Below are 56,730 nucleotides of genomic sequence, written 5' to 3'. Positions count from 1 at the left end.
CCTCGGCGGCCTCGTGGATGATCCCGCCATCTTGATCGCTACGCGCTTCGTCAAGGGCCTGGCCGCGGCATTCACCGCCCCCACCGGATTCTCGATCATCACCACCAACTTCGCCGAAGGCCGCGAGCGCAATAAGGCACTGTCCATCTTCACAACTTTCGGCGCGAGCGGCTTCTCGCTGGGACTCGTTGTTGGTGGACTCATGACCAGCCTGAGCTGGCGCTGGACCTTCCTGGTGTCGGTACCAATCGCCGTCGCCGTCGTCCTGCTCGGCATGCTGTTCATCCCCCGGGACAAACCGTCCACTGAAGAGAGCGGGCACGATATCTGGGGTGCGGTCACGCTCGCCCTCGGGATGCTTGGCTTGGTGTACACCTTGGTTTCAGCTCCGGAAAAGGGCTGGGGATCTGTGGCAACAATCGCCGGATTCGCCATCTCCGCCGCCGTGCTGGCAACCTTTGCCATCATCGAAAACCGGGTCAAGCACCCGCTCATCCGCTTCGGCATCCTGCGTGAAGGCTGGGTGGCCCGCGCCAACCTCAGTGCGGTTGGCTTGTTCGGTTCCTACCTGAGCTTCCAGTTCATCCTCACCATGTACCTTCAGTCGGTGCTCGGCTGGTCTCCCCTGGGCATGGCACTTGCCTTGCTTCCCACAGGGCTCTTGGTTGCAACGAGCGCGCCATTCGCTGACAGGTTCATCGAAAAATTCGGAGCTCCCAAGCTCATCCTCGCGGGCCTGACGGCCATGGGGCTGGGCTACGTCCTGTTCCTCCGCGTTGGAACCTCGCCCAACTATGTCCTGGACATTCTTCCTTCCGTCCTCCTGCTGGGCGTCGGCTTCGCCTTGGCCTTCCCGTCCATCAACGTCCAAGCGACCGCTGGAATCCGGGACTCGGAACAGGGACTGGCCGCCGGCCTCATCCAGACCAGTACGCAGGTTGGGGCCGCCCTGGTCCTTGCCGTGACCACGGCCCTCGTCAGCGGCCACGGCACCTCCGACGGCGCAAGCAGCACCGTCAGCGCTGCGGCCATGCTCGATCAGTACCGGCCAGGATTGGCCCTGAGCGCTGCCGTGGCAATCGCGGCCCTGCTGGTGGCAGCGTCCCCGGCGCGCCGCCGTCGTACCTCCTAGCCCGATTTTGTGTACAGCCACCGCCCCTTAATCGATTCTTAAGGGGCGGTGGCTGTACACAAACGTGGAAGCACGATCCAATAGCTTCATGGTCAACTTCCTCAAGAAGTGGCAATCGGAACTGCGGATGACTTTCACTGGTCACCCGCAGTCCACGCCTGACTGGGTGCTGCGGCTTGCGGACGGCGACGACGCCGGATACCACCTTCCCGGCTCGGCCGTCTGGGCCGTCCACGGATCCATGTCCACGATCGTTGCGGGAATCCGTGTGCTGCTCATGCAGTCCCTGCATCCCGGCGCCTTGGCGGGCGTCTACGACCATTCGGGCTTCAAAAGGGATCCCCTCGGCCGGCTGGCAAATACCATCCGTTGGATCTTCACAGTGAGCTACGGTTCCATGGAATCAGCCCACACGGCCACCCACTTCGTGCGGAGAGTCCACGACTCCGTCAAAGGCAGCTACGTGGACGCCCGCGGGCAGACCCGCGAATATTCAGCCAATGATCCCGAACTTCTCCGCTGGGTCCACGTTGCCTACGCGGATTCCTTCGTGGCGGCGCACCGGATCTGGGGCGGTGCAGTTCCCGGCGGTGCCGATGCCTACGTGCGCGAGTGGGCCCAGGCGGGCCGTTTGATGGGCGTCCAGGACCCTCCTTTGAGCCTGGCCGAGGTGACCTCGGAAATGGACGGGTGGTATGCCTCCGGCCATCTGCGCGCGGACCAACGGCTCAAGGAAACCGTCGATTTTATCCGGAATCCCCCGCTGAAGGCGTCGCTTCAACCCGGCTATCGGATTCTGTTTGCCGCGGCCGTGGCCAGCCTGGAGCCCAAGTATCGGGAGCTCTTGGGACTGGAAAAAGCCCGCTTTGGCCCTGTACCACTGCCGTCGATTCTCGCCGCCCGGGTGGTTCTCGCGCTCGTGCGCCTGGCTTTGGGACGAAGCGGCCCCAGCGAACAGGCAGCCCGGCAACGGCTGCGCCGCTTGGGCTACGAGGCTTAAGGCACAAAGAAGCCCGGCGGGACGGCTTGGGGCCGTCCTGCCGGGCTTCTCTGCTTCCTTGGTGAGTTGCTAGATCAACGCGTCGGACAGGTGGTTCGGCGTGCCGAAGCGGTGCGCCGTGATGCTGATGGCCTGTTCATGCAGGAACGGCAGCATCTCGATGCGCCCGGCCGGGGTCACGGCGCCATGGTAGATCGCGACGTCGGGACGTCCGCCGGTTGCGGCACTCAGCGCGCTGCTGTCCCCGCCGATCAAGCGGATGCGGCCACCGTCGATACCTGCCGCGGAAGCCAGCCATTCGACGTCGTTCTGGAGGCGGGTGCTCACGCCCATCCCGGCGAACGCCGCTACCACGGCGTCGGGAAGCTCGACGGCGGAGGACACCGTGAGCGCGGAACCCGCCACGGCGCCGGCTGCTACCACGCGAAGCAAGTCCGCGAGCTTCCCGCCCTCGGAGAGACGGATGGTCACGGGGACGGCCCTGTACCGGAAGACGTTGCGCTCGGCACTCAGGCCGGAGACGTCCTTGCGGGTGCCGAATTCCGTGGCCCATGCCGCGGCGTCGCTGAAGAGCGCCTTCTGCAAAGCCTCCGCCTCGCTGGCTTCAACAAGCGGACCCGCGGCCTTGGCTGCGGCCAGGATCGAGGCTGCCGCACCCTTGAGCGTGGCACCACGCTTGGCACCAGGCTCGGCCGGGAGCCAGCTGCCCAGTCCGACCAGGTAGTTGGGTCCGCCGGCCTTGGTGCCAGCACCCACGGCAGACTTCTTCCATCCGCCGAACGGCTGCCGCTGGACGATGGCACCGGTGATGCCGCGGTTCACGTAGAGGTTTCCGGCTTGGATGGTGTCCAGCCAGAGGCCCATTTCACCGGAATCGAGCGAGTGCAGACCGGCGGTGAGGCCATATTCGATCTCGTTCTGGATGGCGATGGCTTCTTCCAGCGTGGCTGCAGTCATGACGCCGAGGACCGGGCCGAAGAATTCGGTCAGGTGGAAGTAGGATCCGCGCTTGACGCCGAATCGGATGCCCGGGGACCAGAGTCGGCCGGTTTCGTCCAGCTTCTCCGGCTTCATGGCCCAGCTCTCCCCCTCGCCGAGGGTGGTCAGTGCGTTGAGGAGCTTGCCGTTGGCCGGCTCGATAATCGGTCCCATCTGGGTGGTGGCCTGCTCCGGGTAACCCACCTTGAGCGAACGGGCAGCATCAATCAGCTGGTTGTGGAAGCGCCCGGACGTGGCAACGGAACCCACCAGGATCACCAACGAGGCGGCGGAGCACTTCTGCCCGGCGTGCCCGAAGGCCGAGTACACGACGTCCTTGGCAGCCAGGTCCAGGTCGGCGTGCGGGGTGACGATGATGGCGTTCTTGCCGGACGTCTCCGCCAACAGCGGCAGGTCATGCCGGAAGGATCGGAAGAGCTCAGCGGTCTCGTAGCCGCCGGTGAGGATCACGCGGTCAACGCTGGGGTGTGAGACCAGCTGGGTGCCCAGCTCGCGTTCTTCCAGCTGCACGAGCGCCAGCACTTCGCGCGGCACGCCGGCCTCCCAGAGGGCATCCACCATGACGGAACCGGAGCGGCGGGCCTGCTTTGCGGGTTTGATCACGACGGCGGATCCCGCCGCAAGTGCCGCGAGCGTGGAACCCGCAGGAATCGCCACCGGGAAGTTCCATGGCGGCGTCACGACGGTGAGGTTCGCTGGGACGAACGTGGCGCCGTCGACCGTTTCCAGGTCCTTGGCGCGCTCGGCGTAGTAATGCGCGAAGTCGATAGCTTCGCTGACCTCCGGATCGCCCTGCTCGATCGTCTTGCCGGTCTCGGAAGCCATGACCTCAAGGAGTTCGGCGCGTCGGGATTCGAGGATGTCGCCTGCACGGTGCAGGATGGCTGCCCGCTCGGCCGCCGGCATGGCACCCCATTTTTCGCCAGCCTCGACGGCGGCGGCGATAATGCGGTCCAGCTCCTGGGGGCTACTGACCTTGCTTGCTTCAACGATCGCGTTGCCCGCGGTGGAGTTTGGAATGCGCTCCAGGATGGCCCGGCCCCAGGCCCGGTTGGCTGGCAGGGCGGGATCGGTGTCCGGGGTATTGGCGAAGCCCTGGTTTGGCGCGGCGGCTGCAGGCTTGTTGCGATCCTGGGTGCGGTTGGGGGCCGGAACGGCGTCGTCCAGCTCCGCGAGAGAGGCGAGGAAGCGCTGCTTTTCGCGTTCGAACAACGTTTCGTTCTCACTGAGCTCGAACACCGCAGACATGAAGTTGTCCTGGCTGGCGCCCTCTTCCAGACGGCGGATCAGGTAGGCGATGGCAACGTCGAACTCGCCAGGGTGGACCACCGGCGTGTAGAGCAGAAGGCTGCCGACATCCTTGCGCACGGCTGCGGCCTGGCCCGTGGCCATCCCCAGGAGCATCTCGAACTCGATGCCTTCGGTTACTCCGCGTTCCTTCGCCAGCAACCAGGCGAACGCCACGTCGAAGAGGTTGTGACCGGCGACGCCGATTCGCACCGCGTCGATGTGCTCGGCAGTCAAGGCGTAGTTGAGGACACGCTTGTAGTTGGTGTCCGAATCCTGTTTGGTTCCCCAGGTGGCGAGTGGCCAGCCCTGAATGGACGCCTGGACCTGTTCCATGGGCAGGTTGGCGCCCTTGACGACGCGGACCTTGATGGGAGCGCCGCCGCTGGCCCGCCGGGCTGCGGCCCATTCCTGCAGTTCCTGCATGGCCGAGAGCGCGTCCGGAAGGTAGGCCTGCAGCACGATGCCGGCTTCAAGGTTCTTGAATTCAGGCTTGTCCAGAATCCTGGTGAACACGGCCATGGTCAGGCTGAGGTCCTTGTATTCCTCCATGTCCAGGTTGATGAACTTGGGCTTGGGGAAGGATGCTGCCAGCCGGTAGAGCGGGGTGAGTTTCTCCACCACGTGGTCCACGGCTTCGTCGAAGGCCCAGAGCGAGTGCGGTGCCACCGTGGAGGATTCCTTGATGGAGACGTAGTCGACGTCGTCCCGCGCCAGGAGCTTGAGGGTTCCTTCGAGCCGACGGCTGGCTTCGCGTTCGCCCAGAACAGCCTCGCCCAACAGGTTCACGTTGAGGTGGACACCGTTCTGCTTGATCTTGGCGATGGACGGGCCAAGTTTGGCGTCCGTGGCGTCCACGATCAGGTGGCCCACCATGTCACGGAGGACCCTGCGGGCGATCGGAATGACCACCTGCGGAAGGACCGGAGCCATGACGCCGCCGGTACGCACGGCAGCCCGCATATACCAAGGCAGGAAGGCCGGGACTTTCGGGGCAAGCTTTGCCAGGTTGCGGCCGGCCACGGACAGATCCTCGGGGCGGATGACGCCGTCGACGAACCCCACCGTGAAGTCCAAGCCGTTCGGGTCCTTCAAGACGCCGGCGAGGCGTTGTGCTGAAACGTCGACGGGCACCTTCGAGGCTTCGGTGAGCCAGTGTCGAACCAGCTGGATGGCTTCGTGGGCCAGCTCTTCGTGGGCCAGTTCCGGGTGTCCGGATTCCGGGGTGGACTGCGTCCTGGCGTCGATGCTCTGATCCCGGGTTGGTGTGCTCATGCGCTTCGTTCCTTTTGGTGCGGAGAGTGCTTTGTTTCCCTCAGTATGGATCTACAATCAGATTAGGAAAAGCGATCTTTTCTGAAGAATATTCATTAGATTTCTCGACCCTTCTGGAGAGCCGAATGCTGGATGTCCGCAGGCTGCGCTTGCTGCACGAATTGAAGATCCGCGGAACGCTCGCCGAGGTGGCCGACGCCATGAAGTACAGCCCGTCGTCGGTGTCCCAGCAATTGACCTTGCTGGAAAAGGAGGCCGGCGTGAAACTGCTGAGAAAGTCCGGGCGACGCGTCCAACTCACCCCGCAGGCCGAGATCCTCGTGGAACACACGGCCGCCTTGCTGGCCACGCTGGAACGCGCAGAAACGGACCTTGCAGCCTCCCTTTCCACGGTGACGGGCACGGTGCGGCTGGCAGTGTTCCAAACGGCTGCCCTGGCCCTCATGCCGGATTTCCTCACCATCATGAAGGGCAAGTACCCGGAAGTGCGCGTGGAGATGATCCAGCGCGAACCCGAGACAGCGCTCTATGAAACCTGGGCCCGAGACTTCGATATTGTGGTGGCCGAGCAATACCCCGGACACGCCGCGCCGCACCACCCCGGACTCGACCGGGCCACCCTGACCAGCGACGCGATCAGGCTGGCCACTCCCCCGCCCGGCCTGGGGGGCGAAACTATTTCCTCGCTCGCGGACACGGCGGCGCTGCCTTGGGTCATGGAACCGCGCGGCGCGGCGTCAAGGCACTGGGCGGAGCAAGCGTGCCGCTCCGCAGGATTCGAGCCCGACGTCCGCTACGAGACCGCCGATCTCCAAGCGCAAATCCGCCTTATCGAGTCCGGCAATGCCGTGGCCCTCATGCCGGACCTCGTCTGGACGGGCCGGAACACGCCAGTCCAACTACTGGACCTTCCCGGGCTCCCCCAGCGGACGGTCTTCACTTCAACACGCACCGCCGGCCGTATCCACCCGGCAATTCTGGCGTGCAGGGAGGTGCTGGAACAGGTGGCCGCGGAGCGCGCGTAGGACCGAGGACGCTGGGCGGGTGCTGTCCGATGTTTGTTGGCGGGACTGTCGGATTCTGCACGATCATTCCGCTGGCCAGGCCTGCCCGCCGTGTGATTCCGCGGCCTCGGAGTTCGTCAGTTCGAATTGAGCGGAATCCGACGCCCGTTCGAATTGAGCCGGGACGCAAAAAGGCCCCGGTCTTTTGGACCGGGGCCAAACGCGGAGAATGGGGGATTTGAACCCCCGAGGGCGTTAACCCAACACGCGTTCCAGGCGTGCGCCATAGGCCGCTAGGCGAATTCTCCATGCTTCTGAATCAAAAGCAGACTCCACTGTACCCGAGAATTTCGGCATCGCCCAATCGGGACTTTCAGGGTGCCAATGGGCCTTTCGTACCGTTAAACGTAAAAATGGACGCCCCCAATGCGTCCATTCTTCCGGCACTCCGTTGAGCTGCTGGGTCCGGCCCCTGAAACCAGGCCCTGCAGCTCACAATCTTGAGATTGCCCCAATCGGTGTACATACCAATGGTCCGCTACGTTTCGCCGTTAGGCAATGGAGATCAAAAACCATCCTTTGACCTGTTTTCTAAGCGGCCGCTGGAAGAATGGGCGGCATGAGCCAACTACACGCCCTCGTTGCCTACGTCCCGGCCTCACACAGCGAGGACGTGCTCGTAGCCATGGGGGACGCCGGGGCCGGCAGAATCGGCAACTATTCCCATTGTTCCTTCACCACACCAGGGACCGGACGCTTCACCCCGCTGCCCGGGGCCCAGCCGTTCATCGGGGCCGTGGGACAAGGTGAATCGGTGCCGGAAGTGCGCGTCGAGTGCGTGGTTGAGGCGGACATGCTCGACGCGGTGGTGCAGGCCCTGCGCTCAGCGCATCCCTACGAGGAACCCGCCTTCATGACGTGGCCAGTGAACGGTTGGCGCTAATCCACCACTGGACATGCCCTCCCCTAGCTTCTAGCACTGGACATAAACCCACTATGTCCACTCCTTGGCTCACACGCGGGACATGTCCCTTGGAGTCAGGGAGCGTACGGGGGACATGTCCAGTCCCTGACTCAAGCAACGGGCATGTCCCCCGGAACCATGGACCGGAAGCCAGGACAATCGCAGATTCGGAGGGCTCGATAACTTCGGGTAAGCTTGACGACGGCCCCTCATGTGGCGTCATCCTGTTGAACTCCCCCAGGACCGGAAGGTAGCAAGGGTAGATGGGCTCTGGCGGGTGCATGAGGGGTCTCTTATTTAAATGTCAGTCCCTATAGCTAGGTTTCCCCTGTGACTGTTACTACTGCGCTTTACCGCAGATATCGCCCGGATTCGTTCGCGGACGTTATCGGGCAGGAACACGTCACGGAGCCGCTCATGACGGCCTTGCGCAAGAACCGCGTCAACCACGCCTACCTCTTCTCCGGTCCCCGTGGCTGCGGAAAAACCACGTCCGCCCGTATCTTGGCCCGCTGCCTCAATTGCGCCGAAGGTCCCACGGACACTCCCTGCGGCAAGTGCAACAGCTGCGTTGAGCTGGCCCGCGGCGGTTCCGGTTCCCTTGACGTCATCGAGATCGACGCCGCCAGCCACGGCGGCGTGGACGACGCCCGGGATCTCCGCGAGCGCGCCACCTTCGCCCCGGTCCGGGACCGCTACAAGATCTTCATCATCGACGAAGCCCACATGGTCACCTCCGCAGGATTCAATGCGCTGTTGAAGATCGTCGAAGAGCCGCCGGAACATATCAAGTTCATCTTTGCCACCACGGAGCCGGACAAGGTCATTGGCACCATCCGCTCCCGGACACACCATTACCCCTTCCGGCTGGTGCCGCCCGAGCCCCTCATGAAGTACCTCGAGCTCCTCTGCCAGCAGGAGAACGTGCCTGTGGCTCCGGGCGTCCTCTCCCTGGTCATCCGGGCCGGCGGCGGCTCGGTGCGCGATTCCCTCTCCGTGCTTGACCAACTCATGGCCGGCGCCGGACCCAACGGCCTGGACTACGAACTCGCCGTGGCGCTGCTTGGGTACACGCACGCTTCGCTACTCGATGACGTCGTGGAGGCAATCGCCGCGTCCGATTCCGCAACCGTCTTCCGTGCCGTGGACCGGGTCATCCAAACAGGCCACGACCCCCGCCGCTTCGTCGAGGACCTGCTGGAGCGGTTCCGCGACCTCATCATCGTCCAGGCCATGCCGGAGAGTGCCCAGGCCATCCTTCGCGGCATGCCGGCGGACCAGATCGCCCGGATGCGCAGCCAAGCCAACAACCTCGGTGCCGCGGAGCTTTCCCGCGCGGCCGATGTCACCAATACCGCGCTCACCGAAATGACCGGCGCCACCTCGCCCCGGCTGCACCTCGAGCTGCTGTGCGCCCGGATTCTGCTACCCAGTTCCGAACAGACCGAACGTGGCATCGCGGCCCGGATCGACCGCGTCGAACGCCGCCTCAACTATGGCGGCGCACTTCCCGCGGCGGAAGCCCACGCCGCGCCCGCAGTCGCCGCGGCCCCGTCCATTGCTCATGCTCCGACCGGGCGCCCGGCTGAGCAGCCAGTGGAGCGCACGACGGCGGACGCCAGTTCCGTTTCCGCCTCACCAGTGCCCGCCTCACCGCTGTCCGTCGCACCGCTGTCCACCCCACAAACGTCCGGGCCGGCCACGGTCAATGAGGCTCCGGTTTCCGACATTCCATCTGTTGCGGAGGCCCATTCCAGGGAGCAACTGATACCGCCGCGGGTGTCCACCAGTGACTGGCCCGTGGATGAGGCCAGGACGCCGGCCGGCCGAGCCGGAGCCGACATACATCCTCACGCGCCTGCCGCAGCCCATGCAGCGCAGCCCGTTGCCCAGGCGCCCGCGGTTCAGCCAGCGGCAGACCAGGAACGGGCGCAGCCCGTGACCGCGCAAGCGGCAACCCAAGATTCCCCGGCAACCCAAGCGCCCGCGCCAGCCCAGGCCGCTCGTCCGGCTACCGGGGGCGCCGACGTCGAGGTCATCCGGCGGGCTTGGCCCGAGATCCTCCAAACGCTCACCAAGATCAAGCGCAGCAGCTGGGCGCTGGTTGGAGCCAACGCGCAAGTGGCACAGTTCGACGGCCAACTCCTGACTCTGGCGTTCAGCACTGACGGCCTGGCGAGCGCCTTCGGCCGGGCAGACCATGCCGAGAACCTCCGCCAGGCTATCCACAAGACGATCGGCATCGACTGCCAGATCACTTCCGTTGTCGGCGGCAACAGCTCAGGCAGCTCTGAACCAAACCCAAAAGCACCGGCTGACCCGGCGCGCCCGGCGGCCCCGGGCGCCTCCGCAATGGTGCCGTCCGCCGTGGACAGCGCATGGGGCCTTGCCCCTGCACCACAAAGCACGGCTGTCCCTAAGACGGCCTCCGGCGAGATACACGCGTCCCAACCGACCCGGGCCCCGGACACGACTCCGGCGCACCCACCGGTCCCCTCCGCACAGTCTCCCGCCGCAACTGCAGTCACTGTGCCGTCCACACCTGCAGGCCCAGAGTCGCCCGCCGACGGGGGCGCGGACTATTCGTATTCGGACGACGATTGGGGTCCCCCGCGGGACGAGGACGTTCCCCCGTTGGACGAAGAACCGCCGATGGATTGGGAGCCGTCGAGTTCTTCTGGAGTCGCCGCAAGGCCTGCGGCCGGCCCCGATGCCCCGCCGATGGCCACGGGGCAGACCTCCACTCCAGTTCGCGCCGCAACTCCCGCGGTGGACGGCTTAGCCTCCGGCGGGTCTGTCCCCGGCGACTCAGGCCCCAGCGGCGCTGCCCCAAGCAACAAACGCTCCCCCAAAGCAGCTCCGGACAAGAAGGGCCCGGAAGATCCTTGGTCCAGGGCCGTCGAGCAGGCGCCGGGGTCTTGGGTGGTCGGCTCCGAATCCAACGTTGGAAACGCGGCTTCAGGCCACTCAGCCCCTGTAGGGCCGGCCGAACCCGCCCTGCAGCCGCCGTCCAGCCCCGTCTATGAACCAGCCGCCGCGCAGATTCCAAGCCAGCCCCCTGCTCCGGCCACAGGCTCAGCGGGCGTCGCGGAAAACTCCCCCTCCACAGTGGCACTCGCCCCGGCCACGAGCCACGCTCCAACACCGGTCCAAGCAGTGCCGTCGGCGCCTGTAGCGGTGTCGGCGTCTGCAGCGGTGCCGTCGGCGCCCGGGAAGCAGAGCCTCTATCAGCGGCTTTCGAACAGCCCCGAAGCCTTGGCTGGGCGCGAGAAAGCACCGGCACGGTCCGCCGTCGTGCCCGGCAGCGTCGTAGAAGATATCCCCAGCGCCGACGACGAAACCATCGAGGAGTCGGGAGTCTTTGGACGGGCCGCCGTCGAGCGTATTCTGGGCGGAAAGCTACTGGAAGAACGGTCGCTTGACGGCATGCGGCGCTAACAGTCCCTGACAACGAGACCCCGTAAGGCACCCTGTGCGGGCTGCTTGAAAGCCCGCCGGCGCCCGCACCAAGGTGCCACCAAAATACGACGCCCGCGTAACAGCAACGGCGTCGACATCGAACGAACGAGGACATTGTGTACGAAGGCGCAGTACAAGAGCTGATTGACGAGCTCGGCCGGCTCCCCGGTGTCGGGCCGAAGTCGGCTCAGCGCCTGGCCTTCCATATCCTCGAGGCTGATCCCGAGGACATGAAGCGATTGGTCGCGGCCATTACCACTGTCAAGGAACGGGTGAAGTTCTGCACTGTGTGTGGCAACGTCACCGAACAGGAGCTGTGCAACATCTGCCGCGATCCACGACGCGACCCCTCCGTGATCTGCGTGGTCGAAGAGTCCAAGGATGTCTTGGCGGTAGAACGCACGCGGTCCTTCCGTGGCCGTTACCACGTGCTGGGCGGCGCCATCAATCCGATCGCCGGCATCGGGCCGGAGCAACTCCGCATCCGCGAACTCCTCACGCGGCTCAACGACGGCGCCATCCAGGAGATCATCATCGCGACCGATCCCAACCTTGAAGGCGAAGCGACGGCAACCTACCTTGCCCGCATGCTGAAGTCGATCGGCATCACGGTTACCAGGCTTGCTTCCGGGCTCCCGGTCGGCGGCGATCTGGAGTATGCGGACGAAGTCACCCTCGGAAGGGCCTTCGAGGGGCGCCGCAACGCCTTGATGTAAGCCTCTAAGCGACCCGCGTGTCCCGGGCCAGCCGATGTGCCGGGTCCGCAGCGAATGCCAGCCGAGCCACAGGCTGCATATTTCCTGATCGTACGCCGCGTTAGAGTGCCTAGGCGTCCAGCCGGGGGCGGATATTTGGTCACAATTCCTCGGCCCGCGGCGCCCGGCGATAAACTGGCCACATAAGCCACGTAGCCGTGCCGTTAGCTGGCCACGCAACGTATGATCCCCAATTTAGCAGTGAGGGTGCGCGCATGAGTTTGCCCACTACCGATGTGAAGACCGAAGACTTGACCGCGCAGACTGCCAAGACAAAGCAGCTGATCGTTCAGAAGTTCGGCGGCTCCTCGGTGTCCGACGCCGAGGGCGTCAAGCGTGTCGCCCGCCGCGTGGTTGACGCGCAAAAGGCCGGCAACGAGATTGTCGTGGTGGTCTCGGCCATGGGAGACACCACGGACGAACTCCTTGACCTCGCCGCCCAGGTCACCGATTCCGCTCCCGCTCGTGAGATGGACATGCTCCTCTCCGCGGGCGAGCGCATTTCCATGGCTCTGCTCGCCATGGCCATTAACAAGTTCGGTGCCTCGGCCCAGTCGTTCACCGGCTCGCAGGCCGGCATGATCACGGACGGCATCCACGGCAAGGCGCGCATTATCGACGTCGACCCGCACCGCATCCGCACTGCGTTGGACAAGGGCCACATCGCCATCGTGGCCGGTTTCCAAGGCATGAGCCACAACACCAATGAGATCACCACCCTTGGCCGCGGCGGTTCGGACACTACTGCGGTGGCTCTGGCCGCTGCGCTTGAAGCGGATGTCTGCGAGATCTACACGGATGTGGACGGCATCTACACGGCGGACCCGCGCGTGGTTTCGACAGCCCAGAAGATCGACCGTATCTCCAGCGAGGAAATGCTCGAGTTGGCAGCTTCGGGTGCCAAGATCCTGCACTTGCGTTGCGTGGAGTACGCCCGCCGCTTCGGGGTGCCCCTGCACGTCCGTTCCTCATTCAGCCAGAACGAAGGCACCTGGGTCCTACCCAGCGCCGATGACAAGATCACGATTCAAGAGGGAGTTGCCTTGGAGCAGCCAATCATCTCCGGCGTTGCACACGACCGTTCAGAAGCCAAGGTCACAGTGGTGGGCGTACCGGATATCCCCGGCAAGGCCGCCGCGATTTTCCAGGTCATCGCCAAGGCACACTCGAACATCGACATGATCGTTCAGAACGTGTCCACCCACGGCACCGGGCGTACGGACATTTCCTTCACCCTGCCCATCGTGGAAGGCGCCGACGCCCTCGTCGCGCTCCGTGCGGCACAGCCTGAGATCGGCTTCGAAGCCATCGAATACAACGAAAACGTCGGCAAGCTTTCCCTGATCGGCGCCGGCATGCGTTCGCACCCGGGAGTTTCGGCGACGTTCTTCAAAGCGCTCTCCGACGCCGGCATCAACATCAACATGATTTCCACCTCGGAGATCCGCATCTCCGTGGTCACCCATGCCGACCTGCTCGATGACGCCGTTCGCGCCATCCACAAGGCATTCGAGCTCGACGGCGACGCCGAGGCAACCGTCTACGGTGGCACCGGCCGCTAGGCTACGTAGTTATCAACACATCACGCAAACGCTCGGCCGGGTATCCGGCCGAGCGTTTGCGGTTTCGTGGGGCGACTCGTGAAAACGGCCCTCGCGGACGCGGTCCGCTGCGCTACGGACGTCGGTGGATCGACTTGTAGCTGAGGTAGGCGTTCAGGCCCTCGATGCCGTATTCGGTGCCGAGTCCGGAGTCGTGGCGGCCGCCGAAGGGCGCGGCATGGTTGGAGGCGAAGAAGTTGATGCCCACGGAGCCGGTGTCCATCCGGTCCGCGACGGCCAGCGCAGCCTCCGGGTCATGCCCGAACACGAGGCCGCCCAGGCCGAACTCGGTGTTGTTGGCCAAGGCAACTGCCTCGTCAACGGTTTCGTATTTCAGGATGGTGATGACCGGACCGAAGATCTCCTCGCGGGAGATCCGCATTTCCGGGGTCACGTCCGCGAATACGGTGGGCTCGACAAAGTAGCCGTTCTCCAGTCCGCCCCCCAACGATGCGGCCCGCCCGCCGGTGGTGGCGCGGGCGCCTTCGGCCAGCCCCGATTCGACGTATTCCAGAACGGTGCGGTATTGCGATTCCGTGGCGCAGGGGCCGAACACCGTCCCGGGATCCAGCGGGTCCCCCTGCTTGCCGGCAGCGATCGTGGCAGTGACCATGTCCACCACCTCGTCGTAGCGGCTGGCGGGGGCCAGGATCCGGGTGGAGATGTAGCAGGTCTGTCCGGTGTTGCGCATGGAGGAGCGGATCAGGACCTTGGACATGGCGTCCAGGTCCGCGTCCGGCAGCACAATCGCGCTCGACTTCCCGCCGAGTTCCAGAGTGACGGGGCGCAGCAGCTCTCCGCAGGCGGCGGCGATCTTCCGGCCCACCGGGGTGGAGCCTGTGAAGGCCACCTTGTCCACGCCGGGGTGCTTCACCAACACGTCGCCGAGCCTGCCGGAGCCGGTGACGAGATTGACCACGCCGGCAGGGACGCCGGCGGCGGCTACGGCGTCAATGATGACGCGGATGGACAGCGGGGTGGGCGACGCCGGTTTGATCACCACTGTGCAACCGGCCAGCAGTGCCGGTGCCAACTTGATGATCACCAGGTTGATGGGGAAGTTCCAGGGCGCGATCAACGCGCACACTCCCAGCGGGTCGCGCCGGACCACGGATTCGCCGCCGCCGCGCGGGAAGGGGCGCACGTCCTCCCGCTCGAGGTAGTCGGCGAGGGTTGCGAAATAGCGGAAGATACCGGCCGCGTTGGCCGCAGCGCCGGCGGATTCGGCCACCGGCGAGCCGTTTTCGCGGGAGTTGGTCAGGGACAGCTCCTCGGCCCGTTTCTCCACTTCCTCGGCAATCCGGATCAGGTACGCAGCCCGCTCTGACGCGGCCAGCCTGGGCCAATCGCCTTGAAAGGCGCGCTGGGCGGAGCCGACGGCGGCGTCCACGTCTTCCGGCGTGCCGTCCGGTACCGAGCCCCAGACTTCGCCCGTGGCCGGGTCGGTGACCGGGTTCCGGCCGATGCCGCGCGAAGGTTGCCATGCGCCGTCGACGAAGATGGTGTCCACATGCGTGTGCGGCAGGTTCAGCTCCGTGCGCGCAAGCAAGGCAGGAGAAGGATGGGTGGCAGAGGTCATCGGATGACTCCCGTCTTGAGCAGGGCGTTGGACCGGTTGAGGTCGGCCGTCGCCATGTCCACGGCGGCCTGGGTGATGAGTTCGGGCACGATTTCGGCGGCGAGCCGGTCAGTGTAGGTGGCCGGGTCCATCCCGAACCAGGATGATGCCAGCGAGATCCCGGCGCGGTCGAAACGCCACAGTCTGTCGGCGTCGCGCATCAAAGCATCCTCCAGGGACCGGGCCACCGGCCGGGTGTCATGGCCGTCGATGATTTGACAGACGCGTTCCACGAACTCTGCTGAATAGCCCAGACCGGGCAGCACCCTCCGCGCCACGTTGCAGCCCTCTTGCTCGTGCTCGTAGCGGATGGCAGCTTTCCGCCAGTCGCCAGTGAAGCCCTCGGAGATGATGCGGGATTCATCCACATGGGCCCATCCGGTGTCGTGCAGCAGGGTGGCCACGCGAACCAGTTCGGCGTCAGCGTCGGGGTACGCCCGGCACAGCCGTTCGGCGTATGCCAGGGAGATGGGCAGGTGGATATCGTTGCCGCGGGTCCGGGTTTCCTGGACAACGGTCTTCCACAGCTCGTCGAGCTCTCCAACGGCAGCGGGGGTGTTGCAGATGGCGGTGGTGTCTACCGGGCCGGCGGCGGGAACGGGCCGAACGCTGTACTCCGCAGCGAAGGCTTCGGCCGCCACATCCGATTCAGCGATGGCGCCCGGCGAGGCGACCGGAGTCTTGGGGGTGCTCATAATGCTCCTTCAGGTGGGCCAAGCTGCTGTCCGAGTACAGTTAGCTGCCCGTGGTGATGGTCTTGAGTTGCGTGGCGGGGTCCGCTGCAGCGCCGGCCGGGATGTTCTGGCCCTTGGCCAAGGCGTTCTTTACCGCCATGAAATCCAGCGGCGCATTGACACAGTCAGCGGCAATGACCTGGCCCTGGCGGTAGTAGAGGACGGTGAATTTGCCGCGTTCCTTATCGCGCCGGAGCACCGTCTGGTCGAAGCCGTTGCACAGCCCCGCGATCTGCAGCTTGAGGTCGGCTTGGTTGGACCAAAACCACGGGATTCCGGCGTATTCCTCGCGTCTGCCTGTGAGCGAGTAAGCGGCCACTTTGGCATGTTCGATGGCGTTGTTCACGCTCTCCAGCCGGATCCGATCCCCCGGCCCCGAACCTGGCACGGGGTTGGGCATGTTGGCGACATCCCCCACCGCTACCGTGGTGCCGTCCGAAGCCAGCGCGAACCGGTCCACCACCACGCCGTTGTCCACGACCAGGCCCAGCTGCTCGGCAAGTCCCGTGTTGGGGATCACGCCGATACCTATCAGCACAATCTGCGCTGGCAGCACAGTGCCGTCCTTAAGCTCGACGGCGGCGACTGACGTCTGTTCCTTGCCGCCGTCGGCGTTCGGAATGAAGCGCGCGGCACTCGTGTTGAGTCGGATGTCCAGGCCGCGGGCGCGGTGCGCCTGCAGGAAGTACTCGGCCGTTTCCTCGCCGACGGCGCGCCCCACGAGCCGGGGACCGAACTCGAGCACGGTGACGTTTTTGCCCATTTTCTGCAGGCTGGACGCGGCTTCGAGGCCGATGAATCCGCCGCCGATCACCACCACATCCTGCGCGTCCGCTACCCGGGCTTTGAGCGCCAAGGCGTCGTCGGCGTTGCGCAGATACAGCACGCCGTCGAGGTCCGCGCCCTCGATCTCCAGCTTCCGGGCACGGGCACCGACGGTGAGGGCGAGCCGTTTGAAGGGGAATTGTTTGCCCGAGGAAGAATGGGCCACCCCGGAGCCGTCGGCCTCCTTGTCGATCCGGACGATGTATTCGCCCTTGACCAAGTCCACGTTGTGTTCGGCCCAATACTCGTTGGAGCGGAAAATCAGAGATTCGCTTTCCACGGTGCCCTGGAGAAACTCCTTCGACAGGGCCGGGCGCTGGTAGGGTCGGTGGTCTTCGTCGCCAAGCAGGGTGATGTGCTCGGCGAAGCCGAGCGCGCGGAGCGAGACGGCAAGCTGGACGCCGGACTGGCTCGCGCCGATGATCAGCAGGCCGGTGCGGCTCTGCTTGCCCAACGCGGCTGCGGTGTTGCTCTGTTCAGCCGCCGCGGCGGAGCTCTGTTCGGCGACGATATTAGTGCTCATGGTTACACCTGGGTTTCCGGGGTGGTGACGAACAGCTCGAGCTCGTCGGTGAGACGGACTTGGCAGGACAGCCGTGAGTTGTCTTCGCGGTCCACGGCGGTGCCATAGAGCATCTCGTCTTCCATGTCTTCCATCGGCGGGAGCTGGGCCAGGCAGTCCTCGCGGACGAAGACGTGGCAGGTGGCGCAGGACAGCGAGCCGCCGCATTCGGCCACGATGCCTGGGACACCGTTGCGCACGGCGGTTTCCATGACCGAGTCGCCAGTGTTGCCCTGGACATCCCGGACAGCGCCCTCGGCGTCGGTGAAATGAACCGTTGGCATTGGTCCTCCTTGAGGGTTGAAAGTCGGTTGAAAAATTGGACCGGCGGTCAGATGAACTGGCGGCCGCCGTCGACCACCATGGTCTGGCCGGTGTAGTAGGAACTATCCGGACCGGCCAGGAAGAGTGCGGCGCCCACGATGTCTTCCGGCTGGCTTGCCCGCTTGATGGCGCCGCGGTCCACACCGTAATTCTCGGCGTTTTCCATGAGCCCGTAGCTGGCCTCGGTGAGGGTGAAGCCGGGGGCAATCGCGTTGACAGTGATCCCCCGCCGGCCCAGTTCTTTCGCCATGACCCGGGTCATGGCCACCACGCCGCCCTTGGAGGCGACGTAGTGCAGCCACTGTTCCGAGCCGCTGAAGATGGTGGCGCTGGAGAGGTTGATGACGCGCCCGCCCTCGCGCAGATACGGACTGGCGGCCCGGGTGACCAGCCACGGTCCCTTGAGGTTGACGTTCATCACCAGATCCCATTCGGCCGGATCGATGTCCTCGAACGGGCTGCGTGTCACCCCCGCGTACACGGCGGCGTTGTTGAGTACGACGTCGATGCTCCCGTTGCCGAAGTCCGCGCAGCTTTTCGCCAGTGACTCGGTGGAGTCCACGCTCGTGACGTCCGCATGGAAGGCGGCCGCGTCAACCCCGGTTTCGCGGACCAGCTTCGCGGTTTCCTCCGCGCCGGCGAGGTTCACGTCCGCCACCGCCACGCGGTAGCCGCGGCGGCCGAAGCCGAGCGCGAACGCCCGGCCCAGGCCGCCGGCGGCACCGGTGATCAGGACGGTCCGGGCCCGCTGGCCCGGACTCTCATCTTCTGCAGCTGGCATATTCACGTCAGACATGGCTGTGGCTGTGCGCGTGGGCGCCGGGCCCGGCGACCTCCAGCTCGGCTTCGTCGTCGAGGATCTGGACCGTGCCTTTGGTGCCGTCCACCCGGAGCCGCTGCCCGGTCTTGATCGTGGTCGAGGCCGAGCCCGTCCCGGTCACAGCCGGGAGGCCGTACTCGCGGCAGACGATGGCCGCGTGACTCATCATGCCGCCGATGTCAGTAACGGTGGCCTTGATCTTGCCGAAGATCGGCCCCCAGGACGGCGCCGTGACCGTGGCGACGAGAATCTCGCCCTGCTGCACTTCGGACAGCTGGTCCGCGTCGGTGACGACGCGGGCGAGGCCTTCGACGACGCCGGGCGAGGCGGCCATGCCGCGCAGCCCGCCGCCTTCCACCGCTTCCCCGGCACCCAGCCACTGCTGGACCTGCTCGGTGGTGATGCCCCACAGCATCCGGGTGAAGGGCTCGGTGATGGATTCCGGCGGCGTGTTCAGCGCCGGGGCCGGGCGGGCGGTCTTGAGCGCGTCCACGATCCCGCGGCGGCGTTCAATCTCTTCAGGCCAGTAGTCCGGGCCGATCGGCTTGGCGCCGACGCCCCAGCCGGTCACGAGGTCGAAGAGCGCGTCGCGGACCTCGTTGCGGCCCAGGTACAGCAGGTCATCCGGCTCCACCCAGAAGCCCTCGGCCTGCATCATCCGGGACAGCTCGCGGATCTTGCGCCAGAAGACGCCCATGGTCCAGTGCTCGATGTAGAAGTTGTGGTTCTCCACGTACGGGTACGCGGTTGCGGCGAGTCCGCGCTTGGCATCGAAGAGGGCCTGGTTTTCGCCTTCCAGCAGCTCACGGTATTCCTCGATGATGCGGTCGCGTTCGGTGATCAGGGCCTCGACCGGGCGCATGATTTCCTGGCCTTCGTCCACGCGCCGGATGTAGTCGGCGATGTAGCCCAGCGGGATTTCCTGGTGTTCGTTCCAGTACTTGTCGTGGCCGTAGAAGCCGTTGCCCACGGTGAAGTTGAACCAAGGGTCCTTCGCGCCCTCGTACTGGGCCGTCCAGCGGTCCCCGCCCGGGGCGGCGGCAATCGCACCCAGGGTCGCATCGACGTCGTCCGTGTTGCTGAAGTGAGCCTGGAGTCCCAGTTCGACGGCGAGCTTGGCGAGTTGCTTGAGCTCGTCATCCGGGCGGAAGAGCTCCATGTCCACACCCTGCACCATGGTGGCGATGGACTGGTCCGGGATGTTGGGAAAGACCTGCTTGCAGAAGTTGAAGAAGTCAAGGTAGGCGATGTAGCCGAGATTGAGGAACTCGAAGTGGTACTGCCAGTTCTGGTAGGCCAGCTGAATCAGCCGGTCGTAGCTTTCCAGCAGCTGCTCGGAACCGTCCTTGCCCTTGCCGGAGAGGATATCCTCCATGGGAACAATCTCCGGGAGCTTCGGGAAGGAAATGGTTTCCATCTCGTCGATGGTGCCCTTGACCTTGACATGCCACTGCTTGAGGAGCTGCTCCCAGTTCTGGAAGTAGTGACCCACCCGCTGTTCGAACAACGGCACGCGGGCGGCGATCTGGTCCTCGGGGACCGGGATGGGCGACATGTAGAGGTAGCCCAAGTGGATGCGGAACTCGATGCCGTTGGCGTTGGGGATCATCAAGTGCCGGGCGTTGTACTGGCCCAGGCATTTGACCGCGAACTCGCCGCCGATCGTCTCGAAGGGCTTGAACACGGTGGGCCAGTGCTGGCTGTCGCAAAACCAGAACTTGGCGTCCTCCTGCTCCTTGAGCTTGTCCTGGAAGACCAGGTAATACGGGTAGATCTTTTCCCACCCCTCGGCGCCGGCAGGAACCGGAAGCTCGGAGGGTTTGGGGAAGGACTTCAGGGACATGGCGGTCCTTTCAATACGGGCTCGGCGGTGAGCCTGGGTGATGGAGCGGACTAGCGGGTCAAACTTTTTCAGAAGGAGGGCTTCAGCAGGGACGCGGTGATGCTGCCGAGGCTGAAAGCTGAAGGGGACGACGGCGTGGCGGCCGGCGCTGTGCCACCCGGTGGCGTCGTGGCAGACGTTGCGTGGCTCAGCCCGCTGAAGTAGCCGCCCGCACTTGGCGGGGTCTGGACGGTCTGCCGGACCGCCGTCGGCTTGGCGGAGTGCACGGTTTCCGGCCTGGACTGCAGGAGGAGCAGGTTCTCGCCGTCGGGCAGATCCGCGTCGAGGGCCCACTCGATGTCCTGCGGGCATTTGTAATGCTTCTCGGCCCGCTTGGCCATCTGCGCAACGGCGGTGAGCTCGGCATCGGTGAGGCTGCGGCGGCCGCGGCGTTCGGCGTCGACCTCCCGCTCCACCAGACGGCCGGCGCCGGGGTCCGGGACGAGTTCGGCGTGCTTGTCGCCGAGGTGTTCGGAGACGACGGTCAGTGTGACCTTGTCCAGCATGATGTTGTCCGGCGTGACCTGGCCGGACACCACCATCTCCCCCACCCCGTAGGAAGAGTCGATGGTGATCTTGGAGCGGTCGCCATTGGTGGGGTCCATGGTGATGGCGACGCCGGAGACGCGGGCGTTGACCATCTTCTGCACCACCACGGCCATCGATAGGCCTTCGTTGGGAATGTTGTTCTTGAGCCGGTAGATGATGGCGCGGGAAGTGAATAAGGAAGCCCAGCACTGGCGGATGTGTTCAGTGACGGCCTTGACGCCGTCGAGCCAGAGATAGGTGTCTTGCTGGCCGGCGAAGGAGGCATCCGGGAGGTCCTCGGCGGTGGCGCTGGAGCGGACGGCTACCGGGACCGGGGCCTCGAAGCGGGACATCAGGGACTCGTACGCGGTGATGGTGAGTTCGCGCAGCGCCTGCGGCACCGAGCGCGAGCGGATGTCCTCGCGGATGGCGGCGGAGACCTTGTCCACCTGGCCCATGTCCTCGGGGTCCAGCCCGGCGAGAAGCTGGTGGATGTCCCGGGTGATACCGGCTTCCTCCATGAAGGCGTCGAACTGGGCGGTGGTGACCACGAAGCCGGGCGGGACGGGCATACCGGCGGAGGTCATGGTGACCAGCGAGGCGCCCTTGCCGCCGAGGTTTTCGAGCTTCGGTTCAATGCCGCCGTCGAAGAACTGGATGTATTCGTTGCTGTGCATATTTCTCAGGCCTTCCAGCTGACGGGGACGGTCTCGGGAACTCGGAAGGAGAGGTTCTCGCGGAAGGTGATCTCCTCCGGGTTCTCCAGCTGCAGCTCCGGGGCAAGCCGGGCCACTTCCTCGAGTGCGATTCTTGCTTGGAGCTTGGCGAGCATGTTCCCCAGGCAGTAGTGGATACCGAACCCGAAGGAGAGGTGCTCGCGGGCGTTGGGGCGGGTGATGTCAAAGTCCTCGCCGGCGTCGAACTTCGTGTCGTCGCGGTTGGCTGAACCCATCAGAAGCAACAGCTGGGCGCCTTTTTCGATGGCGACGCCGCCGACTTCGGTGTCCTTCAGGGCCTTGCGGCGCCAGCCGACAATCGAACCGGCGTAGCGCAGGACCTCGTCGATGGCGGCGGGGATCTTCTTGGGATCCTCCACAAGCGTCCGCCACTGCGCGGGGCGGGCCAAAAGTTCGCGGAGGGCGTTGGAGATCAAGGTGGTAGTGGTCTCGTGGCCGGCGAAGAGCAAGCTGTAGAGGACCGAGGCGATCTCGTGGTCGGAAATTTCGGCGCCGTCCTGCTGCGACTTGACCAGGTCCGCGGTGAGGTTGTCGCCGCCGTCGTCATGAGCCACCTGCACCAGGCGCAGGCATTCCTGCCAGTACTCCACGAGGTTGTGGGCGTGCGGGATCTGCTCCTCGTCGCTGAGGTCGCCCCAAGTCATCGCTGCCCGGGAATCGCTCCAGCGCTTGAAGGTGTCCACCTGGGAGACGTCGGCGCCGATCAGGGTCAGGATGGTGATGGTGGGGACGTCATAGGCAAGGTCCTTGACCATGTCGCCGCGGTGTTCCGGACGCGCGAGCATGGTTTCGAGCAGCTCGACGACGTTCTGCCGGATGAAGGGCTCAAGGGCCTTGTAGCGGCGGGGCGTGAAGGCCTTCTGGACGATGGCGCGGATGCGGGTGTGCTCCGGGGGGATGCGTGCGGAAAGACCCGAGTAGGCGGTGAACCCGCCGTCGTCCATGATCTTCTTCGCGGCGGCGCCGCGTTCGCGGACGGGGGCCTGGGCGTTTTCGCTGGAGAAAGTCTCCCAGTCTTCGAACACTGCCTTGATGTCGTCATAGCGGGAGACAACATAGAGTCCCGTCCGCTCGTCGAACATGACGGGCTGCTCGGCCCGGAGTTCGGCGTAAGCGGGGAATGGATTCTTCATTTGGAACGGCTCGTAGCCGTGGTGCCCGGCGGGGGCTTCGGCGCCATGGCCAAAGGGACAGCGGCCGGCCGTTTCAGTCGACGATGACATCTGGGCTCCTTGGTTTCGGTCCCGCCGGCAGCGCCACTGCATGCCGCGGGTTCTTATTCACCAGTGTGGCCCCCATCACCGCGATAAGGCAGGGATTGCTTCCGCTGGACGGAAGTCGGTTAAGCAACCGCCCTTTGCTGCGCGGGGATCACCCTCAGCTCGTTCCCCCGATGTGACTGCCGAGTAGCGTCTCCAGCGGTATCCGGGCCGTGGCGCGCTCGATCTGCGAGGAGATACCCTTCAGAACCGGCAAATGCCGGGTCATCGTGCCGGCTTGGTTGGTGGGCAGCACCAGACCAATCGCGGCGCCGATCCTGCCGGTGTGGAAAACCGGAACGGCGATAGAGCAGGAACCCAGCCGAACTTCCTCGACTGTGGTGGCGTAACCCTGCTCTCGGATCTGCGTAAGTTCAGCGGACAGTTTCCTGGGGTCAACGTGGGTATGCGCGGTTTGCCGGTCGAGTTGCCGGTTGAGGTATGCGTCGCGGACCCAGTCCTCCTCGAAAGCGAGGATCACCTTCCCGACGGCGGTCGCGTGCATCGGCAGCCGCCCTCCCACACGCGAGGCGCGTGGAACGCGCTTTGACCCGTAGACGCGGTCGATGTACAGCACTTCGTAGCCGGCCCGGACGGCCAGATGGGCGGTTTCCCCGGTGAGGGAGAAAAGATCCTGGACGTAAGGCCGGGCCGCGTCGCGAAGCTGGCGGCCGGTATTCTGGGCAAGCTCCCAGAGCCGTATGCCCAGCTGGTAACGGCCGTTGGGTTCGCGGGAGAGGAAGCCCCAGTCGGTGAGTTCGTTGACCAAACGGTGCGCCGTGCTCAGCGGGAGCCCGGATTTCTCGGCGATGTCCGTCAGGCTCAGAGCGCCTCGGGACTTTTCGAAGGCCTCCAGGATGGCCAGAACCTTCGAGGTCACCGTCCTGCCGGGTTCGCGGCTGCCGCCCGCCATCGTGACCTCCTTTGTCCGCGTGGGCCCAATACAACCGGCATCCGGCATCCGGCCACCCGGGTCAGAGTCTAGTCTGCGGTCAGGAGCTCTCGCCGCTGCGGCCACAGCGTGACTGATTCCAGTGCGGTCAGTGCGTGGGCTATGGTGTTCGCTTCCTTCGTGAAGAGGTGGCCGAGGACTCTCTGGCTGCAGAGGCGCAGGGCACGGCCTCGGTCCAGCCCGAACCAGTCCATGACGGTGTCGATGCCGTGCGGGCTGAGCCGCCATGTCTTGTCCGAGTCCTTGACGATTGCGTCCTCGATCGAGAGCGCCTCGCGCCGGGAGTCGTGACCGTCGATGATCGCCAGGATCGCAGGTACTTTCGCGGGGTCATAGCCTGTCGCCGCCAGGATTCCGGCTGCCAGCCGCGCGCCTTCTTTTTCATGGAGGAGGACAAGGTCCGGCCTTCCGCCACCCGGTGCAATCGCCTCCAGAACCTCGTCCGGCGGCACCTGAGACCATCCGACGTCGTGCAGCATCAGGGCAGGAAGGACCACAGCAGCGTCGGCCTCGGGGTGCGATTCCAGCAAGGCATAAGCGAGACCCAGTGCATACAAAGTGTGTGCGTCGTTGTTGCGGACACGCAACAACGGAGCAGCCAGCTCCCAGACGGCAACGAGACCCGGATCCAAGGGAATAACACCGTCGGGTTCCGCTTCGATGCCGGCCGAGACATCCTGGCCGTAATGGTTTGCAGCAGGCAGCAACTTGGTCATGCTGCAACCATCCTCCTTGGTTCACGACCGCCGCAACGGAATATTCCCGCTCAGTGGAAGCTAACTGGCCGAAACGAGCGGCCTCCCCTACGGCGGTGTTGACGCAACGCGGCCTTAGGCGCCTTCCTTGCGGATTCCGTAATGGTGCCCCTGGTCATCTGATTCGACGACGAAATGCCCGAGCTCCTCCTCCGACGCCGTCTCGAAGTCGTCATGCTTGTGGACTACAGGCGTATCAATGTCGCCCCGCGTCGCCGGGCCGAACCAGAAACGCAGTCGATCAGTCACCTTCATAAAGCTATCGAGTGCATGTCCCACAATTCCCACCTCCTTCCCCGCTGCGAGGTCCAGCCGTGCGGTTGGACCTGAGTGGTTCCAGTGAGGCAATTTTACGCCCCGAACCCCCAAAAGGACCCGTGGGCCCACCCCGGCCGGGCCCGTTGAAGGCCTTTAGCGCAGGGACTTGTCCTCGGGGTTCCTGGGGACCACATAGGTGCTGCCGTCCGGCCGGCGGATGGTCTCCCATTGTTGCGCTTCAGCCTGGCGCTGCTTGAGGAGCCGCTGGTTTTCCTCGGTCATTTCGTGGTCCAGGGAACTGCTGTGGGCCGGTCCGAAAATGATCCGCAGCCTGCCGGTCGCACGCATGAATCTCTGGGTCATGGTCTCTTTGGCCACCTGGTCTACCTTCTCTCAAAGGATGTTGTGCTTTAAGAGTACACTAACAATTAGTGTACTAACTATCGTCCGGGTACCCGACCGCCCGACGCAGAATGGAGCAAGCCATGGCCGACACAGGCGCACCCATCCCACGTGAATCCACCGCGCAGCGTGACGACGAGCTATTGCTGGAGCGTCAGTTGTGCTTCGCCCTGACCGTCGCGTCGCGGAGCGTAGTGGGTGTCTATAAGCCGGTGCTCGAAAAAATGGGACTGACGCACCCGCAATATCTCGTGATGCTGGCCCTTTGGGAACGCAGCCCGCGGACACTCAAGGACATCAGCGAAGCTCTCCTGCACGAGCCGGCGACCCTCTCGCCTATCCTGCGCCGGCTTGAGGAAGCGGGCTACGTGACCCGCAATCGCATCCATGGAAACGAACGGGCCCTCGCCATCACACTGACCGAACCCGGGGCCGCCCTCAGGCAGCAGGCGGTGGCTGTGCCGGGAACCATCATGGAGCGACTCCACCTCACGCGGGCCGAGGTGGCAGAACTACATCGGGCCATGACCGGGCTCATCGAGGCCACCCAGCACCCGGCTGCCGGCACGGGCGATAAACTGGCATAAATCAAGGAGAACCCATGCGCCTGCGAATAGTCCGGTCAGTGCTGGCCGTCCTCGCCGTCGCCGGGCTCGCTGCCTGCACGCCGGGTCCCGGAGGCGGTTCGCCCAGCAGTCCGGCCCCTGGCAGCAGCGCTTCCTCCACGCCGTCGGGCAGTCCTACCGGACCGTTGCCGGGCGCACCCAGCACGCCGGGCCGCGGAGACGCCGAACTTTCCATCATCGTCAAGCTTTCCCCCACGGCGGCGCCAGAAAGCTACACGCTCGTTTGCACCAACGGCGTGCCCGCCGCAGAGAGCCACCACCCCACGGCAGCCGCAGCGTGCGCGGCGTTGAAGAAGAACCCCAAGCTCCTCATGCGGCCGCCGCGCCCCAGCGAGCAAGTCTGCGACCAGCGCTACGGCGGACCCCAGACGGCAACAGTCACGGGGACGGTGGATGGCGTGGGCGTCGCATCCTCGTACAAACTCACTGACGGTTGCGAAATCGCGGCATGGGCCGCCGTCGCCGACATCCTAGGTTCGAGCGGTGCTGGAGCCTAGGCCAAGGCACCTCCCGCAAGAGACATGGCTCGCGCTCGAGGCTGCCCACCACGAACGCGTCGAGCGCTATGCCAAGCCATACCTTGCCCGCCGCTCCGCTGGCGAGAAGCATCCCGTTGAAGATTTCCTCTTCACCTATTACACCCAGAAGCCGGCTCTCCGTGGTTCGTGGTGAAACGGATTCCGTGTCTTGAGAGCTGAAGGGCTCGTAGCCCTGCTGTGATGGATGTTCTCTACGCATTCATCAAGAGTCAGGAGCTACGAGCCTTGATCGAGCCTACTTCCCCGCGCCCCGATGCTGCCACCGCCCTGTTCAATCTGCCCGACTACCGCGTCACCGATACTGAGGTCCTCGCTTTCGGGCAGCGGCGGGTCCGCGTCGAAGCCACGGCCGAGGCCGGGTGCCCGTGCTGTGGCGTCATCAGTACCCGCGTGCATTCACGCCGGCCCCAACGCCTGCGTGACATCCCTGTGGCCGGCCCGGTCGAAGTGATCTGGTCCAAGCGGAGATTCTTCTGCGATGAGTATCTGTGCCCGCGGCGGACGTTCGCGGAGGAGACTGCCCAGGTGCCGCGCCGCGCCCGGTCCACCCGCCGGCTTCGCGATGCCCTCGTGTCCGCCGTCATTGGATCCGGAAGGGCCGCCGCGGAAGCGGCCGCATCGTTCGGCGTCTCATGGTGGCTGGTCCAGCGGGCCCTGGATTCCGCGGCGCTGACACTGCCCGATGTCGACGGCCTGGCGCCACGGATGCTCGGCATCGATGAACACCGCTACCGGTCCGTGCGGTTCTTCCGGGATCCCGAAACGAACGCCTGGAAACGGTACGAACCCTGGATGACGACTATTGTCGATCTGGACAGCGGACAAGTGCTCGGGATCGTGGACGGGCGTGACAGTGAGGGCGTCGGGGACTGGCTGTTCGCCCGGCCGCTGCAGTGGCGTCTGGGGGTGCAGGTCGTCGCGATCGACCCGTCAGCGGCTTTCCGCAAGGCACTGCGGATGTGGCTCCCGCGCACAGCAATCTCGGTCGACGCGTTCCATTTGGTCAAGCTCGGCAACGACATGCTCACCGAAGTCCGGCAACGACTCACCCACCAGGTCCACGGCCGGCGGGGACGCTCCATCGATCCGGTCTGGGCCAACCGACGGCTGCTCTTGCGCGGCGCCGACACGCTCTCGGACCGGGCACGGAAAAGACTCAGCACCGTGTTCGCCACCGACGACGCCACCGGGAAGCTGCAGACTGCGTGGTTGGTCAAAGAACAGCTCCGGACGCTGCTCGCCACCGGGTCTCTTGCCGACGCGGCCGCGGCGAAAGACCACCTGAAGGAACTGGTCGAACGAGCCGCGCAGCCGGAAACGAACCGGCTCTGGCGCACGATCTGCCGGTGGTGGAAAGAAATCGAAGTCCTCATTGTCACCGGTGCGACCACCGCGAAAGTAGAAGCCAACAACACAGCCATCAAACACATCAAACGGACAGGCCGGGGATTCACCAACGCACGCAACTACAAAACGCGTATCCTGTTGCGCAGTGCCGCCAAAACAGCGGCATGAACATCCATCACGGCAGAACAATCACCACGAACCGTGAAGAGCCCAGAAGCCCGGCCAGCTGCTGCGCTGGCACCCCGGAGACGGCGTCGTCCTGTCCGGCCCCAAGGCGGCAGAACGGGCCGGGTGGAAGTACTACCGAGCACTCGACGACGGCGCGCTGGCGGCCGCCGGCCTCACCGCCGGTACCGTCGCAGTCACCTTCGATCGCGGACAGTTCGTGGCCGACCGCACCGAGGCCGTCCGCTTCGCCGGCATCATCCTCGCGGGCACCGTCGCGCGGCCCGCCCAGTTTGGCTGCTTCGGGCTGCACGAATGGGCCATGGTCTACCGCCAGGACAAGTTCGAGCTGCGTCACGAATACCTCAAGCTGCGGCTCGGCTCCGAAGGCACGGACGCCGTGGTGGAAGACAACCGGATCCGCTGCTCGCACTTCGACGCTTTCCGTTTCTACACCCCGGACGCCATCCCGCTCAACGAGCTCACCCCCACACGGGACAAGCAACGCACCATGGAGCAACCCGGATGCCTGCACGCCAACATGGACCTCTACAAATGGGCATACAAACTGGCACCGGCCCTCCCGAGCGAGCTGGTGATGGACTGCTTCGAACTGTCCTGGCGGATCCGGACCATGGACATGCAGGCCTCACCCTACGATCTTGAAGAATGGGGCTACCCGGCCATCAGGATCGAGACACCGCAAGGCAAAGCCGAGTACGTTGAATATCAGAGGGCATTTGCCGCCGAGGCCCAAGCACTCCGCGCAAGGGTCCTGGAGAAAGTGGAGCCGCTGCTGGAGCTCCTTGGGCCGGCCCAGTCTCACAAAGGAAAACCATGACTTCAAACAAGGGAAAGTACGACGTCGAACTCACCGTCACGTTGACGGAGGCACCCGGCGCCGTGGAACACGAGTTCGTCCTGCTCGGCTCCGGCGGCGAAGTCTCCCAGGGCTCAACCCTTCCGGACCCCCGCGCGGCGCTTGCCGCCGTCGAGCAATTCGGCGAAGAGATCTTCTTTCCGATCCCACGGCCGGACCGGATTTGCACCCAGCAATACGGCGGTCCGCAGGTGGCCGTGGTGACCGGCCGGTTCCGCGGACGGGAGGTCAGCAGCCGCTTCAGCCGGACGGACGGTTGCGAGATCGCCCGATGGCGCACCATGGCCGCGCTCCTCGGCGGGGTGGCTGGATCCACGGGAAACATCTGACCCTCCATCACAAATCTCCCCCACCCCACCCAACCCTCCATCACAAATCCCCAGGAGTCCCCGTCGATTGGACTCAAAAGTGAGCGAGCCGAAAATTGTCAAGCTGTGTGGAGTCACTGGGCTAGTTTTTGGGGTGTTTTGGTCTCGGGCAGGTTGATCCCGACGTGTTGGGCGGGGGCCGGTGTGGTGGGTCGTTGGCGGAATCTTTCTGGGTGTCGTTCGTAGTAGTCCTGGTGGACTTTGTCTCGTTTGTCCCAGAGTTCTTTCCACGAGCCGTTGTGGACTTGTGAGGGTGAGAACAGTGCGATGCCGGAGTGTTTGTGATCGGTGCTGTACCAGTGCACATAGCCGGTGAGGTACTCCCTCGCGGCCTCGAGATCGTCAAAGGTGCGGGGGTAGCCGGGCCGGTATTTCATCGTGCGAAACCCTGACTCCGAGAAGGGATTGTCGTTGGAGACGTACGGGCGGTTATGGGACAGTTCCACACCGTGGGCGGTGAGGGTCTCACGGAGCAGGTTTGATTTCATGGCCGGGCCTGAATCGGCATGCACGATGTCCGGGGCGCCGTGCCGGGCGATGGCTGTCTCGAACATGTCCGCGGCGAGGTGGTCGGACTCGCGTTCCTCCACCCGCCAGCCGACGATCTCCCGGGAGAAGATGTCCATGATGGAGTACACCTTGAAAACCTTCCCCTGCCACTTGGAATAGACGTCGGAGATGTCCCAGGACCAGACCTGGCAAGGTCCGGTCGCCTTGAGCACCGGCTTCTGAGCGGAACCCCGCTTGCCGCCACGCTTGCGCGGGAAGGTTGGGCGGGCCAGCTGATCCTCGTACCCTGCCGCGATCCGCCACCAGGTGCGGTTGGAAGCGAGCAGCACGCCGTCGTCCCAGGCTGTGGCGAAGGAATGGTCAACAGAGTTGCCCTTCCCCCAACCGGCCAGGATGAACCCCAGGATCCGCTCCTGATGCGCGGAGCTGATCCGGCATTCGTAGGCCCGGTCAACCTGGTGGATCGGGTCCTGCACCGCCGGACGGGGATTGAACCGGTAATGCCAGGTCCCGCGCGACACGCCCGCAAGCACGAGCGCTGTCCGCTGGGAGCCGGTGATCACATGCAGCGCCAGGACAAGACTGTTCTCGGCCGCTACGAATCCTTCTGAGCGCTCGTCTGGGTTGTATCGGGCTCGGGCACGCTCAACTCGTGCAAGAGCCCGATAGCTTTTCCCAGCGCGGAATTCGTATCCTCCAGCTCCTGCACCCGCTTCTGGAGTTTTTCGACTTCGGCACGGTGGGCAGCCATTTCCTTCGAGCGTGCTTTTTCAAACGCGGAGAGCTCACGATTTGTAGGGGCCATGCCTCCATGCTCCCGCGGAATCAGACCACGGTCGATATCGCCCTGGACCAACATCTTGCGCCACCTGCGGAACGTCCAGTCGGAAATGGGCGTCGAGGCAAGCCACTCCTTCCTCGTCCCGTGCGGCTGCAAATAATACTCATGCATGAACTCACGGATCTCTTCACGCGTAAAACCCTTGTTATCAACGGGCACCGCCGGCTCCTTCAATCAACAGCTAATGAATGACTCACAACCAGCTTGACGAAGAGGGAGCGCCGGGGATTTCGGCCATATAGCTGAGCGGGCGTCGCAGCGGTAGAGGCGCTGCCCACAAGGACGACGCGCGCCCGGAAAAGGCACAGAATAACAACAGCGGCCGGCGGGAGTACCCCGCCGGCCGCTGTTGTTATGTGTCCGTCAGACCATCATTGCCACATCACGTGGCGTTGTTTGGCTGCTCTTCTCTTTCATTCCTCAGCTTGCCCTTGCCGTGATCGCCCTCTTGATCCTCCTGCGGCGCCACGGAGACGCTGCCGTTCGCCGAGACCAGCACAGAGACGAAAGTCGGCGCACTGGTACCGGCAAACGTGAGCCGGCCGAGGTAGGAGCCCGGCGTCAGCTTGGTCCACGCAAACGTGAGCTTCCCGGCTTTGCCGTTTTTCAGCTGGATCGGATTAGGAGTGACGGTCGCGTTGCCTTGGTTCGCACCCAGGATGGCGACATCAACGCTGGCCTTGGTGGCCCGACTCCCGGGGCTCGCGGACAGGTTCGCGATGACGGTGTAATCCCCTGCCTCCGGGTTGTCGAGGGAGAGCGATTCGCTGGCACTGGGTGTGGCGGCTGTGAACAACTGACCCGACGGCGAAAACACATACAGGTCGAAATCCGCGGAAGGATCGGCGGAGATCACCGAGAACTTCGCAAAAGCCGTTCCGGGAGCAACCGTGGCGGTCGTGACGAAGTTCGAGGCATTGCTTGCCATTGACACAGGGCCCGGAGTGAGCTGCGCCGCCGAAGAATCAGCCTTCGAGAGGCCGTCAATAGTCACGGCCGTCGGCGAGTCGGAACCGGAGACAATGTTGATGTCCCCCGAGCCGCTTGCTTGCTGGGACGTGAAGGCTGCGCTCTTGGAAGCAACCACCGACTGGGGACGGACCGCAATCGGGGAGACCACCGTCTTATCGGCGCCCTCCCACTTCAGTGATCCCATGGCGAACGTACCGAGGGCGGCAGTCTTGTTTTCGAAGGTCACCTTGAAGGTCTTCTGCTGGCCGACTTCGTTGAAGTTCAGCACGGACGGAGTGACTTTGACGTCGACCCCGGGGACGTCGACCGTAGCCCGGTAGAGTCCAGGGGTCAGTGCAGTGACCGTACGCGTGACCTCGATTTTGCCGGCCAGGTTTCCGAGGGCGAACGACGGAAGGTTCATGTCGCGCGGCAGCGTGGAACCAAGGCCCGGTAGGCCGAGATCGACGCCGGTGCCCTGGATGAATTTCAGGTAGTCCTCAGTTCCGGCGTCGTACACCAAGCCCGGATCGAGCACGCGGGCCGGGTTCATTTCCCCTGCGCCCGTGGCGAAAACATCGTTGTTCTTGGTTCCATCGGCCTGCTTGACGTCACTCGCGGTGGTCATCATGGCCGACTTGACCGCAGCCGGAGACCACGCGGGGTTCTTCGCCATGATCAGGGCTCCGAACCCTGCAACGTGCGGGGACGCCATGGACGTACCGGACATGAATCCGTACTCGTCACCGTTGCTGCCAATGGGGGAAACCCCTGCCAGCACGGCAACACCGGGAGCCGAAACGTCCGGCTTCAGCAGATCCGAATCGGTGGCGAGAAGCGGACCGCGCGAAGAGAACCCGGCGATCTGCGGCTGCGCCTCAAGCGGAAGCCCCGTGGTGTCGTGGTCGACCAGTGAAACAGTGAGCCCCGGGTTGGCCGCAACCTTGTCCTTGATGGCTTGCGAGGCCGGCGGGTTCACGTGGACGGTGGGCACTGCGTGCTTGTCCGTGTCCAAAGAGGAATTGGTGAGGTTAACGAGGATCATCCCGACGCCGCCGCCGCGGAGCACCTCAGCACTCTTCGCGACGCGATCAACCACGCCGCGGTCACACACCACTACCTTGCCCGCGATCTTCGCCGGGTCCAGGGACCCGGGCGCACAGAGAGCTGCGTTGCCGGTGCCTGAGGCAGCGTTTGCGGAAAGTACGACGCCGGCCCCGCTCACTTGGCGGTTCATGATGCTGGCCCCGCGGAACTTGCTGCCGTCGGAGAATTCGATCGTTCCCTGGAGCTCCTGGGAGAACGAGGTAGCCGCGACGGTAGTCATCCAAGGTGCGCCGTGGTTGACCGTACTGGCCTGCGGGCCGGAGTTGCCGGCGGATGCGGCCACGAAGATGCCGGCCGAAGCGGCGGAAAGGAATGCCAGCGAGACAGGATCGGTGGTGGTGTCCGTAGCGCCGGAGATGGAGTAGTTCAGGACGTCCACACCGTCGGCGATCGCTTGATCGATCGCCGCGATGGCAGCCGAGCTGTAGCAACCGCCCGTGTTGGGGTCATCGTCTTCCCAGCAGACCTTATAGATCGAGAGCTTGGCCGCCGGTGCGACGCCGCTCGTCTGGCCGAAGCTGCGGCCATCCACGGACGCCTCCACTCCGGAGTCACCGGCTGCGGTGCTGGCCGTGTGCGTCCCGTGGCTCGCGACGTCTACGGGCGAGATCAGTTCCTGCGGTGCGCGATGGGCCGGCGGAACAGATTCCAGGAAGGCATCGGCGAAGTAGTGGGTGCTGAGGACCTTGGAATTGCAGGCGCTGCCGTCGTAGGCCGAGCCGGTGTCGGTGCCTTTCTGGCACTCGCCCACAAAGGTATCTCCGTTGGCTTTCAGCATGGCGATCTTGCCGTCACTGGTCCGGTACGGGACGCCGACTTTGGGGTTCCCCACAAGCGGCTGGACCGGATCGCCGGCGAAGAACTTGCTCGAGGGGGTGTACCCGGTGTCGATGACGCCGACCACTGTGCCTTTCCCGGCCTGGTCCTGGCCGCCGAATTGGGTGTTCCAGAGCCCGTTGGGTCCGCTGAGGTTGAGGAAATCGGTGGTGGAGTAATCAGGAGCGGACTGGGTGTCCGGGGCGACAAGCAGGACGCCGGGATTCTTCGCGAGATTAACGGCTTGGTCCGCGGTAAGAGTAGCGCTGAAGCCGTTGATGGATGCTGTGTAGTCGCGCTTGATGTTCACATTTTCTTGTTTGGCCACTTCTTGCTGCTTCTGCTGCAAATGGGCCTGGTATTGCTTCACTTCGGCATTGCCGACGTCCAATTTCTTGCCCGCTTGCGGTTTAGTGGGCACATAACCGGGCGTCCCGCCGTCGTACGTGGCCGCTGGCTTCTCTGCCAGCACCACGACGTAACGGCCATCCTGATAGGACTTGGGGTCGACATTCTTCGGGGCAACCCCGGGGACCGCTGATCCGGAGACCGTTGGCTTGGAAGCGGGCGCCGCTTGAGCGGGTGTCAACGCCACGGAGGAGAGCAGAAGGGGCAGTCCGACGGCAAATGCCGCGGCTCTTCGAAGCCCCCCGCTTCCAATGAAGCTCTTACCTTGTGAATTCACGGGTGATTGCACCTTTCCGGACGGTCTCGGCAGTTTGTCAAGATCAATAGCCTGAGGATGGACACCGATTGACAGTTCTTGTAATCAGGGAAAGCCCAGCCGTTTCATAGAGTACATAGTGATAGCGGAATATGACATAGGGCATATTCTGCCCTTTTTGTCTTGTCACGTCGGCATCAGAATACAACCCCTTTAATCCGGAAGATCAGCGCATTTCCGCGTGCCGTATTAGTCCAGTTCTTTCACCACTCCGCGGTGGTTAGGCGAGCGTGTAGCCGAAGACATCGACGATGACTTGCGAGGTTTCGATGCGTGGTACGGAGGCGAGGATGGATTGGATCTCTATCTTGCCGTCAGCTCCAATGGGCACATATGCCATGTTCGCAATGGTCTGCCCGCCACTGAAGTTCAGATTGGAAGTAAACGTCCACGGGGCCCTATAACCGCGCGCCATGAAGTAGCCGAAGATTGTCGGTTCGGTCACCGTCAGGTTCACCCATACGCCACTTGCATTTTGCGGTATGCCATTAACGCCTACGACCTGTACGGGCACAGTACCGGCGTTGACAACCGGGCCTCCGTTTGTGCGGGTGTCAACAAGACGGGTTGGCGAAACTCCCGCGAATGCGCCGGATATGGTTGGCGTCCCCGGCAGGAAAAAGCCAACAACGTCTGCAATGATCTGGACTGTTCCGGACGAGGTGTTCGCAATCGTCACCGTGCCGTCGGGCCCTACCGGAACGACGGCAAGATTCGGAACTGTCTGGCCGATCCCATAGTTCTGGTTCGAGACATTGGGTTTTCCGGAGCCTCCTGGATAAGCGGTAATGAATCCGAAGGATGTCGGCTGCGTCACTGTAAGGTTTACGACCACCGCCGAGGCGTTTGCCGGAACGCCAGTGGATCCTCCCAGACGCAATGGCACGCTTCCGCCACCTGCGATGGGGCCTGACGAAGTCCTGGTGTCGAGAAGCCTGGCGGGTCCGACAGCTTGGTAGGAGCCCGGCAAGCCCTGGGGCCCCGACGCGGCGAAATATGCCGAGGCGTCAACCACGATCTGCACAGTTCCTGTCGAAGTGTTGGAGATGGCGATCTGCCCATCAGCGCCGACTTCCACGATAGCCAGGTTCGCAACCATCTGTCCCGGCCCGTAATTGACGTTTGAAGTGCGCGGCGCCATGACGCCTGAATGGTACGCCGTGAGGAATCCGGCAGCAGTGCCGTCAGTGGCCGTGATGTTGAGGACCACGGCTTGTGTGCCGTAGGGGAATCCATTTGTCCCCGGGATCCGGATTGAGACTGAGCCTCCGCCAGGCACCGGTCCCGACGACGTTCTAGTGTCCAGGATCCGCGTGGGCGTCATGGGTGTGAGGCCGCCGACGGGCCCGGTTCCGGCGACTGCCGGACTTGCGGTAAGCGGACCGATGAGTACTGAGCACAGTGAAGCAAGCACCAGCATGATGCATGCTAGCTGTGATCTGGTACGGGCATATTTCTTCAAAACTGATCCCCCAAAATTAAGATGCAAAAGCGAAGAGGTCTACGACCCCATCGGCATTCTACGGTTTGATCCCTCGCAAGGCATCGCTGATTTTGGCCCTTGTCGAAGCATCCGGAGGGACGGAAATGCGATTTTCCCGGGCAGCCCGGTCCGCCATGATTCTTTGGAAAACCATCCTCCCCAGGCTGGCAAAAACAGCGGCAAGGACCACGGGCAAAACCATCGACTTAGCGTTCTCGGCCATGCCGCAATCCTAGTGACGCAACCCACCCCCGGCCAGCGCCGTCGTCGTTCAGCGCCCAGCGCCGCGGTCGGGCACTGAAAACCCCCGACGACGGCGGAGCCGCGCAGCGAGTTGGCGCGGCCCGCAAAGCCCCTTCACCGATCTCCACAAATAGGGCATGAAGCAATGTGCCCGGTAGAATGGGCTAGCAAGCTCGCGGAGCGCCCCCCTTATTCCGTAAGTCACTGCATCTACACACTGTCGCTGAACTCTGTTGGATGCGGTTCCGGCGTGAGACGGCACCACTCCGCAGCAGCCTCTTAACCAAGGTTTAACCAACGCTCACGCACAGGAGTTACCGGATGCCCCGGATCGTCGTCGACGTCATGCCCAAGCCCGAGATTCTGGACCCTCAGGGGAAGGCCATCGTGGGCGCACTGCCCCGCCTTGGCTTCACCAGCTTCAGCGCAGTCCGCCAGGGCAAGCGCTTCGAATTGACCGTCGACGGCGAGGTGACCGACGCCATCCTCGCCCAGGCCCGCGAGGCCGCCGAGACCCTGCTGTCCAACCCGGTGATCGAAGACGTCGTCAACGTCGAGGTCGTCGAGGCCTGACATGACTGAACTTCCTTTGATCGGCGGCGCCCCTGTGGCCGTCGAGCCTGTTGATGCTCGCGGGCTCGCCGGGGCCAAGATCGGCGTCGTCACCTTCCCCGGCACCCTCGACGACCGCGACGCTGCCCGTGCGGTACGCCTGGCAGGCGGCACCGCCGTCGCACTTTGGCATGGCGACACCCACCTTGCCGATGTGGACGCCGTCGTCATCCCGGGCGGATTCTCCTACGGTGACTACCTGCGCGCCGGAGCCATTTCGCGCTTCGCACCGCTGATGTCCAAGATCATCGATGCTGCCAACAGCGACGCCAAGCTTCCCGTGTTGGGTATTTGCAACGGCTTCCAGATCCTGACCGAGTCGCACCTGCTGCCCGGCTCCATGATCAAGAACGACCACTTGAAATTCATGTGTCGTGAACAAGTGCTGCGCGTTGAGAACAACACCACCTGGTGGACCTCGGACTACGAAGCCGGCCAGGAAATAACGGTGCCGCTGAAGAACCAGGATGGCCAGTACATCGCGGACGAGAAGACCCTGGACGCCCTTGAGGCCGAAGGACGCGTCGCGTTCCGCTACGTCGGCTGGAACCCGAACGGCTCCCGCCGCGACATCGCCGGCATCACCAACGCCGCCGGCAACGTGGTGGGCCTCATGCCGCACCCCGAGCACGCAGTGGAGCCGGGATTCGGCCCGGAGTCGAACGCAGGAACGGATGGCTTGGGCTTCTTCACCTCCGTCCTGAACAAGATCGTGGGAGGCGCACAGTGACTACTTCAGCTGAAACCGTCGGCAAGAAGTTCAACATCGACACCGTCGAGAACGCGGCCAAGACGCCGGACACCGAGCTCCCGTGGGCCGAACTTGGCCTCAAGCAGAACGAGTTCGACGAGGTCGTCAAGGTCCTGGGCCGCCGCCCGACCGGCGCCGAACTCGCCATGTACTCCGTGATGTGGAGCGAGCACTGCTCCTACAAATCTTCAAAGAACCACCTGCGCCAATTCGGCGAAAAGGTGACCGAGGAGATGAAGAAGGACATGCTGGTGGGCATCGGCGAAAACGCCGGCGTCACCAACTTGGGCGATGGCTGGGCCGTGACGTTCAAGATCGAGTCCCACAACTCGCCGTCGTTCGTGGAGCCCTACCAGGGTGCCGCAACCGGCATCGGCGGCATTGTCCGCGACATCATCTCCATGGGCGCCCGCCCGGTAGCCGTGATGGATCCGCTGCGTTTCGGCGCTATCGACCACCCGGACACGGCGCGCGTCATGCACGGTGCCGTCGCCGGTATCGGTGGCTACGGCAACTCGCTTGGCCTGCCGAACATCGGTGGCGAAATGGTCTTCGACTCGGTGTACCAAGGCAACCCGCTGGTCAACGCGCTTGCAGTCGGCGTAATGCGCCACGAAGACATCCGCTTGGCCAACGCCTCGGGCAAAGGCAACAAGGTAGTCCTGTTCGGTGCACGCACCGGCGGCGACGGCATCGGCGGCGCGTCGGTGCTGGCCTCGGAGTCCTTCGACGACACCAAGCCGTCCAAGCGCCCCGCTGTCCAGGTGGGCGACCCCTTCGCCGAAAAGGTGCTCATCGAGTGCTGCCTGGAACTGTTCAAGGGTTCGCTGGTCGAGGGCATCCAGGACCTCGGCGCCGCCGGCATCTCCTGCGCCACCTCCGAGCTCGCCTCCAACGGCGACGGCGGCATGCAGGTTGAGCTGACCTCCGTGCTGCTGCGCGATCCCACGCTTACCCCGGGCGAAATCCTGATGTCCGAGTCGCAGGAACGCATGATGGCCGTTGTCACCCCTGAGAACATTGCGGCTTTCGAAGCTGTCATGGACAAGTGGGCCGTGGAGTACTCCTGGCTGGGCGAAGTGACCGACACTGGTCGCCTGATCATCACGTGGGAAGGCGAAGTCATTGTCGACGTCGACCCGCGCACCGTTGCCCACGACGGCCCGGTGTACGACCGCCCGTATGCACGCCCGTCATGGCAGGATTCCGTGCAGGCCGACACCTTCACGGGCTCCGTGCAGGACGCCGGCCGCCCCTCCACCTCCGGGGAACTGGCCGCTGCCATCACCGAGCTCATTGCTTCGCCGAACATGTGCAGCAAGGCCTGGATCACCAAGCAATACGACCGCTACGTCGGCGGTAACACCGCCATGGCGTTCCCGGACGACGCCGGAGTAATCCGCGTGGACGAGGAAACCGGCCTTGGCGTGGCTCTGGCCACCGACGCAAACGGCCGCTACACCTACCTCGACCCATACCACGGTGCACAGCTCGCGCTGGCCGAGGCCTACCGCAATGTCGCCACCTCCGGCGCCGTGCCCATGGCCGTCAGCGACTGCCTGAACTTCGGCTCCCCCGAGGATCCCGACGTCATGTGGCAGCTGGCCGAGGCCATTCGTGGCCTGTCCGACGCCTGCATGGAGCTGGGCGTCCCGGTCACCGGCGGCAACGTTTCGCTGTACAACCAGACCGGCACCGTGCCCATCCACCCCTCCCCCGTGGTTGCCGTGTTGGGCAAGCTCGACGACGTCGCGCGCCGCACCCCGTCCGGCTGGAAGGAAGACGGCCAGGCCATCTACCTTTTGGGCACCACGGCCGCGGAACTGGACGGTTCGGAATGGTCCAACCTGCGCGGACACCTTGGTGGCTTGCCGCCGAAGGTTGACCTTTCCCTGGAACGCCAGTTGGGCGAGATCCTCATCAACGCTTCGCGCGACGGCATGATCGACGCCGCTCACGACCTCTCCGAGGGTGGCCTTGCGGCTGCGCTGGTTGAGTCCGCGCTGCGCTATGGTGTCGGCGCCCGGATCGCCCTGGAAGAACTTATGGAGCGCGACGGCGTGGACCTCTTCACGGCACTGTTCTCCGAATCCCAGGGCCGGGCCATCGTGTCCGTTCCGCGCTCGGAGGAAGTCCGGTTCAAGGACATGTGCACCGCCCGCGGCTTCGCCCACCTCCGGATCGGCGTGGTTGACGCTGAAGGCGGCAAGCTGGAGATCAACGGCGTGGACGAGCTTTTCCTGGACGCTCTCAACGAAGCCCACGAGGCCACCCTGCCGAAGTACTTCGGCTAACCACCCGGCCTCACCTTCGATTGCTCCCCACCTGCGGGTCGGGGAGCAATCGTCTTTAAGCACGCTCCTGCAGATATCTGCGCTCTTCGGTAAACCCTCCATCACCTTTGGCGCCTTTTGCCCTAACGCTCCTGCAGATGATGAACTGGTCCCCGGAAGTTGGACTGAGAAATTCAGTTCCGACTTCCAGGGAGCAGTTTTATGCATGCACGTAGTTCATTGTCTGAGGTCCAGCGTGAGGCCGCTGTAGCGTGGTTTGAGAAAGGCGTCGGGCACGTGGCGGCGGCCAGGATGCTGGGTGTGTCTCGTGTGCCGGTCAAGGCACTGTTTGGGCGGTGGAGGATTCATGGGCAAGGAGCGCTGGTGAGCAAGCCGGCGAAGTCGTACTCTTTCGAGTTCAAGCTCGCCCTGGTCGAGCGGTTCCTCGCGGGCGAGACCGGCCCGGACCTGGCAGTGGAGGCAGGTTTGTCCTCGCGCGAGTTGTTGCAGAAGTGGGTCCGGGCGTATCGCCGGGAGGGCGCGGACGCGTTGCGGCCCAAGCCCAGGGGCAGGCCCCGGCAGCCCGATTCCCCGCCCCCGGCGGAACTGCCCGAGCTGGAGCGGTTGCGGCGGGAGAACGAGCGGTTGCGGGCCGAGGTGGCGTATNTGGGAAAATTGCGGGCCTTGAGGGCNCAGGAACGACGGTGAAGGTCCAGGCCCTCATCGCTCTCAAGGCCGGCTTTCCCCTGCCCGTCCTGCTGCAGGTGGCCGGGCTTGCCCGGTCCACGTTCTTCTATCACCAGGGGCGCCTGCAGGCTCCGGACCCGCAGGAAGCACTGAAGGCCGCGGTGGCGGAGATCTTCGCGAAGAACCGGGGCCGGTACGGGCACCGGCGCATCCACACCGAGCTGGGCAGGCAGGGGTGGGCGGTCGCGAAGAAGACCGTGCTGAAGCTGATGCGTTCGCTGCGGCTGGTCTGCCAGGTGCGGCGGAAGAAACGCTACAACTCCTACCGGGGCGGGCAGGGCGCCGTCGCGGAGAACGTGCTGAACCGGGAATTCGACGCCGATGCCCCGAACCGGAAATGGGTCACCGACGTGACCGAGTTCAGCGTCGGGGACCGCAAGCTCTACCTCTCACCGGTCATGGACCTCTTCGACCGGCAGATCATCTCCTATTCGATCGGGTCCTCCCCGAACCTGGAGCTGACCAACACCTCGCTGCGTGAGGCATTGAGCCGCCTCGGGCAAGGCCAGCAGCCTCTGGTGCACTCCGACCAGGGGGTCCAGTACCAGCACATCTCCTGGCGCACTCTCCTCGAGGGCGCCGGCGCGGTCCAATCCATGTCGCGCAAGGGCAACTGCTACGACAACGCCGTGATGGAGAACTTCTTCGGCCACCTCAAGGAGGAGATGTTCCACAGGACCAGGTTCCTCAACACCGAGGCACTGGAAACAGCGCTGCACGAGTACATCCGCTGGTACAACACCGAAAGAATCTCCACAAAACTCGAGGGCCTGAGCCCGGTGCAATACCGTGCCCAGGCCCTCGCAGCCTAGGATCCTACTTAGCCAGTCCAACTTCCGGGGACCAGTTCATGACGTGAGCGGGCGTCCGCGGGGAGACCCACATACCTGAGCGGGCGTCCGCGGGGAGACCCACATACCTGAGCGGGCGTCCGCGGGGAGACCCACATACCTGAGCGGGCGTCCGCGGGGAGACCCACATACCTGAGCGGGCGTCCGCGGGTGGGGTCAGTCCTCGCTGTGGAGGTCCCGGCGTCGGGCGCTCAGCAGTTCCACTTCGGGACGCGCCGCAACAAAGCGTTCGACGGCGTCGAGCACCTCGACGAGGTGCGCCCGGTCCGCGGCTACCGCGGCTGCGCCGATAAGGGCACGGCGATGCTGGTCCAGGTGCCCGGTTTCGGCGGCGGAGACCTCGAAGCGGCGTTTCAATTCGGCGATGAGCGGACGCACGAAGGAGCGCTTCTCCTTCAGGCTGTGCACCTCGCCGAGGCGGATATCGAACTCGATCCACGCGATCCACATGCGCCCATGCTACCGGGCGGCGGTACTCCTTCCGGCTGGGGAGCCCCGGTGGCAAGATAATGGCAGATCAAAGGAGAACCATGGGCAACGACGATCATTCGGACAAGGCCCGCAGCGCAGTGTCGAGGGGCGCCGATTCAGTGGGAGACGCCGTCGACGACGCTAAGGATTCACCGACGGTCCGGGCAGTGGCGCGAGCAGGATTCGTCGCCTTGGGGCTGATACACGTGCTGATCGGGGTCATCGCCCTGGGGATCGCGCTCGGCTCATCCGGGCAAGCTGACCAAAGCGGGGCGGTCGGCCAGATGGCCGCCACGCCTGGCGGCGTCGTCCTTCTGTGGGCGGGGTTGGTGGCGTGCGGTGTCCTCGCGCTCTATATGGCCAGCGACGCCGTGATGGGATGGAGCGGGGGTGGCAGCTCGAAGCCCTGGATGAATCGGCTCAAGGCAGCCGGGCAAGCGATCGTCTTCACTGTAGTCGCGGTGACCTTCGGCAGCTTTGCGCTTAGCCATCCAAGCAACAGCAGTGACAAATCCCGGTCGGCCACTGCAGACCTCATGTCCAGCGCTCCCGGCACCGTCCTCCTGGTGATCATCGGGGTGGCGCTTCTAGCGGCTGCCGGCACATATGTCTTCTTGGGGCTCACACGCAAATACGAAAAGAATCTGCGAGGCAAACCCTCCGGAGCCCTGGGAGATGCGTTCACGGTGCTGGGCGTGGTGGGTTATTGCGCAAAAGGGGTGGCGCTCGGTGCCGTCGGCTTGCTCATCCTGATCGCCACAGCGGCGCACGACCCGTCCCAACAAGGCGGCCTCGACTCCGCGCTCAAGGCTTTCCTGAAACAACCCTTTGGCGGATGGGTGCTCGGGTTTGTCAGCCTCGGACTCATGGCCTATGGGGTCTTCTCCTTGTTCCGCTCCCGTTACCAGCGGCTCTGACGGCGGCACGCAAGGGAGAACCGCCGTCGGGCATCTATTTAGCTAAGTTGTGCTATTTGGAGGTGCCCTGAGATACCGAACCTTGCAACTGGCGCTGGAAGATGATGTACACGATGAGAACCGGGACCACGGTGACCGTGACGGCCGCGAACAAGGCGCCGAAGTCCACTGCGTAGCCCATCTGGCCGGCGAAGGCGGCCAGGCCCTGGGATAGTACTCGGGGGCCGGCCGCATTGATCGCCACCGGAATCAGGAATTGGTTCCACAGGCCCAGGAAGTTGAAGATCGCCACGGACGCGAGTCCCGGCTTGGCCATCGGCAACATGATTTGGAAGAAGGTCCGCCACTCCCCTGCTCCGTCCAAGGAAGCCGCCTCGGTAATTTCGTGGGAAAGCGACTTGAAGAAGGAGAACAGGAAGAAGACGGTGAACGGAAGCGCGAAGCCGACATACACCAGGATGAGGCCCGGCAAAGTGTTCAACAACCCGAGGTTCCGCATGACGAAGAACAACGGCACCATGGCGAGGAAGATCGGGAAGGTGAGCCCGGCAAGCATGAGGTAGTAGATGGCCTTGCTGCCGAAGAAGACATAGCGCGCAAGGACATAGGCGCACATGGAGCCAAGCACCATGACGATTACCAAGGCGGAACCCACAACGATCACGGAGTTGAGGAAGTAACTGCCGATTCCGGCTTCTGTCCACGCCCGGACGTAATTGTCGAAGCGCCACTGGGAGGGCAAGGCAAACGGCGAGGCGAAGATCTCGCTGGACGTCTTGAAGGAGGACATGAAAGTCCACAGCAATGGCAGGATCACGATGAGCGACCAGATGCTCAGCGCCGTGTGCGAAACGGCGCCCACCACTTTATCTCCGGTGGTGGCGACCGGCTTGCGGGGGTTGAAATGCAGGGACTTCATTTCCTGGCTGGCAATTTTGGTAGTCATCAGAGGGACACATCCTTGTCGCCGCCGGTGAGCCTGTTGACCAGGAACACGAGCCCGGAAAAAATCAGGGTTGCTACGGCCAAGACAACGCCCATAGCGCTGGCCAGGCCGAACTGCCCCTTGGTGAAAGCGGTGAAAAAGAGCTGCTGGGACATCACCAGGGTGGAGTTGTCCGGCCCGCCGCCGGAGTTCAAGGCGGCCATGTAGACGAACGCGTCGAGCGCCAAAATGCCCATATAGATGTAGGCGGTCTGGATGTTGTCGCGGATCAACGGGATGGTGATGGAGACGGCAGTGCGGAAACGCCCCGCTCCGTCAATCCTGGCGGCCTCGAACAGCTCTGCCGGGATGCCCTTGATGCCCGCTACGAAGAGCACCATGTAGAAGCCGATAAAGCCCCACACAATGACGAACATCGTGGCGATCATGGCGGTGCTCTTGTCGCCGAGCCAGGCGAATGACTTGAACTGTTCGAGCCCCAAGGAGGTCAGGATGCCATTCAGCAGGCCTCCGGAAGGATCATAGATCTGGCCCCACATGATGCCGATGGCAATTGCCGGAATCGTATAGGGGAAGAACGAGACAACCCGGTAGAAGCTGGAATTGCGCAAGCCCTTGATCTGACCCCTGCTGCTGCCACCCACCGTCACCAAGGTTGCCAGGACAAGGCTGAGAATGATCGTGATGATGGGCAGGAAGATGACCAGCAGGATGTTGTTCCCCATGGCCTTCATGAAAATGTCATCCGTGAAGAGCTTCTGGTAATTCTCAAGGCCAATGAAGTTTTGCTTGGGTGAGAATCCCGACCAGTCTGTCAGGGAGTAGCCGAAAGCCTGGATGAAAGGCCAGATGACAAAAAGGAGGTAGATCGCCAGCGGCAAGCCAAGGAAGACAACGAAGAAACTCACCTTGTCGAATGTTAGGGGCTTGCGCCGTCTCTTGTAGACGGGTGGTGTTGCGTCCGGAACGACGACGGCGGACGCGCCGCCGCCGCCCATCGGGAGCGTTTTTGTTTTCACTGAAGTCACTTCACTTCAATCTTCTTGACCGAGCTGTCGTTGCGGATTTTGTCGGTAATTTCCTGCAGATTCGAGGTCAAAGTGGCGACGTCCGACTTTCCATCGAGGAACGTGTTCCACACAACCAGCTGGTCCTTATTGGTGCCGTAAAGGTCGATGAAGTTCCAAGTGTAGATATTGTCGCCTGCGTCGCTGAGCAGCTTGGTCTGGGACACCAGGGCCGTGGAGCCGAAGCCATCGGCAGGAACCGTGTCCTTGACGATGGTGGGAGCGAGCTTGGTCTTGGCGAAGTTGGTGGCAGCATCCTTGGACAGCATGACGCGAAGCAATTCCTTGCCGCCAGGCACGTTCTTGCCCTGCGATGGAACCACGAAGGGCTCGCCTGCCGCGCTGTGCAATGACGTGTACGGCAGTTTGGAACTTGTGGTCACGGACGGGACGGGTGCGCCCGTCATCTGGAAGCCGGACTTGGTCTGGTCCTTCATCTCGTTTTCGATCCACGAACCGGAGGGGTAGAACAACGCTTCCTGGGCATTGCTCCACTGGGCCTGTGCCGCGGTGAACTGGGTTCCGGAGCCCCCTGGTTTGAAGTATCCGGCCTTGATGATCTTCTCCAAGGCAGTAAAGACACTTTGGAGCGCCGGGTGGGACCAGCAGTCAGCCTTCAGGTTTTCGAGTCCGAGGCGAACATCCTGGCCGCCTTCCTTGATGGCCGAGGCGATTGCCATTTCCTGATAGTAGGTGGCGGCTTCCTTGCCCCAAACGAACAAGTACTTGCCCTTGGCCTTGGCTTGCTCGCCGAGTGCGTACAGTTCGTCCCAGGTCTTCGGAACGGTCCAGCCGTTGTCCTTGAGCAGTGCGTCGGAATACCACATCGCGTAGACGGTCAGCACGTAGTTCATGGCGGCGAGTTTGCCCTCGAAAGTACCTGGGGCGAGGACGCCCCCGTAGAGGGTGTCCTTGATGACTTTACCTTCGAGGTTCTTGGCATTGACCACGCTGGTGAGGTCTTCGAGTTGGGCCAGGATGGTGCTGAAGCCGATTGCCTTGGCGCCGGAGTTGTCAATCAGGTCTGGTGGGTTGCCTCCAACGAATCGCGGCTGGAGTTCCTGTGCGATGTCGGTCGAAGGGGAAATCTTCGCTGTGGAACCCGAATGCGCGTTTTCGAAGGCCTTGCCAGCGAAGTCAACATAGTCGATTCCGTACCCACCCTTGAAAATAACGGCGTCAACGGTGGATTTGTCTGCCATACCGAACGGATTGGTATCTGAAACGGTCCCCGTCGGACCGGCGGTTCCACCGCCGCCATCGGCTGCGCAGGAGGCCATCGAGCCGGCTAACGGCACAAGCACGGCCGCGGCAAGCGCGCCGCGGAGGAAACCGCGGCGTGCAAAGGACTGCTGCTGAATGTTCATCCTAAAACCCTCCAGAGGCTCGTAGTACTGACGGTCGCGGCCGGCAGTTGATCGGTCCGGGCACCGCCGCTGCGACGCACCCTTCGTGTGACATACTTCACCACGGATGATTGAAATGCAATATTTTAGGGCAGTTTCAATCAACTTTTGTCAAAAATGTGATGTGTTGCCAAGCGTTCTGCAGCGGCTTTTAAGCCCTTCAGCCCCGTAAATTCAAGGATTTTGCACACTCGGCAATAGCTTCGCCCGCCCATTGCCGTTGTTGCTCGGTTCCGACGCGTTCCGCCCACTGCTCAGCGAGCTGGAACTCCACCATCGCTTCGGTGCGCCGCCCGTCGTCGTACAGTGCCCAACCGAGGTTGTTGTGCAAGGAAACCATCCACCGTTTGGTGCGGGGATCCTCGACCGCAGAGGCATACTCGAGAGCACTGCGGGTCCATGATTCCTGGTGGCCGGAGTCCGCGATGGCGAGCATATGAAGGGCGTCCACGGCGAGGAAATCTTCACCCAGGAGGTCTCCGAACTCGGCGGCCTGCTCAAAGAGCGGAACAGCCATGGCCGGATGCCCCGCCGAGTTGAGCAAGCGCCCGCGTTCCAGGAGTACCCGCACCGCGATGGTCGGTTCCTCTTCGGCGTCGATCCCGTCAAGGAACGCATCCGCTTCCTCGAAGCGGCCCTGCAGGCCGATGGCCCGACCCAGTTGGGTGGCGAGCTCCGCGCGTTCAAAGGCATCGTAGCCAGGATCCGTCATGGCTTCGCGGAACCGGGTTTCCGACAGCGCGGGGTCCCCAAAGTTCCACAGCTCATCAAGGGTTTTCTGTGCCAGCATCTGGCTCCTCCTGATTGCTTCGAGGCGTTGGAAGGGGCGGTCCACTCACAATCTAGCCGAAGCAGTGTAGTGGCTCCGCGTGTCAGCCCTTCGCGAGGCGAGCCCACCCCAACTGCTCCTGCTGCTTGCGGCTCAACGAGGAAACCACCAGGTCGTAGGAGTCCTCCACCATGTCCCGAACCATGGCGTCGGGCAGGGCGCCATCCAAGCGCACCCCGTTCCAATGGGTCTTGTTCATGTGCCAGGCACCGGTGATTTCCGGATGGGCTGTGCGCAATTGCACCGCCAGTGTGGGATCACATTTGAGGCTCACCGCCAGGTTCTGCTCCTCCAGGGCAGAGGCCGCGAACATCTTGCCTCCCTGCTTGGCTCCCGCGGACACGGTGGAACGGACTTTGAAAACCGAGGTTTCCGGACCGAACGGGAAATCTTCATAAGCCCCGGGAAAGCCCAGGCAGATTTGGCGGAGTGAGGCAGCATCCATGTAGCGAGACTAGCGGAGCGCTGCGCTTGGCGGAGCGCCTGCCTCACTCAACCCCTAGGAACTCCTCCAGAAGCACCACTTCCAGGCCGGCGGCCACTTGCGCGGAGCGGAAGGCCTCGAAATCAGCCGCGAATTCCGGGCGGAAGTGCATCAGGACGATGTCGCCGGGCCGCAGCGAGTTGCCGTATTGGTAGTCCATCTGTCCGGCGTTTGCCTTCGCCTCCCACGTAACGATTGCCTTCAGGCCGGCGGCGGCGACGGCTTGCCTCATGGCGATCGAATAGGCGCCCCCAGGCGGCCGGAACAGGGTGGGCTTGCGGCCGTACTGCTGGACAGCGAAGTCCTGCATCCCTGCAATGTCGTCCAATTGCCTCTGGTAGCCCCATTGGCTAGTCATGTTGACGTTGTGGCTGACCGTATGGTTTTCGACCAGGCTGCCCTGCGCCATGAACGCCTTGAAGAACGCTGGGTTGTCGCGGACAGTGTCGCGCGTCAGGAACAGTGTGGCCGGGTAGTCGTTCTCCGCGAGGAGCCGGACGCTTTCCGGAGACTTGACCAGTCCGTCGTCGATCGTCAGGAACACTACGGGATGTTTGGTGGGGATCTTGGTGATCACCGGGGCCAGCCCGTTTTGGATGGGTGGCAGCTGAAAGTCCGGGACAAAGGAGCGCCGAAGCCGCTGAGGTGGCGCGAGACTCGGCGTAGGGCTTATTGGGGCGCTTGCGGACGACGACGGTCCCGCAGTGCCGGGCGCCGCCGTCGAGCTTTCTGCCAGGGGGCCTCCGGGAGCTGCGCATGCCCCCAGCCCGGCCACAAGGGACGCCCCGAGTAAACCGAGTGCGGTGCGTCTACTAGCCGTGGAGTGGTGGTCATCGCACATGTGTTCCCTGGTCTGTCAGTCGGGTGCTTGCCCCCGGACTGTACTAGCGACCGGTTAACAGAAAGTGATGCTATCCGGACGCGCCGTCCTGGCTCGTCCGCCCCCTCAGGCTAGATGCCGATCCGCCAGCCCACCTGCGCCGGACAAGCGTTCATGACCACGTCCAGGCCCGCTGCTTTGGCCCGCTGGGCCGCGTCCTCGTCAATCACTCCGAGCTGGAGCCACACGGCTTTCGCTCCCGTGGCAATCGCTTCGTCCACAACGGCGCCAACGCGCGAGGAGTTCACAAAACAGTCGACGACGTCGATGGGCCGCTTCTCGAGGGGCACGTCGGCAAGGAACTTGTAGCCGGTTTCGCCGTGGACGTCCTCGCCTTTTCTGTTGATCGGGATGATCTCCATGCCCATCGTGTCACGAATGTAGAGGGCTACTTCGAACGCCGAGCGCCACTCATTCGTGCTGAGTCCTACGATTGCCCAGCGGCCTTTTGTGCGCATCAGCCGGTCGATGACAGCCGGATCGTTGACGTGTGCCATAAGTCAAGCCTACTAGCGGGATAACAGACCAAGGAGCCATCGCAACGAAGCTCCGGGAGGCTTCAGGGACCCGTCGTTCTGGCCGCTTTGCACGGCTTGCTGCACCCCGTCTTGGAGGTCCTGAACGGTCCCCGTAGAGGGGATGGCAGTTTTGGGCAGCGGGAGGATGCCCCGCGAATCGATGGTCGGCCCGGCGTGCGCGGCCTTGGGCTCTACGGGCTGCCTCCCGGCCGGCTGGGCGGCAGGTGTGGGGAGAGCCGCTGGCGCTACTGCTTCCTCCTCTGCCTCGGCCGTGTTCTCCGGAGCGGGCGTCACCGGACCTCCCGAAGGCTCGGCGGCGTCAACCCCTGCCGCCGGGGTTCCCGCCGGCACATCGACCGGAGCCGGGTGCGTCGTGCCCTCCGGGGAGTGGTTGGAGGAGGTGGGAGGTGTCGACGACGGCGGAGCGGTGGTCCAACCCACCCAGCCGGGGATCAGCGCCTGTATGAAGTCGGGGGTGCCCTCGCTAAATCCGGCACTCGAGGCCGCAACGCCGCCAACACCCAAGGCCATGGCTGTCGCCACGGTAGCGCCAATGACGGCAGGGCGGTTTTTGCGCAGCTGACGCCGCTTGCGGAGCTCCTCGCCGCGAAGATCGACTGCAGGGTTGCCGGTGAGCGCGTCCATGCCGATTCCTGCATCGGCGCCTGCCATGCCATCGGCGGCCGAGCCCGACAACATCGCAGCGAGTGCGGGCCCGGGGGCCGGTGCCGGCATCGACGCGAAGGACTCCAGCGCCGTCAAGGACTCCCTGAGTTCGGAGGCGTCCGTCAGCTCAGCCTCGAGCAGGAGTTCATGGATGATCGCATCGCGGTCAATGTCCTTGCAATCCCGACGCCTCATGGGGCTATGTATTCCTTTACTACCGAGTGCTCGCGGAGTGTATTCAATGCCCGGCGCTGCAGTTGCTTGACCGCGCCTTGGCTTTTCCCCATGATTTCGGCTACATGGTCCACTGTCAGACCGGCAACGATGCGAAGCGACAAGACTTCCCGCTGATCCTCCCGAAGGAGATCCAGCAGCGCCCCGACTTCGCCGTACGCTACGCGGTCCATCGCTTCGGCTTCCGCCGAATTCGACTGACGCGGGTCCCGCTCAGGTTCAAACTCACGCAGTTCCGGCGCCCTGCTTTGCCGACGATGATCATCCACCATCCGTGCGTGGGCTACCGAAAATACGAAAGTCCGCAGGCCGCTGACGCCGCCGGTGATCGTTTCAAGACGAGGCAGGACGGCAAGAAAAACCTCTTGGGTAACTGCTTCCGGGTCCGAGGCTCCCTTGGCCGTCAGGTAGCCGAGCACTTGGCCTGCGAAGGCCTGGTATACGGCTGTGAACAGCTCAGCTTCCCGGCCCTGGAGGTCGCGCAAGGCTGCATCGGTCAAGGCGTCGGTCACAGAAGCGTGGCTTTCGTTGGGGAACACAGGTCCGGATTCAAGCGAGATCCTGCTGCCGAATCGCCGCAGCGCCGGGCAACGTCAGCTAGCCTAACCGGTGTTCCCATGAACCCCAAGGACCGGCAATTCGTTCCGGAGTTTTGCCTCTCCCGGACTTTGTACATCCACGAAACCCTTCAGACATGAAAAAGGGCCGAGCTAAAACCTGATGGGGGACAAATTTCAGCTCGGCCTTTCATAGAGGTAATCGACGGGGCATCCCCAAGGGTTACGCGGATTCCAAAAGTTTTTTTCACTCCTGTTTTCCGCCGATGCGTGGCGAGGAAACGACGACGGCGGGCCGCCCTTGAAAGGGCAACCCGCCGTCGTCGTGATTCAGCTTTGGTGATTAGTCCTCGATGAGGTCATGCACCACGATCGTCTGGTCCCGGTCCGGGCCGACGCCGATCGCGGAGAAACGCGTGCCGGACAGCTTCTCGAGGGCCAGCACGTATCTGCGGGCGTTCTCGGGGAGGTCTTCGAGCCTCTTGGCGCCGGTGATGTCCTCGGTCCAGCCGTCGAAGTACTCGAAGATCGGCACTGCGTGGTGGAACTCGGTCTGGGTCATGGGCATTTCGTCGTGACGAACGCCGTCGACGTCGTAGGCCACGCAAACCGGGATCTGCGCGATACCGGTGAGCACGTCCAGCTTCGTGACGAAGTAGTCCGTGAATCCATTGACGCGGGAGGCCGCACGGGCCAGGACGGCGTCGTACCAACCGCAGCGGCGTGGACGGCCCGTGTTCACGCCGAACTCGCCACCGGTCTTCTGCAGGTACATGCCCATCTCGTCAAAGAGCTCCGTGGGGAACGGACCGGCGCCAACGCGGGTGGTGTAGGCCTTGATGATGCCGATGGATCGCGAGATCCGGGTGGGGCCGATACCCGAGCCAACCGATGCCCCGCCGGCCGTCGGGTTGGAGGAAGTGACAAAGGGGTACGTGCCGTGGTCGACGTCCAGGAACGTGGCCTGGCCGCCTTCCATGAGGACCACTTTGCCCTCGTCCAGTGCGTTGTTGAGGACAAGTGTGCTGTCGATGACCAGCGGCCGGAGGCGTTCGGCGAAGGACAGGAAATACTCCATGATCTCTTCCACCACCACGCTGCGGCGGTTGTAGACCTTGACCAGGAGCTCGTTCTTTTGACGCAGCGAGCCTTCCACTTTCTGACGGAGGATCGATTCGTCGAAGACGTCCTGGACACGGATGCCCAAACGGGCCACTTTGTCCATGTATGCAGGTCCAATTCCCCGGCCTGTGGTGCCGATGGCACGGCTGCCGAGGAAACGCTCCGTGACCTTGTCCAGCACCTGGTGGTACGGCGCCACGAGGTGGGCATTGGCTGAGACGCGCAAGCGGGACGTGTCCGCGCCGCGGGCTTCCAGTCCGTCGATCTCCTGGAACAGCGCCTCGAGGTTCACCACACAGCCATTGCCGATGATCGGAATTGCGTTCGGGCTCAAAATGCCGGCAGGAAGGAGCTTGAGCTCGTACTTCTCACCGCCGACGACGACGGTGTGCCCGGCATTGTTGCCGCCGTTGGGCTTGACCACGTAGTCAACGCGGCCACCGAGCAGATCAGTTGCTTTGCCTTTGCCTTCGTCGCCCCACTGGGCTCCGACGATCACGATAGCTGGCATGGGATCCTCCCCCATTCTTTTCGGGCCGGTCCTGGCGGGTAACCAAAGCTCAGCACCGTACATGAGAACGCCCCGAATCTTTCGATCCTGCCCGCAGACTTTCGCAAAAGTTCACCGGCGAGATCAGCAAGAGTTCCGGGGCTCTTACCAGCCAAGTTTAGCCGATGCGGCTAGCTGCCCGGTTGTCATACGGCCGAAGGGCGGTATGAAGGCAAGGGCAGCCACTGGAAAGTCCCCGTTAGCAGAGCGTGAACTCTTCCCAAACAGTCCGCGTTTCCCTTCCGAATCGATAGTCTGGCCTCAGACCACGGGCTACATTCTTTGTGAATCCACCCCAACACACCCAACTAACTCGCAATTGTTGTCGTTATGAGCCGTCTAAACGACAACAAGTGCGAGCCAGTTGGGCGGGTTAGGCCCGTGAATCTGAAGGGAAATCCATGAAATCTCGCGATAGGCGCTTTCTGTTGGCTAGCAGGGCGAGCGCCCTTGCAGCATCCACGATCGCCGCCGGCATGATCGGGCTCGGCATGGCACCGGTCGCGGCCTCGGCCAATGACGACTACCAAGGAACCGCGACGCCCATCAAGCATGTCGTCGTGATCTTCGGTGAGAACGTTTCCTTCGACCACTACTTTGCGACATATCCACAAGCAAGCAACACCCCCGGCGAAACCCAACAAGGCACCGGCACAGCGGCCCCGGCATTCACCGCGGCCAAGAACACGCCCAAAAACATCGCCACCCTTGCCCGGGACAAGCTGCTGGCACCGAACAACCCCAACTCTGTCCAGCCACGGCGCCTGACGCCCGGCCAAGCCATCACGTGCGACCAGGACCATGAATACACCGCGGAGCAGAAGGCCTACAACAGTGGCCGGATGAACAAGTTCGTCGAGAACACCAGCATGGATAACTGCTCTGGCGGCCAGTTCGGCCGCCCTGGGCTCACCATGGACTACTACGATGGCAACACTGTCACGGGAATCTGGAACTACGCCCAAAACTTCGCCATGAGCGACTCCCACTTCAGCACCACCTTCGGCCCGTCCAGCCCTGGCGCCCAAAACCTGGTGTCCGGCCAAACCCACGGCGTCACCGAATTCACCCCTGACGGGCAGCCCGTCAAGCCCGCAAGCAGCGACTACACAGTCAAGTTCCCTGATGCCAATGGCGTGGGCACCATGACGGAAGACCCCGATCCCGTCTACGACGACTGCTCCAACAAGAGTCACGCGAGCGAGAACAACCTCGCTGGCATGCAGGGCAAGAACATCGGCGACCTGCTCAACGACAAGGGCGTCAGTTGGGGCTGGTTCCAGGGTGGCTTCGCCCCGACGGCACCGGCCACGGACTCCACTCCGGCAGCCTGTATGAGCACCCACACCAACGTTTCAGGCGCGACGGTCACGGACTACAGCCCGCACCACCAGCCGTTCCAGTACTACAAGTCAACGTCCAACCCGCACCACCTTGCCCCGGCGAGCGTGGACGAGATCGGGCACAACGGCCAGGCCAACCACCAATACGACACCACGGACTTCGCCAAGGTGGTCAACTCTGACAACATGCCGGCCGTCTCCTTCCTGAAGGCGGGAAGCTCCCAAGATGGCCACGCCGGCTACTCCGATCCATTGGACGAGCAGAAGTTCATCACGCAGCAAGTGAACGCCATCCAGAACTCGAAGAACTGGGAAAGCACCGCCGTCGTCCTCGCCTATGACGACTCGGATGGTTGGTATGACCACGTCGCCGCTGCGGTAAAGAACTCTTCCAAAACCACCGACGACGCCGCGTGGTGCCTTAACGCCTACAACAAGGGTGTTCCGATGGCCGGAGGCTATGCGGACCGTTGTGGCCCCGGACCCCGCCAGCCGCTCGTGGTGATCTCGCCCTTTGCCAAGAAGAACTTCGTGGACCACACCCAGACGGACCAGTCATCCATTCTTCGCTTCATCGAGGACAACTGGCACACCGGTCAGATCGGCGACTCCTCGGCAGACGCCAAGGCCGGCTCCATCAACGCGATGTTCGACTTCGATCATCAGCGGGACGTGAAGCTCATCCTGAACGAATCGAATGGCACCGTGGTTTCTCGCAGCAAGGAAGGCGAGGACCAGAACCAGCAGTAGCAGGCGTTCCTGACGCGGCAGCGCCCCGGATCCACCGGGACGCTGCCGCGTCGGTTAACGACTTACGCTGCCGCGTCAGTTAACGACTTACGCTGCCGCGTCAGTTAACGACTTACGCCGCCGCGGCCGCCAGGGCGGCATCCGCCAAGCCAGACCATTCCGAGGAGGACGCAAGGGGTACTTCCACCCAGTCCTTGAAGGGCCGTTTCATGCCTGAGGGGTCGAAGAGTTCCGCCCCGGGGAGGGCCAAAGCACGGGCGTGCTCGGCGGAGTCTTTGCCGAGTTTGAACGCCACATTGTTGCCGTGGAGGCAAGCGATGGCCTTCTTGTTGAGCATGAGGGAATTGGCGCCGAACATTTGGCCCAGAACGACTCCCGCGTCACCGAGATCCGCGGCAAGGTCCTCGAATGCGGAGACGGCGGCAGCAGAAGACTCAGGTTTTTCCATACCGGCATCATGCCGGAAGCCAGCCACCGCCGTCGAGAGACCCACCACAGAAATCCCGATTCACCCCACAGGGCCTCGCCGTTCCGGTAGAGTTAACCAGCCCCCAACACTGCACCCAACCCGACCGGCAGCGGCCTATCGCGACCGGCTGGCAAAGTGCGCCTCGCTACACGTAGGAGACCTAAGCCCATATGCAAGACTTGGCGACTGAATCACTCGAAGAGCAGCTCTGGAACCGACGTTTCGAACCCCATATCGCCGAGGTTACGGGGCTTTGCGATTCCCTCAAAGAACAGAAGCCGGGCAGCGAAGTCCTCTACGTGGATCCCGCCCACAGCGTTGACGAGTGCCGAATCATCAGCCTTTTCTCCAACACCCGCACCACCGAGGGCTCTGGCTTCATTGTTCCGGGTGACGCGGACGCCGCCACCCGTTTGTTGGGCATGCAGTGGCAGTTGGGGCTGCGTCCGGAACTCATGATGCCGTGGAACGTATACCCATGGATCGAGCCCGACGGAGAGCCAGGCAAGCTGACTCCGGCCAACATCACCGAAGGACTCAAGCCACTCCTGCGCCTGCTGGCGATCGCACCGCGAGTCTCCGCCCTCGTGGCCCACGGCAACGAAGCCCACCGCCTCGCGGACCAACTCGTGAAGGCCGCCCCGCAGAGCATCCACCGCCGCGGTTTCAAGACGTTCAAGGTCCGCTCGCTGGGTGGACGCTCCTTCGCCGGTTCGCCCGCCCGCCAGCAGGAGTACCTGGACATCATCCACGGCGCCTACGCGGAGGCCATGGCCAGGACCGGCCTCACCCCCGTTTCCTAGAACTCACCCAACTGACTCGCACTTAATGTCGTTTTGACGCCTCATAGCGACATTAAGTGCGAGTCAGTTGGGTGGGGAAAGCGCGACGGCGGCCGCCCACCTTTCGGTGGACGGCCGCCGTCGGTGTCTTGTCAGCAGCCTTAGCCTTCGATCGCTGCCCTTGCGGTGGGATCGGAATCGTTTAGGAACTTCTCGATCCGCTCCGGCTCCTCGGGTTCGCCGATGGCGGCGGATGCCCGGCCGAGGGAGTACAGCGCCCGCAGGAATCCCCTGTTGGGCTCGTGCTCCCAGGGGATGGGCCCGACGCCGCGCCAACCGTTCCGGCGCAGTGAATCCAGTCCTCGGTGGTAACCCACGCGCGAATAGGCATAGGAATCGATGGTCCGGCCGTCAGCCCAGGCTTCCTCGGCCAGGATCGCCCACAGCAACGAAGATGTGGGGTACTTGGCCACGAGGTCCAGCGCCTCCTGCCCCAGGGCCAGGTGCTGGTACACCTCGGTCTCGGCAGGCAGGAGCGTCGGTTCGGGACCCATCAGGTTCTTGCGGAATTCGTCGGACATTAGAAGGTCTTGCCTACCGAGCCAAGCTGCTTTGCGGCTTCCACGATCCGGGCAGCCATGCCGGCCTCCGCCGAAGCACCCCAGACACGCGGATCATAGGCCTTCTTATTGCCCATCTCGCCGTCGACCTTCAGGACGCCGTCGTAGTTCGAGAACATGTGTCCGGCAACCGGACGGGTGAACGCATACTGGGTGTCGGTGTCGATGTTCATCTTGATGACACCGTAGGAAACAGCATCCGCGATCTCCTGCTCCGTGGAACCCGAACCGCCGTGGAACACCAGATCAAACGGGTTGTCCTTGCCGATTTTGGCACCGACCTCCGCCTGGATCTGCTTGAGGAGCTCCGGACGGAGCTTGACGTTGCCCGGCTTGTACACGCCATGGACGTTGCCGAACGTCAACGCCGTCAGGTAACGGCCGTTCTCCCCCGCACCCAACGCCTCGATCGTGGCGAGGGCGTCTTCGGTAGTGGTGTAGAGCTTCTCGTTGATCTCGTTCTCCACACCGTCTTCCTCGCCACCGACCGTGCCGATCTCAACCTCGAGGATGATCTTGGCCGCAGCCGCACGCTCCAGAAGTTCACGGCCGATCCGCAGGTTCTCGGACAAAGTCTCGTGCGAGCCGTCCCACATGTGCGAGTTGAAAATAGGGTCCTTGCCCGCCTTCACCGCTTCCTCCGAAGCAGCCAGCAACGGCAACACAAAATCAGCCAGCTTGTCCTGCGGGCAGTGATCCGTATGCAGGGCAATGTTCACGTTGTAGTTCTTCGCGACCTCACGGGCAAAAGCAGCAAAACCCAAGGAACCGACAACCATGTTCTTGACCGAAGCACCGGACCAATAAGCCGCACCACCAGTCGAAACCTGAATAATGCCATCCGACTCAGCCTCAGCAAAACCACGGATCGCCGCATTCAAGGTCTGCGACGAGGTCACATTCACGGCCGGAAACGCGAAACCACCGGCCTTCGCACGGTCGATCATCTCGGAGTAAATCTCTGGGGTTGCGATGGGCATACTGACTCCTATGCTGATTATTCGTCTTTGGGTTTTGTTGACCCTGGAGTAGACCTCTACGGCTAGGCACCATCCTAGCGACTCCGTATCCGGCACCGTGTTTCCGGTCACGGAGCCGGGTAACAGTTGCAGACCTTCAGCTCAGACCCCTTCCCCGGGGGTTGAGGTTTGCG

At 63.6% G+C, this 56,730-nt stretch carries 52 protein-coding genes, 1 tRNA gene, 1 other RNA gene and 2 pseudogenes (2 of these 56 cut by a window edge); 22 read left to right on the top strand and 34 right to left on the bottom strand.

Features of this window, described 5'->3' with window-relative positions; all coding sequences use genetic code 11:
* Positions 1 to 1,132 carry the 3' portion of an MFS transporter gene (locus A3M3_RS0106870; protein WP_028265732.1) on the top strand. It extends 317 nt beyond the left edge of the window, so only the last 1,132 of its 1,449 coding nucleotides appear in the window; its start codon lies off the left edge, out of view; the stop codon is at positions 1,130 to 1,132.
* Positions 1,133 to 1,220: 88 nt separating this feature from the next.
* Positions 1,221 to 2,132, top strand: a complete 912-nt coding sequence (locus A3M3_RS0106865; RefSeq protein WP_028265731.1) for an oxygenase MpaB family protein — start codon at positions 1,221 to 1,223, stop codon at positions 2,130 to 2,132.
* A 69-nt stretch (positions 2,133 to 2,201) separates the two neighbouring features.
* Here the strand turns inward: A3M3_RS0106865 and A3M3_RS0106860 are convergent, their stop codons facing one another.
* Positions 2,202 to 5,693 carry a bifunctional proline dehydrogenase/L-glutamate gamma-semialdehyde dehydrogenase gene (locus tag A3M3_RS0106860; RefSeq protein WP_028265730.1) on the bottom strand — a complete coding sequence of 1,164 codons (3,492 nt, stop codon included), beginning with the start codon at positions 5,691 to 5,693 and terminating at the stop codon, positions 2,202 to 2,204.
* 125 nt (positions 5,694 to 5,818) lie between these two features.
* Here A3M3_RS0106860 and A3M3_RS0106855 point away from each other — a divergent pair, with 125 nt between their 5' ends.
* The gene (locus A3M3_RS0106855; protein ID WP_028265729.1) at positions 5,819 to 6,718 is read left to right on the top strand and encodes a LysR substrate-binding domain-containing protein; all 900 of its coding nucleotides are present in this window, start codon (positions 5,819 to 5,821) and stop codon (positions 6,716 to 6,718) included.
* Between the two features lie 202 nt (positions 6,719 to 6,920).
* Here the strand turns inward: A3M3_RS0106855 and A3M3_RS0106850 are convergent.
* A tRNA-Ser gene (locus tag A3M3_RS0106850) sits at positions 6,921 to 7,005 on the bottom strand.
* A 311-nt stretch (positions 7,006 to 7,316) separates the two neighbouring features.
* Between A3M3_RS0106850 and A3M3_RS0106845 the strand changes: the two genes are divergently transcribed.
* From A3M3_RS0106845 to A3M3_RS0106830, 5 genes are all read left to right on the top strand, one after another.
* Positions 7,317 to 7,640 (top strand): hypothetical protein, encoded by a 324-nt coding sequence (locus A3M3_RS0106845; protein ID WP_028265728.1) that lies wholly within the window; start codon positions 7,317 to 7,319, stop codon positions 7,638 to 7,640.
* 221 nt (positions 7,641 to 7,861) lie between these two features.
* Positions 7,862 to 7,958: signal recognition particle sRNA small type (gene ffs, locus A3M3_RS27310), an RNA gene on the top strand.
* Between the two features lie 33 nt (positions 7,959 to 7,991).
* Positions 7,992 to 11,099, top strand: a complete 3,108-nt coding sequence (locus A3M3_RS0106840) for a DNA polymerase III subunit gamma and tau (protein WP_028265727.1) — start codon at positions 7,992 to 7,994, stop codon at positions 11,097 to 11,099.
* Between the two features lie 137 nt (positions 11,100 to 11,236).
* Positions 11,237 to 11,836, top strand: coding sequence for a recombination mediator RecR (gene recR / locus A3M3_RS0106835; RefSeq protein ID WP_028265726.1), 600 nt, complete (start codon positions 11,237 to 11,239; stop codon positions 11,834 to 11,836).
* A gap of 254 nt (positions 11,837 to 12,090) precedes the next feature.
* Positions 12,091 to 13,437 carry an aspartate kinase gene (locus tag A3M3_RS0106830; protein WP_028265725.1) on the top strand — a complete coding sequence of 449 codons (1,347 nt, stop codon included), beginning with the start codon at positions 12,091 to 12,093 and terminating at the stop codon, positions 13,435 to 13,437.
* Positions 13,438 to 13,549: 112 nt separating this feature from the next.
* On the opposite strand, the gene A3M3_RS0106825 is transcribed toward A3M3_RS0106830, so the two are convergent.
* The 12 genes from A3M3_RS0106825 to A3M3_RS0106770 form a co-directional block, all read right to left on the bottom strand.
* On the bottom strand, positions 13,550 to 15,055 hold the full coding sequence (locus A3M3_RS0106825) for an aldehyde dehydrogenase family protein (RefSeq protein WP_035741458.1): 1,506 nt from the start codon (positions 15,053 to 15,055) through the stop codon (positions 13,550 to 13,552).
* Positions 15,052 to 15,789, bottom strand: a complete 738-nt coding sequence (locus A3M3_RS0106820; protein WP_028265723.1) for an HD domain-containing protein — start codon at positions 15,787 to 15,789, stop codon at positions 15,052 to 15,054. Before A3M3_RS0106820 ends, A3M3_RS0106825 begins: the two co-directional genes overlap by 4 nt.
* A gap of 40 nt (positions 15,790 to 15,829) precedes the next feature.
* The gene (locus A3M3_RS0106815; RefSeq protein ID WP_155854303.1) at positions 15,830 to 17,176 is read right to left on the bottom strand and encodes an NAD(P)/FAD-dependent oxidoreductase; all 1,347 of its coding nucleotides are present in this window, start codon (positions 17,174 to 17,176) and stop codon (positions 15,830 to 15,832) included.
* 2 nt (positions 17,177 to 17,178) lie between these two features.
* On the bottom strand, positions 17,179 to 17,499 hold the full coding sequence (locus A3M3_RS0106810; protein WP_028265721.1) for a 2Fe-2S iron-sulfur cluster-binding protein: 321 nt from the start codon (positions 17,497 to 17,499) through the stop codon (positions 17,179 to 17,181).
* 47 nt (positions 17,500 to 17,546) lie between these two features.
* The gene (locus tag A3M3_RS0106805; RefSeq protein ID WP_028265720.1) at positions 17,547 to 18,335 is read right to left on the bottom strand and encodes an SDR family NAD(P)-dependent oxidoreductase; all 789 of its coding nucleotides are present in this window, start codon (positions 18,333 to 18,335) and stop codon (positions 17,547 to 17,549) included.
* Positions 18,328 to 20,202 carry a PEP-utilizing enzyme gene (locus A3M3_RS0106800; protein ID WP_028265719.1) on the bottom strand — a complete coding sequence of 625 codons (1,875 nt, stop codon included), beginning with the start codon at positions 20,200 to 20,202 and terminating at the stop codon, positions 18,328 to 18,330. The genes A3M3_RS0106805 and A3M3_RS0106800 overlap by 8 nt, the downstream gene beginning before the upstream one ends.
* 68 nt (positions 20,203 to 20,270) lie before the next feature.
* Complete coding sequence (locus A3M3_RS0106795; RefSeq protein ID WP_028265718.1) at positions 20,271 to 21,446, bottom strand: PEP/pyruvate-binding domain-containing protein; 1,176 nt, start codon at positions 21,444 to 21,446, stop codon at positions 20,271 to 20,273.
* Between the two features lie 5 nt (positions 21,447 to 21,451).
* Positions 21,452 to 22,729, bottom strand: a complete 1,278-nt coding sequence (locus tag A3M3_RS0106790) for a cytochrome P450 (protein WP_028265717.1) — start codon at positions 22,727 to 22,729, stop codon at positions 21,452 to 21,454.
* 154 nt (positions 22,730 to 22,883) lie between these two features.
* Positions 22,884 to 23,678: an IclR family transcriptional regulator gene (locus A3M3_RS0106785; protein ID WP_028265716.1), complete on the bottom strand. Its 795-nt coding sequence runs from the start codon at positions 23,676 to 23,678 to the stop codon at positions 22,884 to 22,886.
* A gap of 68 nt (positions 23,679 to 23,746) precedes the next feature.
* Positions 23,747 to 24,433, bottom strand: a complete 687-nt coding sequence (locus A3M3_RS0106780) for an HD domain-containing protein (RefSeq protein WP_028265715.1) — start codon at positions 24,431 to 24,433, stop codon at positions 23,747 to 23,749.
* 114 nt (positions 24,434 to 24,547) lie between these two features.
* Positions 24,548 to 24,727 carry a hypothetical protein gene (locus A3M3_RS0106775; protein ID WP_155854302.1) on the bottom strand — a complete coding sequence of 60 codons (180 nt, stop codon included), beginning with the start codon at positions 24,725 to 24,727 and terminating at the stop codon, positions 24,548 to 24,550.
* Positions 24,728 to 24,883: 156 nt separating this feature from the next.
* The gene (locus A3M3_RS0106770; protein WP_231497198.1) at positions 24,884 to 25,093 is read right to left on the bottom strand and encodes a hypothetical protein; all 210 of its coding nucleotides are present in this window, start codon (positions 25,091 to 25,093) and stop codon (positions 24,884 to 24,886) included.
* A gap of 122 nt (positions 25,094 to 25,215) precedes the next feature.
* On the opposite strand from A3M3_RS0106770, the gene A3M3_RS0106765 reads away from it, so the two are divergent.
* The 6 genes and pseudogenes from A3M3_RS0106765 (at position 25,216) to A3M3_RS0106745 (ending at position 29,018) form a co-directional block, all read left to right on the top strand.
* Positions 25,216 to 25,719 (top strand): MarR family winged helix-turn-helix transcriptional regulator, encoded by a 504-nt coding sequence (locus tag A3M3_RS0106765; protein WP_051422980.1) that lies wholly within the window; start codon positions 25,216 to 25,218, stop codon positions 25,717 to 25,719.
* Positions 25,720 to 25,733: 14 nt separating this feature from the next.
* Positions 25,734 to 26,255: an SSI family serine proteinase inhibitor gene (locus A3M3_RS0106760; protein WP_028265711.1), complete on the top strand. Its 522-nt coding sequence runs from the start codon at positions 25,734 to 25,736 to the stop codon at positions 26,253 to 26,255.
* Positions 26,245 to 26,427 (top strand): annotated as a pseudogene (locus A3M3_RS27305) (3-methyladenine DNA glycosylase); the annotation flags it as partial. The gene A3M3_RS0106760 and the pseudogene A3M3_RS27305, both read left to right, overlap by 11 nt.
* 95 nt (positions 26,428 to 26,522) lie before the next feature.
* A complete protein-coding gene (locus tag A3M3_RS0106755; protein WP_028265267.1) occupies positions 26,523 to 27,812 on the top strand; it encodes an ISL3 family transposase in 1,290 nt (429 codons plus the stop codon).
* Positions 27,813 to 27,855: 43 nt separating this feature from the next.
* Positions 27,856 to 28,650: pseudogene (locus A3M3_RS24025) on the top strand (3-methyladenine DNA glycosylase); the annotation flags it as partial.
* On the top strand, positions 28,647 to 29,018 hold the full coding sequence (locus A3M3_RS0106745) for a serine protease inhibitor (protein WP_028265710.1): 372 nt from the start codon (positions 28,647 to 28,649) through the stop codon (positions 29,016 to 29,018). The pseudogene A3M3_RS24025 and the gene A3M3_RS0106745, both read left to right, overlap by 4 nt.
* Positions 29,019 to 29,131: 113 nt before the next feature.
* Here the strand turns inward: A3M3_RS0106745 and A3M3_RS0106740 are convergent, their stop codons facing one another.
* The 5 genes from A3M3_RS0106740 to A3M3_RS0106720 all read right to left on the bottom strand — a co-directional run bounded on the left by A3M3_RS0106740 (position 29,132) and on the right by A3M3_RS0106720 (position 35,712).
* Complete coding sequence (locus A3M3_RS0106740) at positions 29,132 to 30,130, bottom strand: DDE-type integrase/transposase/recombinase (RefSeq protein WP_197023106.1); 999 nt, start codon at positions 30,128 to 30,130, stop codon at positions 29,132 to 29,134.
* A gap of 32 nt (positions 30,131 to 30,162) precedes the next feature.
* The gene (locus tag A3M3_RS0106735) at positions 30,163 to 30,567 is read right to left on the bottom strand and encodes a hypothetical protein (RefSeq protein ID WP_231497171.1); all 405 of its coding nucleotides are present in this window, start codon (positions 30,565 to 30,567) and stop codon (positions 30,163 to 30,165) included.
* Between the two features lie 223 nt (positions 30,568 to 30,790).
* Positions 30,791 to 33,967 carry a S8 family serine peptidase gene (locus A3M3_RS0106730; protein ID WP_231497197.1) on the bottom strand — a complete coding sequence of 1,059 codons (3,177 nt, stop codon included), beginning with the start codon at positions 33,965 to 33,967 and terminating at the stop codon, positions 30,791 to 30,793.
* Positions 33,968 to 34,226: 259 nt separating this feature from the next.
* Positions 34,227 to 35,426: a hypothetical protein gene (locus A3M3_RS24020; protein WP_035741452.1), complete on the bottom strand. Its 1,200-nt coding sequence runs from the start codon at positions 35,424 to 35,426 to the stop codon at positions 34,227 to 34,229.
* Between the two features lie 100 nt (positions 35,427 to 35,526).
* Positions 35,527 to 35,712, bottom strand: coding sequence for a hypothetical protein (locus A3M3_RS0106720; protein ID WP_028265708.1), 186 nt, complete (start codon positions 35,710 to 35,712; stop codon positions 35,527 to 35,529).
* A gap of 341 nt (positions 35,713 to 36,053) precedes the next feature.
* Here A3M3_RS0106720 and purS point away from each other — a divergent pair, with 341 nt between their 5' ends.
* From purS to A3M3_RS0106695, 5 genes are all read left to right on the top strand, one after another.
* Entirely contained in the window at positions 36,054 to 36,305 is a 252-nt protein-coding gene (gene purS / locus A3M3_RS0106715; protein WP_028265707.1) for a phosphoribosylformylglycinamidine synthase subunit PurS, read from the top strand.
* 1 nt (position 36,306) lies between these two features.
* Positions 36,307 to 37,074 (top strand): phosphoribosylformylglycinamidine synthase subunit PurQ, encoded by a 768-nt coding sequence (gene purQ, locus A3M3_RS0106710; RefSeq protein ID WP_028265706.1) that lies wholly within the window; start codon positions 36,307 to 36,309, stop codon positions 37,072 to 37,074.
* Complete coding sequence (purL, locus tag A3M3_RS0106705; RefSeq protein WP_028265705.1) at positions 37,071 to 39,389, top strand: phosphoribosylformylglycinamidine synthase subunit PurL; 2,319 nt, start codon at positions 37,071 to 37,073, stop codon at positions 39,387 to 39,389. Before purQ ends, purL begins: the two co-directional genes overlap by 4 nt.
* Positions 39,390 to 39,590: 201 nt before the next feature.
* Positions 39,591 to 40,076: a helix-turn-helix domain-containing protein gene (locus A3M3_RS28760; RefSeq protein WP_028265704.1), complete on the top strand. Its 486-nt coding sequence runs from the start codon at positions 39,591 to 39,593 to the stop codon at positions 40,074 to 40,076.
* Entirely contained in the window at positions 40,073 to 40,927 is an 855-nt protein-coding gene (locus tag A3M3_RS0106695; protein ID WP_028265294.1) for an IS3 family transposase, read from the top strand. The genes A3M3_RS28760 and A3M3_RS0106695 overlap by 4 nt, the downstream gene beginning before the upstream one ends.
* A 195-nt stretch (positions 40,928 to 41,122) precedes the next feature.
* On the opposite strand, the gene A3M3_RS0106690 is transcribed toward A3M3_RS0106695, so the two are convergent.
* Complete coding sequence (locus tag A3M3_RS0106690) at positions 41,123 to 41,416, bottom strand: DUF503 domain-containing protein (protein ID WP_028265703.1); 294 nt, start codon at positions 41,414 to 41,416, stop codon at positions 41,123 to 41,125.
* Positions 41,417 to 41,496: 80 nt separating this feature from the next.
* Here A3M3_RS0106690 and A3M3_RS0106685 point away from each other — a divergent pair, with 80 nt between their 5' ends.
* Positions 41,497 to 42,354 (top strand): DUF1206 domain-containing protein, encoded by an 858-nt coding sequence (locus tag A3M3_RS0106685; RefSeq protein ID WP_051422978.1) that lies wholly within the window; start codon positions 41,497 to 41,499, stop codon positions 42,352 to 42,354.
* 52 nt (positions 42,355 to 42,406) lie between these two features.
* Here A3M3_RS0106685 and A3M3_RS0106680 read toward each other — a convergent pair whose 3' ends face one another.
* From A3M3_RS0106680 to A3M3_RS0106635, 10 genes are all read right to left on the bottom strand, one after another.
* Complete coding sequence (locus tag A3M3_RS0106680; protein WP_028265701.1) at positions 42,407 to 43,300, bottom strand: carbohydrate ABC transporter permease; 894 nt, start codon at positions 43,298 to 43,300, stop codon at positions 42,407 to 42,409.
* Positions 43,300 to 44,328 carry a carbohydrate ABC transporter permease gene (locus A3M3_RS0106675; RefSeq protein ID WP_155854300.1) on the bottom strand — a complete coding sequence of 343 codons (1,029 nt, stop codon included), beginning with the start codon at positions 44,326 to 44,328 and terminating at the stop codon, positions 43,300 to 43,302. The genes A3M3_RS0106680 and A3M3_RS0106675 overlap by 1 nt, the downstream gene beginning before the upstream one ends.
* A complete protein-coding gene (ngcE, locus tag A3M3_RS0106670; RefSeq protein WP_028265699.1) occupies positions 44,325 to 45,734 on the bottom strand; it encodes an N-acetylglucosamine/diacetylchitobiose ABC transporter substrate-binding protein in 1,410 nt (469 codons plus the stop codon). The genes A3M3_RS0106675 and ngcE overlap by 4 nt, the downstream gene beginning before the upstream one ends.
* 199 nt (positions 45,735 to 45,933) lie before the next feature.
* Entirely contained in the window at positions 45,934 to 46,563 is a 630-nt protein-coding gene (locus A3M3_RS0106665; RefSeq protein WP_028265698.1) for a hypothetical protein, read from the bottom strand.
* 82 nt (positions 46,564 to 46,645) lie between these two features.
* Positions 46,646 to 47,047: an MmcQ/YjbR family DNA-binding protein gene (locus A3M3_RS0106660; protein ID WP_028265697.1), complete on the bottom strand. Its 402-nt coding sequence runs from the start codon at positions 47,045 to 47,047 to the stop codon at positions 46,646 to 46,648.
* Positions 47,048 to 47,090: 43 nt separating this feature from the next.
* Positions 47,091 to 47,663, bottom strand: a complete 573-nt coding sequence (locus tag A3M3_RS0106655; protein ID WP_231497195.1) for a polysaccharide deacetylase family protein — start codon at positions 47,661 to 47,663, stop codon at positions 47,091 to 47,093.
* 374 nt (positions 47,664 to 48,037) lie between these two features.
* A complete protein-coding gene (locus tag A3M3_RS0106650; protein ID WP_028265695.1) occupies positions 48,038 to 48,463 on the bottom strand; it encodes a CoA-binding protein in 426 nt (141 codons plus the stop codon).
* A 12-nt stretch (positions 48,464 to 48,475) separates the two neighbouring features.
* Complete coding sequence (locus A3M3_RS26865; RefSeq protein WP_051422976.1) at positions 48,476 to 49,345, bottom strand: hypothetical protein; 870 nt, start codon at positions 49,343 to 49,345, stop codon at positions 48,476 to 48,478.
* Entirely contained in the window at positions 49,342 to 49,896 is a 555-nt protein-coding gene (locus A3M3_RS0106640) for an RNA polymerase sigma factor (protein ID WP_028265694.1), read from the bottom strand. The genes A3M3_RS26865 and A3M3_RS0106640 overlap by 4 nt, the downstream gene beginning before the upstream one ends.
* A gap of 388 nt (positions 49,897 to 50,284) precedes the next feature.
* Positions 50,285 to 51,574, bottom strand: a complete 1,290-nt coding sequence (locus tag A3M3_RS0106635; RefSeq protein WP_028265693.1) for an adenylosuccinate synthase — start codon at positions 51,572 to 51,574, stop codon at positions 50,285 to 50,287.
* Between the two features lie 440 nt (positions 51,575 to 52,014).
* On the opposite strand from A3M3_RS0106635, the gene A3M3_RS24010 reads away from it, so the two are divergent.
* Positions 52,015 to 53,706 (top strand): phospholipase C, encoded by a 1,692-nt coding sequence (locus tag A3M3_RS24010; RefSeq protein ID WP_035741447.1) that lies wholly within the window; start codon positions 52,015 to 52,017, stop codon positions 53,704 to 53,706.
* Positions 53,707 to 53,818: 112 nt separating this feature from the next.
* On the opposite strand, the gene A3M3_RS0106625 is transcribed toward A3M3_RS24010, so the two are convergent.
* Entirely contained in the window at positions 53,819 to 54,154 is a 336-nt protein-coding gene (locus tag A3M3_RS0106625) for a hypothetical protein (protein ID WP_028265692.1), read from the bottom strand.
* A 191-nt stretch (positions 54,155 to 54,345) separates the two neighbouring features.
* Here A3M3_RS0106625 and A3M3_RS0106620 point away from each other — a divergent pair, with 191 nt between their 5' ends.
* On the top strand, positions 54,346 to 54,978 hold the full coding sequence (locus A3M3_RS0106620) for a hypothetical protein (protein ID WP_028265691.1): 633 nt from the start codon (positions 54,346 to 54,348) through the stop codon (positions 54,976 to 54,978).
* Positions 54,979 to 55,118: 140 nt separating this feature from the next.
* Here A3M3_RS0106620 and A3M3_RS0106615 read toward each other — a convergent pair whose 3' ends face one another.
* From A3M3_RS0106615 to A3M3_RS0106605, 3 genes are all read right to left on the bottom strand, one after another.
* Entirely contained in the window at positions 55,119 to 55,538 is a 420-nt protein-coding gene (locus A3M3_RS0106615; RefSeq protein WP_028265690.1) for a DUF3151 domain-containing protein, read from the bottom strand.
* Positions 55,538 to 56,557, bottom strand: coding sequence for a class II fructose-bisphosphate aldolase (fbaA, locus tag A3M3_RS0106610; protein WP_028265689.1), 1,020 nt, complete (start codon positions 56,555 to 56,557; stop codon positions 55,538 to 55,540). Before fbaA ends, A3M3_RS0106615 begins: the two co-directional genes overlap by 1 nt.
* Positions 56,558 to 56,693: 136 nt before the next feature.
* A protein-coding gene (locus A3M3_RS0106605) for a TspO/MBR family protein (protein WP_028265688.1) crosses the window boundary here: on the bottom strand, positions 56,694 to 56,730 show its end. It continues 476 nt past the right edge of the window; only the last 37 of its 513 coding nucleotides appear in the window; its start codon lies off the right edge, out of view — the gene reads right to left on this strand; the stop codon is at positions 56,694 to 56,696.

The sequence above is a fragment of the Arthrobacter sp. MA-N2 genome, from assembly GCF_000517125.1.
GTDB classification, from domain to species: Bacteria; Actinomycetota; Actinomycetes; order Actinomycetales; family Micrococcaceae; genus Arthrobacter; species Arthrobacter methylotrophus.
This window is presented reverse-complemented; position numbering and strand designations above follow the sequence as displayed.

Coding starts and splice junctions, on each gene's coding strand:
- purQ (WP_028265706.1), top strand. CDS start 36,307: ATGACTGAACTTCCTTTGATCGGCGGCGCCCCTGTGGCCGTCGAGCCT.
- A3M3_RS0106795 (WP_028265718.1), bottom strand. CDS start 21,446: ATGCACAGCAACGAATACATCCAGTTCTTCGACGGCGGCATTGAACCG.
- A3M3_RS0106800 (WP_028265719.1), bottom strand. CDS start 20,202: ATGTCCCTGAAGTCCTTCCCCAAACCCTCCGAGCTTCCGGTTCCTGCC.
- A3M3_RS0106770 (WP_231497198.1), bottom strand. CDS start 25,093: ATGACCCAGAGATTCATGCGTGCGACCGGCAGGCTGCGGATCATTTTC.
- A3M3_RS0106615 (WP_028265690.1), bottom strand. CDS start 55,538: ATGTCCGACGAATTCCGCAAGAACCTGATGGGTCCCGAACCGACGCTC.
- A3M3_RS0106855 (WP_028265729.1), top strand. CDS start 5,819: ATGCTGGATGTCCGCAGGCTGCGCTTGCTGCACGAATTGAAGATCCGC.
- A3M3_RS0106845 (WP_028265728.1), top strand. CDS start 7,317: ATGAGCCAACTACACGCCCTCGTTGCCTACGTCCCGGCCTCACACAGC.
- A3M3_RS0106625 (WP_028265692.1), bottom strand. CDS start 54,154: ATGGAAAAACCTGAGTCTTCTGCTGCCGCCGTCTCCGCATTCGAGGAC.
- A3M3_RS0106865 (WP_028265731.1), top strand. CDS start 1,221: ATGGTCAACTTCCTCAAGAAGTGGCAATCGGAACTGCGGATGACTTTC.
- A3M3_RS0106805 (WP_028265720.1), bottom strand. CDS start 18,335: ATGTCTGACGTGAATATGCCAGCTGCAGAAGATGAGAGTCCGGGCCAG.
- A3M3_RS0106680 (WP_028265701.1), bottom strand. CDS start 43,300: ATGACTACCAAAATTGCCAGCCAGGAAATGAAGTCCCTGCATTTCAAC.
- ngcE (WP_028265699.1), bottom strand. CDS start 45,734: ATGAACATTCAGCAGCAGTCCTTTGCACGCCGCGGTTTCCTCCGCGGC.
- A3M3_RS0106830 (WP_028265725.1), top strand. CDS start 12,091: ATGAGTTTGCCCACTACCGATGTGAAGACCGAAGACTTGACCGCGCAG.
- A3M3_RS0106785 (WP_028265716.1), bottom strand. CDS start 23,678: ATGGCGGGCGGCAGCCGCGAACCCGGCAGGACGGTGACCTCGAAGGTT.
- A3M3_RS0106765 (WP_051422980.1), top strand. CDS start 25,216: ATGGCCGACACAGGCGCACCCATCCCACGTGAATCCACCGCGCAGCGT.
- A3M3_RS0106775 (WP_155854302.1), bottom strand. CDS start 24,727: ATGAAGGTGACTGATCGACTGCGTTTCTGGTTCGGCCCGGCGACGCGG.
- purS (WP_028265707.1), top strand. CDS start 36,054: ATGCCCCGGATCGTCGTCGACGTCATGCCCAAGCCCGAGATTCTGGAC.
- A3M3_RS0106690 (WP_028265703.1), bottom strand. CDS start 41,416: ATGTGGATCGCGTGGATCGAGTTCGATATCCGCCTCGGCGAGGTGCAC.
- A3M3_RS0106780 (WP_028265715.1), bottom strand. CDS start 24,433: ATGACCAAGTTGCTGCCTGCTGCAAACCATTACGGCCAGGATGTCTCG.
- A3M3_RS0106635 (WP_028265693.1), bottom strand. CDS start 51,574: ATGCCAGCTATCGTGATCGTCGGAGCCCAGTGGGGCGACGAAGGCAAA.
- A3M3_RS0106860 (WP_028265730.1), bottom strand. CDS start 5,693: ATGAGCACACCAACCCGGGATCAGAGCATCGACGCCAGGACGCAGTCC.
- A3M3_RS26865 (WP_051422976.1), bottom strand. CDS start 49,345: ATGAGGCGTCGGGATTGCAAGGACATTGACCGCGATGCGATCATCCAT.
- A3M3_RS0106815 (WP_155854303.1), bottom strand. CDS start 17,176: ATGAGCACTAATATCGTCGCCGAACAGAGCTCCGCCGCGGCGGCTGAA.
- A3M3_RS0106650 (WP_028265695.1), bottom strand. CDS start 48,463: ATGGCACACGTCAACGATCCGGCTGTCATCGACCGGCTGATGCGCACA.
- A3M3_RS0106620 (WP_028265691.1), top strand. CDS start 54,346: ATGCAAGACTTGGCGACTGAATCACTCGAAGAGCAGCTCTGGAACCGA.
- A3M3_RS24010 (WP_035741447.1), top strand. CDS start 52,015: ATGAAATCTCGCGATAGGCGCTTTCTGTTGGCTAGCAGGGCGAGCGCC.
- A3M3_RS0106660 (WP_028265697.1), bottom strand. CDS start 47,047: ATGGATGCTGCCTCACTCCGCCAAATCTGCCTGGGCTTTCCCGGGGCT.
- A3M3_RS0106745 (WP_028265710.1), top strand. CDS start 28,647: ATGACTTCAAACAAGGGAAAGTACGACGTCGAACTCACCGTCACGTTG.
- A3M3_RS0106760 (WP_028265711.1), top strand. CDS start 25,734: ATGCGCCTGCGAATAGTCCGGTCAGTGCTGGCCGTCCTCGCCGTCGCC.
- A3M3_RS0106720 (WP_028265708.1), bottom strand. CDS start 35,712: ATGGCCGAGAACGCTAAGTCGATGGTTTTGCCCGTGGTCCTTGCCGCT.
- A3M3_RS0106810 (WP_028265721.1), bottom strand. CDS start 17,499: ATGCCAACGGTTCATTTCACCGACGCCGAGGGCGCTGTCCGGGATGTC.
- A3M3_RS0106820 (WP_028265723.1), bottom strand. CDS start 15,789: ATGAGCACCCCCAAGACTCCGGTCGCCTCGCCGGGCGCCATCGCTGAA.
- fbaA (WP_028265689.1), bottom strand. CDS start 56,557: ATGCCCATCGCAACCCCAGAGATTTACTCCGAGATGATCGACCGTGCG.
- A3M3_RS0106790 (WP_028265717.1), bottom strand. CDS start 22,729: ATGTCATCGTCGACTGAAACGGCCGGCCGCTGTCCCTTTGGCCATGGC.
- A3M3_RS0106685 (WP_051422978.1), top strand. CDS start 41,497: ATGGGCAACGACGATCATTCGGACAAGGCCCGCAGCGCAGTGTCGAGG.
- A3M3_RS24020 (WP_035741452.1), bottom strand. CDS start 35,426: ATGCTGGTGCTTGCTTCACTGTGCTCAGTACTCATCGGTCCGCTTACC.
- A3M3_RS0106665 (WP_028265698.1), bottom strand. CDS start 46,563: ATGCTGGCACAGAAAACCCTTGATGAGCTGTGGAACTTTGGGGACCCC.
- A3M3_RS0106825 (WP_035741458.1), bottom strand. CDS start 15,055: ATGACCTCTGCCACCCATCCTTCTCCTGCCTTGCTTGCGCGCACGGAG.